The sequence below is a fragment of the Pseudoalteromonas sp. 2CM41L genome (genome assembly GCF_023161905.1).
In the GTDB taxonomy this organism is placed as follows: domain Bacteria; phylum Pseudomonadota; class Gammaproteobacteria; order Enterobacterales; family Alteromonadaceae; genus Pseudoalteromonas; species Pseudoalteromonas atlantica.
Map to the genome: position 1 here is coordinate 1 of NZ_JALNTN010000006.1, position 57,671 is coordinate 57,671.

General features: G+C 41.4%; 49 protein-coding genes (1 of these 49 running past the window's edge). 19 read left to right on the top strand and 30 right to left on the bottom strand.

Annotated features, from left to right (window positions below; all coding sequences use genetic code 11):
* Positions 1-102: 102 nt before the first annotated feature.
* The 4 genes from MTF64_RS09390 to MTF64_RS09405 all read right to left on the bottom strand — a co-directional run bounded on the left by MTF64_RS09390 (position 103) and on the right by MTF64_RS09405 (position 6,213).
* Entirely contained in the window at positions 103-2,808 is a 2,706-nt protein-coding gene (locus tag MTF64_RS09390; RefSeq protein ID WP_248451210.1) for a DUF2339 domain-containing protein, read from the bottom strand.
* A gap of 177 nt (positions 2,809-2,985) precedes the next feature.
* Positions 2,986-4,347 carry a hypothetical protein gene (locus MTF64_RS09395; protein ID WP_248451211.1) on the bottom strand — a complete coding sequence of 454 codons (1,362 nt, stop codon included), beginning with the start codon at positions 4,345-4,347 and terminating at the stop codon, positions 2,986-2,988.
* Between the two features lie 153 nt (positions 4,348-4,500).
* Positions 4,501-5,358 (bottom strand): GGDEF domain-containing protein, encoded by an 858-nt coding sequence (locus MTF64_RS09400; protein ID WP_055252904.1) that lies wholly within the window; start codon positions 5,356-5,358, stop codon positions 4,501-4,503.
* A gap of 270 nt (positions 5,359-5,628) precedes the next feature.
* Entirely contained in the window at positions 5,629-6,213 is a 585-nt protein-coding gene (locus MTF64_RS09405) for a VTT domain-containing protein (RefSeq protein ID WP_248451212.1), read from the bottom strand.
* 189 nt (positions 6,214-6,402) lie between these two features.
* On the opposite strand from MTF64_RS09405, the gene MTF64_RS09410 reads away from it, so the two are divergent.
* Positions 6,403-7,638, top strand: coding sequence for a TMEM143 family protein (locus tag MTF64_RS09410; protein WP_248451213.1), 1,236 nt, complete (start codon positions 6,403-6,405; stop codon positions 7,636-7,638).
* Positions 7,639-7,716: 78 nt separating this feature from the next.
* Here MTF64_RS09410 and MTF64_RS09415 read toward each other — a convergent pair whose 3' ends face one another.
* From MTF64_RS09415 to MTF64_RS09435, 5 genes are all read right to left on the bottom strand, one after another.
* The gene (locus MTF64_RS09415; RefSeq protein ID WP_248451214.1) at positions 7,717-10,854 is read right to left on the bottom strand and encodes a CusA/CzcA family heavy metal efflux RND transporter; all 3,138 of its coding nucleotides are present in this window, start codon (positions 10,852-10,854) and stop codon (positions 7,717-7,719) included.
* Positions 10,855-10,862: 8 nt separating this feature from the next.
* On the bottom strand, positions 10,863-12,122 hold the full coding sequence (locus MTF64_RS09420) for an efflux RND transporter periplasmic adaptor subunit (RefSeq protein ID WP_248451215.1): 1,260 nt from the start codon (positions 12,120-12,122) through the stop codon (positions 10,863-10,865).
* A complete protein-coding gene (locus tag MTF64_RS09425; RefSeq protein ID WP_248451216.1) occupies positions 12,119-13,381 on the bottom strand; it encodes a TolC family protein in 1,263 nt (420 codons plus the stop codon). The genes MTF64_RS09420 and MTF64_RS09425 overlap by 4 nt, the downstream gene beginning before the upstream one ends.
* 148 nt (positions 13,382-13,529) lie before the next feature.
* Positions 13,530-13,838 carry a hypothetical protein gene (locus MTF64_RS09430; protein ID WP_054982781.1) on the bottom strand — a complete coding sequence of 103 codons (309 nt, stop codon included), beginning with the start codon at positions 13,836-13,838 and terminating at the stop codon, positions 13,530-13,532.
* A gap of 116 nt (positions 13,839-13,954) precedes the next feature.
* Complete coding sequence (locus MTF64_RS09435; protein ID WP_024033207.1) at positions 13,955-14,248, bottom strand: metalloregulator ArsR/SmtB family transcription factor; 294 nt, start codon at positions 14,246-14,248, stop codon at positions 13,955-13,957.
* Positions 14,249-14,490: 242 nt separating this feature from the next.
* Between MTF64_RS09435 and MTF64_RS09440 the strand changes: the two genes are divergently transcribed.
* The gene (locus MTF64_RS09440; protein ID WP_248451217.1) at positions 14,491-15,477 is read left to right on the top strand and encodes a permease; all 987 of its coding nucleotides are present in this window, start codon (positions 14,491-14,493) and stop codon (positions 15,475-15,477) included.
* Here the strand turns inward: MTF64_RS09440 and MTF64_RS09445 are convergent.
* Positions 15,474-16,301 (bottom strand): AraC family transcriptional regulator, encoded by an 828-nt coding sequence (locus MTF64_RS09445; RefSeq protein WP_248451218.1) that lies wholly within the window; start codon positions 16,299-16,301, stop codon positions 15,474-15,476. The two genes, MTF64_RS09440 and MTF64_RS09445, sit on opposite strands and share 4 nt — an antisense overlap.
* A gap of 112 nt (positions 16,302-16,413) precedes the next feature.
* Here MTF64_RS09445 and MTF64_RS09450 point away from each other — a divergent pair, with 112 nt between their 5' ends.
* The gene (locus tag MTF64_RS09450) at positions 16,414-19,512 is read left to right on the top strand and encodes a beta-galactosidase (RefSeq protein ID WP_248451219.1); all 3,099 of its coding nucleotides are present in this window, start codon (positions 16,414-16,416) and stop codon (positions 19,510-19,512) included.
* Between the two features lie 74 nt (positions 19,513-19,586).
* Here the strand turns inward: MTF64_RS09450 and MTF64_RS09455 are convergent, their stop codons facing one another.
* Positions 19,587-20,045 carry a DoxX family protein gene (locus MTF64_RS09455; protein WP_248451220.1) on the bottom strand — a complete coding sequence of 153 codons (459 nt, stop codon included), beginning with the start codon at positions 20,043-20,045 and terminating at the stop codon, positions 19,587-19,589.
* A gap of 293 nt (positions 20,046-20,338) precedes the next feature.
* Between MTF64_RS09455 and MTF64_RS09460 the strand changes: the two genes are divergently transcribed.
* Positions 20,339-21,925 (top strand): diguanylate cyclase, encoded by a 1,587-nt coding sequence (locus tag MTF64_RS09460; protein ID WP_248451221.1) that lies wholly within the window; start codon positions 20,339-20,341, stop codon positions 21,923-21,925.
* 25 nt (positions 21,926-21,950) lie between these two features.
* On the opposite strand, the gene MTF64_RS09465 is transcribed toward MTF64_RS09460, so the two are convergent.
* Complete coding sequence (locus MTF64_RS09465) at positions 21,951-22,736, bottom strand: hypothetical protein (protein ID WP_248451222.1); 786 nt, start codon at positions 22,734-22,736, stop codon at positions 21,951-21,953.
* A gap of 153 nt (positions 22,737-22,889) precedes the next feature.
* On the bottom strand, positions 22,890-23,309 hold the full coding sequence (locus MTF64_RS09470) for a VOC family protein (protein WP_024033213.1): 420 nt from the start codon (positions 23,307-23,309) through the stop codon (positions 22,890-22,892).
* Between the two features lie 271 nt (positions 23,310-23,580).
* Between MTF64_RS09470 and MTF64_RS09475 the strand changes: the two genes are divergently transcribed.
* Positions 23,581-23,886, top strand: coding sequence for a hypothetical protein (locus tag MTF64_RS09475; protein WP_036963831.1), 306 nt, complete (start codon positions 23,581-23,583; stop codon positions 23,884-23,886).
* Positions 23,883-24,266, top strand: coding sequence for a hypothetical protein (locus tag MTF64_RS09480; RefSeq protein WP_004586056.1), 384 nt, complete (start codon positions 23,883-23,885; stop codon positions 24,264-24,266). The genes MTF64_RS09475 and MTF64_RS09480 overlap by 4 nt, the downstream gene beginning before the upstream one ends.
* A 1-nt stretch (position 24,267) precedes the next feature.
* On the opposite strand, the gene MTF64_RS09485 is transcribed toward MTF64_RS09480, so the two are convergent.
* Both MTF64_RS09485 and MTF64_RS09490 read right to left on the bottom strand, forming a co-directional pair.
* The gene (locus MTF64_RS09485; protein ID WP_055252786.1) at positions 24,268-25,095 is read right to left on the bottom strand and encodes a sterol desaturase family protein; all 828 of its coding nucleotides are present in this window, start codon (positions 25,093-25,095) and stop codon (positions 24,268-24,270) included.
* Positions 25,092-25,538 carry an SRPBCC family protein gene (locus MTF64_RS09490; protein WP_248451223.1) on the bottom strand — a complete coding sequence of 149 codons (447 nt, stop codon included), beginning with the start codon at positions 25,536-25,538 and terminating at the stop codon, positions 25,092-25,094. The genes MTF64_RS09485 and MTF64_RS09490 overlap by 4 nt, the downstream gene beginning before the upstream one ends.
* 97 nt (positions 25,539-25,635) lie before the next feature.
* On the opposite strand from MTF64_RS09490, the gene MTF64_RS09495 reads away from it, so the two are divergent.
* The 4 genes from MTF64_RS09495 (at position 25,636) to MTF64_RS09510 (ending at position 29,711) form a co-directional block, all read left to right on the top strand.
* Positions 25,636-26,631 (top strand): AraC family transcriptional regulator, encoded by a 996-nt coding sequence (locus tag MTF64_RS09495; protein ID WP_248451224.1) that lies wholly within the window; start codon positions 25,636-25,638, stop codon positions 26,629-26,631.
* An 85-nt stretch (positions 26,632-26,716) separates the two neighbouring features.
* Positions 26,717-27,496, top strand: coding sequence for a transporter substrate-binding domain-containing protein (locus MTF64_RS09500; RefSeq protein WP_154945565.1), 780 nt, complete (start codon positions 26,717-26,719; stop codon positions 27,494-27,496).
* Between the two features lie 46 nt (positions 27,497-27,542).
* Positions 27,543-28,511, top strand: coding sequence for an alpha/beta hydrolase (locus MTF64_RS09505; RefSeq protein WP_248443847.1), 969 nt, complete (start codon positions 27,543-27,545; stop codon positions 28,509-28,511).
* A 111-nt stretch (positions 28,512-28,622) separates the two neighbouring features.
* Positions 28,623-29,711 (top strand): polysaccharide lyase family 7 protein, encoded by a 1,089-nt coding sequence (locus MTF64_RS09510; RefSeq protein WP_055252782.1) that lies wholly within the window; start codon positions 28,623-28,625, stop codon positions 29,709-29,711.
* Here the strand turns inward: MTF64_RS09510 and MTF64_RS09515 are convergent.
* Entirely contained in the window at positions 29,701-30,105 is a 405-nt protein-coding gene (locus MTF64_RS09515; RefSeq protein ID WP_024033224.1) for an NUDIX hydrolase, read from the bottom strand. The two genes, MTF64_RS09510 and MTF64_RS09515, sit on opposite strands and share 11 nt — an antisense overlap.
* A 184-nt stretch (positions 30,106-30,289) precedes the next feature.
* Between MTF64_RS09515 and MTF64_RS09520 the strand changes: the two genes are divergently transcribed.
* From MTF64_RS09520 to MTF64_RS09530, 3 genes are all read left to right on the top strand, one after another.
* Entirely contained in the window at positions 30,290-32,173 is a 1,884-nt protein-coding gene (locus MTF64_RS09520) for an AMP-binding protein (protein ID WP_248451225.1), read from the top strand.
* Positions 32,174-32,602: 429 nt separating this feature from the next.
* Positions 32,603-33,460 (top strand): MBL fold metallo-hydrolase, encoded by an 858-nt coding sequence (locus tag MTF64_RS09525; RefSeq protein WP_248451226.1) that lies wholly within the window; start codon positions 32,603-32,605, stop codon positions 33,458-33,460.
* 107 nt (positions 33,461-33,567) lie between these two features.
* Entirely contained in the window at positions 33,568-34,515 is a 948-nt protein-coding gene (locus MTF64_RS09530; protein ID WP_248451227.1) for an alpha/beta fold hydrolase, read from the top strand.
* Positions 34,516-34,719: 204 nt separating this feature from the next.
* Here MTF64_RS09530 and MTF64_RS09535 read toward each other — a convergent pair whose 3' ends face one another.
* The 9 genes from MTF64_RS09535 to MTF64_RS09575 all read right to left on the bottom strand — a co-directional run bounded on the left by MTF64_RS09535 (position 34,720) and on the right by MTF64_RS09575 (position 45,612).
* Entirely contained in the window at positions 34,720-35,064 is a 345-nt protein-coding gene (locus MTF64_RS09535) for a PDZ domain-containing protein (protein ID WP_024033228.1), read from the bottom strand.
* 77 nt (positions 35,065-35,141) lie between these two features.
* Positions 35,142-35,600 carry a hypothetical protein gene (locus tag MTF64_RS09540; RefSeq protein ID WP_248451228.1) on the bottom strand — a complete coding sequence of 153 codons (459 nt, stop codon included), beginning with the start codon at positions 35,598-35,600 and terminating at the stop codon, positions 35,142-35,144.
* Between the two features lie 209 nt (positions 35,601-35,809).
* Positions 35,810-37,096: a HAMP domain-containing sensor histidine kinase gene (locus MTF64_RS09545; RefSeq protein WP_248451229.1), complete on the bottom strand. Its 1,287-nt coding sequence runs from the start codon at positions 37,094-37,096 to the stop codon at positions 35,810-35,812.
* A complete protein-coding gene (locus MTF64_RS09550; protein WP_029772931.1) occupies positions 37,093-37,776 on the bottom strand; it encodes a response regulator transcription factor in 684 nt (227 codons plus the stop codon). Before MTF64_RS09550 ends, MTF64_RS09545 begins: the two co-directional genes overlap by 4 nt.
* Entirely contained in the window at positions 37,754-40,960 is a 3,207-nt protein-coding gene (locus MTF64_RS09555; protein WP_248451230.1) for an efflux RND transporter permease subunit, read from the bottom strand. Before MTF64_RS09555 ends, MTF64_RS09550 begins: the two co-directional genes overlap by 23 nt.
* Positions 40,960-42,105, bottom strand: coding sequence for an efflux RND transporter periplasmic adaptor subunit (locus MTF64_RS09560; RefSeq protein ID WP_248451231.1), 1,146 nt, complete (start codon positions 42,103-42,105; stop codon positions 40,960-40,962). Before MTF64_RS09560 ends, MTF64_RS09555 begins: the two co-directional genes overlap by 1 nt.
* Positions 42,102-43,463, bottom strand: a complete 1,362-nt coding sequence (locus MTF64_RS09565) for a TolC family protein (protein ID WP_248451232.1) — start codon at positions 43,461-43,463, stop codon at positions 42,102-42,104. The genes MTF64_RS09560 and MTF64_RS09565 overlap by 4 nt, the downstream gene beginning before the upstream one ends.
* Before the next feature lie 116 nt (positions 43,464-43,579).
* Positions 43,580-44,107 carry an acyloxyacyl hydrolase gene (locus MTF64_RS09570; RefSeq protein WP_024033246.1) on the bottom strand — a complete coding sequence of 176 codons (528 nt, stop codon included), beginning with the start codon at positions 44,105-44,107 and terminating at the stop codon, positions 43,580-43,582.
* Between the two features lie 167 nt (positions 44,108-44,274).
* Complete coding sequence (locus MTF64_RS09575; protein ID WP_248451233.1) at positions 44,275-45,612, bottom strand: MATE family efflux transporter; 1,338 nt, start codon at positions 45,610-45,612, stop codon at positions 44,275-44,277.
* Positions 45,613-45,784: 172 nt separating this feature from the next.
* Here MTF64_RS09575 and MTF64_RS09580 point away from each other — a divergent pair, with 172 nt between their 5' ends.
* The 3 genes from MTF64_RS09580 (at position 45,785) to MTF64_RS09590 (ending at position 49,495) form a co-directional block, all read left to right on the top strand.
* A complete protein-coding gene (locus tag MTF64_RS09580; RefSeq protein ID WP_024033248.1) occupies positions 45,785-46,681 on the top strand; it encodes a LysR family transcriptional regulator in 897 nt (298 codons plus the stop codon).
* 313 nt (positions 46,682-46,994) lie between these two features.
* Positions 46,995-48,290, top strand: coding sequence for a YHYH protein (locus MTF64_RS09585; protein WP_248451234.1), 1,296 nt, complete (start codon positions 46,995-46,997; stop codon positions 48,288-48,290).
* A 437-nt stretch (positions 48,291-48,727) separates the two neighbouring features.
* Complete coding sequence (locus MTF64_RS09590) at positions 48,728-49,495, top strand: DUF6515 family protein (protein WP_121637922.1); 768 nt, start codon at positions 48,728-48,730, stop codon at positions 49,493-49,495.
* Between the two features lie 31 nt (positions 49,496-49,526).
* Here the strand turns inward: MTF64_RS09590 and MTF64_RS09595 are convergent, their stop codons facing one another.
* On the bottom strand, positions 49,527-50,000 hold the full coding sequence (locus MTF64_RS09595) for a VOC family protein (RefSeq protein ID WP_004588872.1): 474 nt from the start codon (positions 49,998-50,000) through the stop codon (positions 49,527-49,529).
* A gap of 170 nt (positions 50,001-50,170) precedes the next feature.
* Here MTF64_RS09595 and MTF64_RS09600 point away from each other — a divergent pair, with 170 nt between their 5' ends.
* Positions 50,171-51,187 carry a substrate-binding domain-containing protein gene (locus MTF64_RS09600; RefSeq protein WP_121637923.1) on the top strand — a complete coding sequence of 339 codons (1,017 nt, stop codon included), beginning with the start codon at positions 50,171-50,173 and terminating at the stop codon, positions 51,185-51,187.
* Positions 51,188-51,253: 66 nt separating this feature from the next.
* Here MTF64_RS09600 and MTF64_RS09605 read toward each other — a convergent pair whose 3' ends face one another.
* The 3 genes from MTF64_RS09605 to MTF64_RS09615 all read right to left on the bottom strand — a co-directional run bounded on the left by MTF64_RS09605 (position 51,254) and on the right by MTF64_RS09615 (position 54,967).
* Positions 51,254-51,724, bottom strand: coding sequence for a GFA family protein (locus MTF64_RS09605; RefSeq protein ID WP_121637924.1), 471 nt, complete (start codon positions 51,722-51,724; stop codon positions 51,254-51,256).
* Positions 51,725-51,830: 106 nt separating this feature from the next.
* Positions 51,831-53,903: a catalase gene (locus MTF64_RS09610; protein WP_248451235.1), complete on the bottom strand. Its 2,073-nt coding sequence runs from the start codon at positions 53,901-53,903 to the stop codon at positions 51,831-51,833.
* 230 nt (positions 53,904-54,133) lie between these two features.
* Complete coding sequence (locus tag MTF64_RS09615) at positions 54,134-54,967, bottom strand: mechanosensitive ion channel domain-containing protein (protein ID WP_004589490.1); 834 nt, start codon at positions 54,965-54,967, stop codon at positions 54,134-54,136.
* 256 nt (positions 54,968-55,223) lie between these two features.
* Between MTF64_RS09615 and MTF64_RS09620 the strand changes: the two genes are divergently transcribed.
* Entirely contained in the window at positions 55,224-56,003 is a 780-nt protein-coding gene (locus tag MTF64_RS09620) for a DUF2189 domain-containing protein (RefSeq protein ID WP_004589488.1), read from the top strand.
* A gap of 89 nt (positions 56,004-56,092) precedes the next feature.
* Here MTF64_RS09620 and MTF64_RS09625 read toward each other — a convergent pair whose 3' ends face one another.
* Entirely contained in the window at positions 56,093-56,872 is a 780-nt protein-coding gene (locus MTF64_RS09625) for a nucleoside-binding protein (RefSeq protein ID WP_055252763.1), read from the bottom strand.
* Positions 56,873-57,485: 613 nt separating this feature from the next.
* Here MTF64_RS09625 and dps point away from each other — a divergent pair.
* Positions 57,486-57,671: the 5' end (the start) of a DNA starvation/stationary phase protection protein Dps gene (dps, locus tag MTF64_RS09630; protein ID WP_248451236.1), read on the top strand. 330 nt of this gene lie beyond the right edge of the window; only the first 186 of its 516 coding nucleotides appear in the window; it begins with the start codon at positions 57,486-57,488; its stop codon lies beyond the right edge, outside the window.

Consider the following 57,671-nt stretch of genomic DNA (forward strand, 5'->3'; position numbering starts at 1 on the left):
CAAGTGCATAAAAAAGACCTGGCGCTTTCGCACCAAGTCTTTCATTAAAACCGTCAACCTATTTCAGGACGGGACAAACCAAGGCGTTGGATCCCTTAATTATTAGGCTGGTTTGGCTTGGCTACGCAGTTTTTGAAATAACCAACTAAGCCCTACTAACGACAAGCCCAAGCCAATAAACGACAGCGCTTTTAAAAGCCCCGTTAAATTAGCCATGTCCACTAAGAATACTTTTAATATAACGGCTGCCAATAATCCTAACCCTATTTTTTGGATTAATAGCTGATTTTTTAAATGCCCTAACACCACAGTAATAGCCCCTAACACAAGCCAAATAACCGAGTAGCTATAAAGCTCTGCGTTGCTTGCACCTGTTGATAAGTAAATATAAGGGCCCTGCCAGTATTGGCGTATAAAGCCATTAATTGCTAACACACTCAATACACCCGCTACTGTGAGTATAAATGGCGCAGCTTTTGTATACAGCGGTTTAATTAACGTATAAAGCCGAAGCACGAGACCCGCAGGCACTAACCAAAGCCAAAATAGCCAATTAAATACAAAATATTCGCCAATATAAATAGAGCTTAAAAATGGGTTGGCGTTTAGCAAGGTGCTCAGTGCAGTAACCCCCGCAGCGCCTGCTAATGCCATGCCTGCCACTTGGTATAATTTAGCTAAGCTACCGGCAATACGAGCACGGTGTAAATATACACAACCCAGTGCAAGCCAATTACAGGTGAGTAAAGCTTGTTCGTAAAAGCTCAAAGAATCAAACTGCGGATAGTGCCCTACCAGTTGATAGCTGGTTTCGGTGGTAATAAATAACGCCAAGCAATGCAGCGCTGCGCCTTCAAGCCAAACTTTTAACTGGGATGCGTTAAAGCATTTGGCTGCAGTGTAAAATAACACCACACACAAAGGATAAACTACTAAGCTCCAGTGTACACCCAATACACTAAGCGCCTCGTAACTTGGGGTCCACGGTGACAATGTAAGGCGAAGTAGTAATGCAGCCACCAGCGCTTTAATAGGCCAATGTGGCATAGGCACCCGATAGCGGTTTATTAACACGCTAATAAGTAAAACTTGAATAGCAAGTGCAATGGTTAGCCCGCTGTCATTTAATAACATAGTAATAGCAAGCGTGATGTTGGCATTTGCCCCCACCCAATATGTAAAGCGTTGAAAAAGCGTTGCGCCACCTATTGCACACTTAATTAAAATGGCGCTACTTGTAAGTAGTATCACTGCCCACAATGGATAGGCTGTGGCCAACGCATGGTTTGGGATTATAGCGTATAAGGTGGCAATCATTATAAATACGCTAAACGAGGCAGTAATATGAAAAGCCAATCGTTTAGGTTGCCACTTTATACCAAAATAAAGCCCATATACGCTCAGCGCTAACCCTAAAAATATAGCGCCACCATATTGGTGCCTAAATATAAATAGCGAGTCAGAATAATCAACATAATAGGAAGGCGTGCTTAATAGCCAGAGTACAGCTATTAACATCGCCACCCCTTGCCATAAATCCCAGCGGCTATTTTTAAGCACTAAAAACAGCAATGTTAATATGCTTAACGCATTTATTATTTGCCACTGTAAGTAGTTAGTACTATCAAAAAGCATAGCCAGTAACAAAGGGACAATACAGGCAAGCATTAAAGGGTTACTAGGGAGTGCGCTTATTAGGCGCTTTAAACTATGTGGGCGAGTTTCAACCACCGCAAGTTTTAACCCCAAGCGTGGCACGGCAATTAAACCAATAATACTTAATAGCCCATACGTGCCCATAAGCCAAATGGTGCTGCTGTTAGCTAAAGTAAAGCCAACAACATACCAGCTCAAATGCCCCGCCCAAAGTAAATACCACAGCCATGCACGCTGTACTTTATGCGCGACCAGCGCAGCAGATAAGCTCACAAACCCAATGTACATATAAAGCGCAAATAAATTATTGCTGCCGGTATTAATCAGCATGGGGACACAATAAGCACCAATAATACCTAGTACGGCCAATACTGGGCCAAGCATTATTGCCATAGCGCTCGCACTGATGGCAATAACCCCAAGTACAACAAATGCTGTTAAAGGGCTGATCATGTTATAGCTGCTATACGCTAATAAGGTCAGTGCAAAGCACGTAATAAAACCCCCACTGGCAAGCGCTGCAGGTATATAGTTATTAAACCCTTCAAATACACTATTTTTGTAATGCATATAAGCTGCGGCTGCAATTAAGCCACCACCAAATAAACCGCCTAGAGTTAATCGCATTGCAGGAGAGAGCAACCCGGCTTCTAAACTGTACTTTGCTAAAAATATACCGCCTAGCGCCAATGCGATTGCGCCTATCCAGGTCATCCAGTTTTGTTCAAAGTCGCTACGCAATTTTTCAAATAAAGAAGTAACAAGTGTGGGTTTGAGATTTTTACTGCCTTGCTTATGTTTATTGGCAGAAGCATTAGCGGGAGGCTTTATTGCTGAAGCTGGCGTTTTTACCTGCCCACGAGGCTGACTTGGCTGATTGGATTGATTAGGACTAACTTGATTAAAAGTCGCCTCATTGCTATTTGCTTGAGCCGTGTCCGCATGTTCAGCTGTGGAGCAATCGGTGCTTTTATCGGCGTTTTCAGCGTGGCTTTGTGCGTTGTTAGCTAATTCTAAACTAAGTACTTTTGCTTTTAATTGGGTAATTTCTTGCTTTAAATTACTAAGTTGTGCAATTGCGACAATACCGCAAATAGCACCGGCCATTATTGCAAATGCAAATAAACCCACTATTCCTAAAAACTCATCCATGGCACGCTCTTTTTATTTATTATGTTATGAGTGTACCTAAAATTTTTAAAAGTTATAGCAATCTGCTTATATATGGGTTTATTTAATGTAAACAAAATCACGCTACAGCTAGGCAAAAAAAAAGCCCCAAACAATAATGCTTAGGGCTTTTACTTTCTAGAACGTGTTACATGTTACTTATTCTACGCTGTCTGTAATTGTGCGCGTTACACTCATTTTAAAGCCTGAACCGGTTGTCTCATCGTGCTCTAAAATTAAGATATAGTTACCTTCTTCGGTAAAATCTATATCGCTTTGTTGAATTAACACTATTTGTTGGCCGTTATCTTCGTATACGGCATACACAGTGTAAGCTTCATCATCTACATCAATTTCTTCTTGATCGTATCTATCTAAGCCATCAATTACATTGGTGGCGTCATCAACAGTTTCACCATTTAAGGTAAAGTACACGTCAACTTCGCTTACTGTTTGCCCTGCGTAGCTTTCAATTAGGTTAACAACCGAAATAGTATGGCTATAGCTGCTAGGTGTTAGGTTTTCCTCAACACTCATCATGCGTAAACCATTATCGACATCGTTGTAAAAAACGCCTACCGCACTTTGCTCGCGCTCTAGGGTCATTAAAAAGTTATCGGCAAGCTTAGTGCCCTCTTCATCGTACATTGCAACGCTGTAACTGTTTGGCGAAAGCTCAATGTAATCGGTGTAGGTATCGCTTGCGACCGTATTGGTATCGTTAACTGTGGTGCCACGGGTCGTGCTAAAGCTAACTGGCGAGTAATCGTCAACGGTATTTATAAAGCGCAATTGGCCTAACGCTGATTGGTGCTTTAGTGCTGTAACATAGTTATTGTCAGTCACAATATCGAGCGTGATACCATTTTCTTCTGTTGCATAGCTTGGGCGGATCATGGCTACGTAGCTTTCTTCATCGTAAAAATAAACCGACTCCGACTCATACACTACATCAGTGCTACCTGCCTCAGTGATATAAATTGTGTAGTAACCCTCATCAAGGGTTTGTAAATCTAGCTCACTCAAATACTGTGTTGATGTAAATAGTTCAGCACTTTCAAATACGCCATCATCGGTTGCTAGGTAAATATCGTAGCTAGTGTCTTCACTGGTGATATTGTAAAAGCCTAAGTTAAACTCATCTGTATCACTTGAAATGGGCACACTTAGCTCTGTGAACGTAGGTTCGTCAAAGTTACCGCTCATTACAATTAGTTCGGTTTTGTCACCTTTGATTGATACTTCTTGTTCGCTAATTGTAATGTAGCTGTCGTTTGCATCTAAGTATTCAAAGCTTAAATCGTAAGTGCCGGTGCTGTAATTATGACGCGTGGTTACATCAGCAAAATCAGTGCCTGAGCGCTCAGTTTCGTCTACAAATAAACGCGTATATGGGCTGTTATAAGAGCCATTATATAATTGTACGTAGCCTGTATCACTTGAGCCGTCGCTGCCGCCACAACCAACTAGAATAGACATTAAACTTAGAGGTAAAGCAGCTTTCAACAGAGAGTTGGTCATTAAAGTTTCCTTATTATTAAAATCACTATTATGACTTCTTTGCTGCATTTTAATTTCATAGTTTACAAAGTATTACCCTCGCTGACAGTTCCTTACGAAAACGTTTAAAAGTGTAATAAATGTGCAAATAATAAGGATATTTGCGTAGAAAGCTTAAGGGGCTATTTTATATTGATCTCGGCCATTATTTTTAGCAACGTATAAAGCCATGTCTGCCCGCTTCATTACCTTGTCGAGGGGCTCGTTAGCGCTTTGCAGCGCCATACCAATACTTACGGTAAGCTGTTTGACCTGTTTAACTTTAATATTGTGTGCAATGTCTATTAGTTGCCCACAAAATTCAGCCGCTTGGCTTATATTACCGGTAGGCAAATAGCCGCCAAACTCCTCACCGCCTAAACGAGCAAATACTGCATTATTAACAAATGCACTATTATACTTAGTAGCTAACTGCTGTAGTACTAAGTCACCCTCATCATGGCCAAACTCATCATTAATAGCCTTAAAATGATCAATATCTATAATTAAAATAACGTAAGGCGTACTAGGGGCAGTTTTAACATGCCGATAAAAATAGCGTCTATTATGTACTTGTGTAAGATCGTCCGTTATCAACTCGTGCGCTAAACGGTTATGTATACTTTGTACAAAACGCATGGTCTTAAATAACCCATAGGCGGTAAAAAGCATTCCCATGGTTCTGCATAAGTCTTCAAAATAAACACTCATCCAATAAGGCTGCACAACTAATTCATCTATTACATCAGCTGTTGTACCCATACTCCATAGCAATAAACCTAAAGTAGAAAACACGTACGCTTGTTTTGAAAGCTCAGAGCATTGCACTATCCAAAATAAAAATACGAGCACGATGAGATTGCAAAAATCGGTAGTAAAACCGTACACGTTATTTTGCACATCTAAAGGGGGGAAAGTATTTAAAGCATAAAGCGAGAAGGTAATGATATAAAGCAATAATGCTATACTTACCGCTTTATTTACCCAACTCATTTTATAAAAGTTTGAGAATCTAACAGTAAGTTTTACAGTTTCAATCATATGCTGTAGTTATTTGGTGCGTTATTAACAAACTATAGCATATAAGAAAAAACCGTTATGAAAGTGTACCTTAAAGTATTTGTTGCTTTGGTCCTTTAGCATAAAAATGACCTGAGACTAAAGCCAAGTAATGCAAAAAAATACACAGCTCAACTATAGAACTGCAGCTTTGGTATCAAGCTGCAGTTATGGCGTAGTGTAGTTAACTTTAGAGTTTAAAAGCTATATTAGGGTGCTTATACCCCACAATGCCAATACTAAAATAGTAATAGCAATCATCGCTTTAGTTTTATGTTTACTGATTATTTGTTCAGCTTTATTACCTGCGTAATACACCACTATTGCTAATCCAAAATAGCGAATTGAACGAGCAATACCAGAGGCTAATAAAAACAAACCAATAGAGTATTTTGTAGCCCCAGCGGCAAGCATCGCAATTTGAAACGGAATGGGCACAATGCCCAGCGTCATTACAAACCAAAACCCTTGATTTTGCATTTGCTGCTTAACATTTTCAAATTGCTCTTGGCTTGAAAACATTTCAATAACCCAGTCACCTATAGCGTCAAATAGGTAATAACCCAGCGCATAACCGAATAAAGCACCAATCACGCACCCAACTGTAGCCATAAGCGCTATTAACCACAGCTTCTCACGACGCGCTTGCATAAGAGGCACAAGCACTGCTTCAAGCGGAATAGGGACTATCGTAGATTCTAAAAACGACGCTACGGTAATACCTGTTAGCATATGTTTAGAATCTATAAAGTGCCGTGTTTTTTCTTTTAGTTTTTTTTGAATAGCCATGTAAATCCTTTTTTGCTTGTGATGATAAGCCGTTGCTCAATGGGTTAATTCTTACATATTTACGTTAATACACGCTGAAAACAGTTAAAGATTTAACCCCCATATAACTGTTAACAAATTAGCAATATTTATAAGAATATTTTATTATGTGCCAATGCAGTTAAATACCCACCAAAGCAGTTAAAATTTATGCAAAGTGCACGTTTTATCCCCTTTAGAAAACAAGATATTGTTGATATGTGCAGCGCTGAGCTCACAAACAACTCAGAGCAAACATCGTTTAAACAATTTTGCGATTTACTAGCAAGTCTTATTCATTACGATTACCATTCAACACTTGAGTCGCTCAAAAATAACTACGCGCCCTTTGATCCCAATAGCGACACGCGATCTTTAGCGCCAGTATCAGCTGATCAAAAAGCGCAGTGCCAACGCGAATTTGCTAAAGATTTTGCTAAGGTACTTAATGCAGCTAACTTTGAAGTGATCACCCATCAAGACCTGCAAGATGCACTCAACGAAGAATCCCTTTTTAAAGTACGCCTTGAGGTAGAGTTTGACGACTTTGAAGAAGTGGTTTTTTATCGCCGTGGCGAGTCGCAACTCACTGAAACCATAACCAGCTTTTGGGGCTTGCGTAAAAAGCCCCTGCACTTTACCAATTACGACCGCGTTGCGGTGTTTATTCGCTTTAAAGATAAAGCCTACTTTGAGGCTAAAAATAAAACGCCTTTAGGGTTTGAGCCAAGCTCTACCATAGTTAAGCTGTTTCAAAATGTACCCAAAGCCGACCTTGAAATGCTATTTCCGAATAGCGAAGTACGTATGCGCCCTATTGATAAAGTGATTATTGGCTCATCGGCTTTAGTAGGCGGTGCTGTGGTATTAATTACTAAGCTTGGCGCATCTATTTTATTGTTATTTGCTTTATTTGCTTTTTGGGGTGGCTTTAGAAGTGAAGCCGTAGAAATGACCCAACAACACTTTATTACCTTTGCTATTGGAATGGGGGTTTTTGGCAGCTTTATTTTTAAAGAGTGGAGTAAATTTAAAAACCGTAAAATTAAATTTATGAAAGCGCTAAGCGATAACCTCTACTTTAAAAATCTAGATAACAATGCCGGTGTTTTTCATACCCTTATAGACGCCGCCGAAGAAGAAGACATAAAAGAAGCCCTGCTTGCCTATACATTTTTATTAAAATCAGAAAGTGGCTTAAGCGCACAGGCGCTTGATGAGCAAATAGAGGCGTGGTTTAAAACAAAGTATAAATGCGAACTCGACTTTGAAATTAGCGATGCGCTTGAAAAGCTCACTCGGATGCGTTTAGTAACCAGCACTAACAATGTGTATAGTGCAATAAATTTAGATCATGCAAAAACTATTTTGGATGAGCGCTGGGATAACCTGTTTCAATATAATTAATCTGCAATGTTTACCTAACAACAAAAAAGCAACTGTAATTACAGCTGCTTTTTACATTACTTAACAAGATGCAATTAGCTAAGCAGCTTGATGCCTAATAAATTTTGCATGCACTAATTTATAAAGCGCAGGTAATATTAATAGCGTTAGTAGAGTTGATGAAATAATTCCGCCAACCACAACCGTTGCCAGCGGCCTTTGTAGCTCAGCGCCGGTGCCTGTATTTAGCGCCATAGGAATAAACCCTAAACTCGCCACTAAAGCCGTCATAAGTACTGGTCGCAAGCGCGAAAGCGCACCGGTTTGTATTGCATCTATCAAACTAAGCCCATCAGCTCTTAACTGTTTAATAAACGACAGCATAACCACACCATTTAATACCGCTACACCACTTAGCGCGATAAACCCCACACCTGCCGATATTGATAACGGCATATCACGTAAAAGCAACGCAAGCACACCACCACTAAGCGCAAGTGGTACGCCACTAAATATAATAAACGAATCACGCAGTGAATTAAACGCGCTATAAAGCAGGCCAAATATAAGTAATAAAGTAACCGGTACCACCAGCGATAGCCGCTTACTTGCTGATTCTAACTGCTCAAACGTGCCGCCATATTCAATCCAATAACCACTAGGTAAATTAAGCTGCGAATATAAAGCGGCTTGCGCGTCGCTTACAAAGCTTGCTAAATCGCGCCCTTCTACATTTGCAGTTACTACAACATTACGCTTACCGCTTTCGCGGTTGATTTGATTAGGTCCTTTATTAATACTAATATTTGCAACTTCGCCCAGCGGTACAAATGCAAGGTCGGGATTAGCACTTTTTGGCACAGCTACAGGCAAACGCGCAAGCTGTGTTATATCGCTCGACCAACGCTCATCTAAACGCACTAATAACGAAAAGCGTTTATCGCCTTCATAAATTAACCCAGTTTGCACACCACCTATAGCAGCACTTACACTTTGCTGTATATCGGTTACTGTTAAACCTAGCAGCGCCATGTGGTCGCGAAGCGGCGTAACCGAAAGCGTAGGCAGGCCTTCCATTTGCTCAAGGCGTACGTCGGTTGCACCAGTAATATTTTGTACCAAGGCTGTGGCTTTTTCGCCATACTCTTTCAATGTTGATAAATCATCGCCATAAATACGCACAGCCACATCGGCGCGCACGCCAGCAATTAGCTCGTTAAAGCGCATTTCTATTGGTTGGGTAAACTCATAGTTGTTACCTGGTACTTCATTGACTAAATGACGAATTTGCTTAACCAGTTCTTCTTTAGGTAAAGCAGGATTTGGCCATTGATCGCGAGGTTTTAACATTAAAAAGGTGTCGGCAACGTTAGGTGGCATAGGATCGTTTGCTACATCGGGCGTACCAATTTTTGAAAATACTTTTGCCACCTCCGGCTTAGCTAAAATGGCTTGCTCTAGCTCTTTTTGCATTTTTACCGATTGCTCAATACCGGTACCGGTAATACGCAGTGCATGCATGGCTATATCACCCTCATCAAGTTGCGGTAAAAACTCAGCGCCCATATTTTTAACTTTAAAGCCAAGTGCAATCACTAAAACACCCGCAATACATACCATCACCCACGGTAGTTTTAGCGATAAGCCAAGTAGCGGTTTATAACCTTTTTTAATACCGCGCATAACTGCATTTTCGCTTTCACTCACCTTACCGCGTACAAATACCGCAATAGCGGCAGGTACAAAGGTAACGGCAAAAATAAGTGCGCCAACTAGTGCAGCTACAACGGTAAATGCCATTGGCTGAAACATTTTCCCTTCAACCCCGCTTAGTGCAAACAGCGGTAAATACACCAGCATAATAATTAAAATGCCAAATACTGCTGGGCTGAACACTTCTTTAGTGGCGGCGGTTACCACATTTAAACGCTCGTTTAGTGTAAGTAGCCTGCCATGTTTATGCTGCGCAAGGCCAAGTTGCCTTAAACAGTTTTCAACCACAATTACTGCGCCATCAACAATTAAACCAAAATCGATTGCGCCTAAGCTCATTAAGTTACCCGACACTCTATTACCTACCATACCGGTAATGGCAAATAACATACTAAGCGGAATAACCATGGCCGTAATCAATGCGCCAGTTACGTTACCCAGTAGTAGCAGTAAAATAACAACCACCAACACCGCACCTTCAAACAGGTTCGTTTTTACAGTGTCTATGGTTTTATCAACAAGGGTTGTTCTGTCGTACACGGGCTCAACCACTACACCAGCTGGTAAGCTAAGTTGTACATCTTTAAGTTTTTCAGCCATGGCTTTTGCCACTACGCGGCTGTTTTCACCAATGAGCATCATGGCGGTGCCAAGCACGGTTTCTTTACCATTATAAGTAGCGGCGCCGGTTCTGAGCTCTTTGCCTAAACGCACGTTCGCCACATCTTTTATGCGAACGGGTGCATCATCGCGCTTAGCAACCACGGTATTGGCTATATCATCAATGGTTTTTAATTGCCCTGGTGAGCGCACTAAATATTGCCCGTCAAAACGCTCTATAAACCCTGCACCTTGGTTACTATTATTTAATTTAAGTGCTGTAATAACATCGCTTAGCGTGAGCTTATAAGCGAGTAGCTTTTCAGGCATGGGCGCTACTTGGTACTGGCGCTCAAAACCCCCTTGGCTGTTTATTTCGGTAACGCCTTTTACTTTTAATAGCTGCGGGCGAATAACCCAATCTTGCAGGGTACGTAAATCTTCTGCATTAAATGGCGTACCATCATCTTTTAATGCACCGTTATTTGCATGCACAGAATAAGTAAAAACCTCCCCTAATCCGCTGGCAATTGGCCCTAAGTTTGGTTCAATATTGGCAGGTAAATCTGATCGAATACTTTGAATGCGCTCTGATATTTGCTGGCGCGCCCAGTAAATATCGGTGCCTTCATTAAAAATAACGGTAACTTGCGAAAGCCCATAACGCGAAATTGAGCGGGTGTAATCAAGCTTAGGAATACCCGCCATTGCAGTTTCAATCAAATATGTAATGCGCTGCTCGGCTTCAAGCGGGGTAAAGCCCGGCGCTTTGGTATTTATTTGCACTTGCACATTAGTTATATCGGGTACGGCATCAACGGCTAAATTTTGTGTGTTGTATACGCCAAACCCAGCAAATAAAAGTGTGAGCGCAAGCACCATCATGCGGCGCTTAACCGCAAACGAAACTATCCAGTTAATCATGTTGCCTCCTAGTGAGAGTGACTTGCGCCGCTTTTTAAAATATCGGCTTTAATTACATAACTGTTCTCAGTTACGTACTCACTGGTTGGCGAAAGCCCTTCGAGCACTTCTACCCATTCGCTGTTTTTAGCACCGAGTTTTACTGGGCGTACTTCAAACACATTGCCGCTTTTAATAAACACGCTAGGATTGCCATTAAATTCCTGAACAGCAATCGCTTTAACGCGTACAGCCGCATCTATTTTTGCAATGCTAATATCACTATTAACATGCATACCAGGTCGCCAATGGCCATCAGGGTTTTTAAGCTCGATTCGCGCACGTGCAATATGCCCGCCACTCATCATTGGGGCTATGTAAAACACCTCACCTTGGGCATTTAAATGATGATGTAAGTCATACACTGTAGCACTTTGCCCTATGGCGAGCTTTTCAATGTTATCGGGAAAGGCCGACAGCTCAACCCATACGGTTTCAAGGTTTACTATTTGCATTAAAGCGCTACTGGCAAGCTCACCGCGCTTTAAATATTGCTCGGTAATAACGCCTGTAATTGGGCTTTTTATGGTGTAATTTTGTAGGGTTTCGCGGTTGGTTATGCTGGCGAGCTTATCGCCTTTTTTAACGTTTTGACCAATGCTTACAAAAATATCGTTAACTAAGCCGGTATAAGGTGCCATTACTTCAACGGTGCTCTGCGCAGTGGGTGCTATAACACCAAATAAAGTATCGGTTAGCTCAACGCTACCTGCTTTTGCAATGTCAGTTTTAATACCAGCGCGTTCAATTGCTTTCTCGCTTAGCGTTGTGCGCCCTTCTTCTTGCTCATAATGATAATTTATTTCAGCGCCTTTATAGCGAGCCATTACATCAAGCTTAAAAGAATGCGGCTCGTTTACGCTCACGGTACTTACTAAGTAGTCATCTTCAGCTTTAAAGCGAATAAGCTTTGGCGCTTCACCTAAACGCTGCACGTTTATGGTTACCTCTAACTGGTTTATATCAACGGCTTTACCGTTCTTAAACCCATATATTCGCAGCTCGGTATTACCGGCAAACTGGGTTAATTTAAGCTCTAAATCAAGGGCGTTATTGGTTAGTAAAAAGCCGCCGTGTGGGCCTTTTTGTGTGTGTTCGTCTTTATGGCCTTGTCCGTGGCTGTCACCATGACTTTCTTCGTGATTGTCATCAGATGCCATAGCCATGCTACTTAAAAATGGGAGTGTAAGTAATTGCGTAATTAATAATGCGATAAGAGTTTTATTCATGATTGATGAGTCTCAATTAAAGGTTGGCCAGTTAAACGTTCAAGGGTAAGGAGCACTTGGTATAGCTCGCTATGCGTTATGATAAGTGCGCGTTTAGAATCAAATAAAGCTTGCTGTGCGTCGAGTAATTGCAATACCGATATTTGCCCTTGTTGATAGCTTTTTAAACTTTGTTTTATGAGCGTTTGCGCTTGTGGAATAACCTGCTGTGTTAAAAGCTGTGCTTGCGCCGCTTTACCTTGGTAATACGCATAGAGCGTGCGTATTTGCTTACGTAACTGTATACGTAATTGCCCTTGTTGCTCATTAAGTAGCGTAAGCTGATGCTGCGCAGCCTCAATATTACCGCCATTAGCGTTACTTAATTGCAGCGGCATTGAAAACGAAAACACTAACGAGCTGGCATCAGTTTGCTGGTTATATCGCACACCACCACCCAAGGTTAAATCACTTTGACCCGTTGATTTTTGCAGTGCTAAATTAGCCGTTTGTTGCATGTATTGCTGCTGTAGTAGTGCAAATTCTGGTGCTGTATTTACCATATCAAGTAGCGCGGCTTCACTTTTAATAGCAGCTATTTTTGATAAATCTCCCGCATAGTAATCACTCACTTGCTCCTCTTGCCAAAGCTCATTGAGTGCTAAGCGAGAGCGCTCAAATTCACTTTGTAGCATGGCCGTGTTTAAATCTACTTGGCTTAATGCATAACGCATGCGGGTTACATCAGCACTTGAGACCGCACCGGCTTTAGCGCGTTTTTCAATTGCGTTGAGTGCCTGCTTAACAGTGTTTTTACGCTCACTGTTTAGTGCAATTAACGCCTGAAATTTTAATACTTGGTAATAACGCTCAGCGGTGGTTGCTAAAAGTGCTAACCGAGTATTTTTATACTCAATTGTTTGCGCTTTTATATTTGCAGTAGCGTAATTAATACGATTTTGGCGTTTATCGCCAAGCTCAATTAACTGGCTTAAAGCCAGCGTGTACTGCGCCCCCGAAAACGCATGAGAGCCATGAGTTCCTAAAAAGTTTTCAGCTTCAAAGCTAAGCTCAGGGTTAGGTGAAAGCGCGGCTTGGCTTTTAAGCGCGGTTAATATTTTTTGATGGTACGGGTAGCGTTTAAGCTGTAAGTTTTGCTGCTCCGTATTTTTAAGCGCCTGCTTTAGCGTTAATACGTTTTGAGGCTCGCTTTTTGCCAAAGCGCTCAGTGTTGGTAGTGCACACAGTAGCGCCACCAGCATAAGTAGTTTTTTGTTCATATAGCATATCCGTTTTAACAAACAGAGTTGGCTTAATCACTATGCCTATTTTAAAAACAAGCGCGATTAAGCAACCTAAATATGTACTTAACTAGCCTTGTAGCGCACAGGCGCAGGCAGTTATATACAAAGTGTTTAAAATTAAAAACTAGCTATAAAAATTGGGTGGCGGAACATCTGGTGGGTAATTTAAACCATTGTAGCAAGCAGGCTGAGCTGCTTGGCTTTTTTCAGGGTTTATAGAGTGATTTAGTGTACTGTAGTAACCACAGTGGCAATGTTGATGGGCATGAATTTCGGTAGGTGGTTGCGCGTCTTCATCGTTTGTATCGGCCACAGACTGAATGTGCGAAGCATGATCGACTTCTTCTTGTAAATGATACGCGGCAGCATCACAGCTAATAAAGCTGTGTACAAGCACAAGAAGTATCACGACTAAAAAGTAGTTTGAGCGCATCCATTACCTAATTAAATTTAAAGTAGGTTCCTATTTTACAAACTAGGAACAGCGGCATATTAAACCCGCACGCGTCTTGAGGTCAATAAACAACGCGCAAAACCGTTGATAAAAGTTTACTGCCCTTCGTCTACACAACATTCGTTTTGTAAAAAACCAATTACATCGTCTAAGCGCTGGTACATAGCCACGCAATAAAGCGTGCGCCCTTCGCGCCTTTGGCTAATTAGCCCAGCATTAACTAAGCCCGATATATGGTGCGAAAGTGTAGAGCCCGCCATGCTTAGCTCTTCTTGTATATTGCCAACACTAATTCCAGTGTGCCCTGCTTTAACTACACGCTTATATATAGTTAAACGCGTAGGATGGCCTAATTCTTTTAATGCTTTTGCAACGTCGATAATTTCCATTACAACCTCGTAATTTCTAAATTATTAGAAATAATAACAATTTGAATCTTTAAATACAGCTTTATTAGCAAGTTACCTTAAAAGTTAAAAAATAAAACATTTAGAAACAAGGGCATAAAAATTATTTCTATATATCTAGAAATAAAGTATTGACGATATTATTGCCCATCAATATACTTCCATAAAATTCGAAATATAACTTACTTAACGTAAGTTATACCTTGTGTACTTTGGAGTGCGTTATGAGTAATGAAATGCTAGCAATGGCAAAAGAGGCGTTAGGCATGTTTGCCTTTTTAGCTACAGAGTTAACTATTTTATTTATTGTTATTAGTTATTTAGTGGGTGTTTTACAGCTATTTATAACACCCGAAAAAATTCAATCTATTTTAAGTTCAAAAAACGGTAAGGGCTACATTGTTGCTGCTTTATTGGGGGCTATTACACCATTTTGTTCGTGCTCAACCATTCCGTTTTTAAAAGGATTATTAAGAGCGAGAGCGGGCTTTGGCCCTATGATGGTATTTTTATTTGGCAGCCCGCTACTTAACCCGGTGATCATTGGGTTATTTGTAATTACCTTTGGCTGGCAGGTCGCTTTATTTTACTTTTTAGTGGCTATGGTGGTGTCGGTTGTAGCAGGCTATACCCTTGAAAAGCTAGGCTTTGAAAGGTATGTAAAACCAGAAGCTTACAGCACAGAATCTACTAGTAGCTGCGCAAAACCAAGCTGTAGTGAGCCTAAAGAAGTTGAACCAAGCTGTGCAACCACAAGCTGCGGCGAACCTAAAGCAATAGAGCCTACTAAAAAAGCGCAGCCTAATCGCTGGGTAAAAGTGTGGCATGCAACCTTTAAAGACTTTAAACAGGTGTTTCCGTACTTAATGCTAGGGGTAGCAATAGGCTCGTTTATTTATGGCTTTATTCCTACCGAGCTAATTGCTAAATATGCGGGCGATGGTATGTGGTATGCCATTCCTATTGCAGCCATTATTGGTATTCCACTTTATATTAGAGCCGAAGCCGTTATTCCGCTAAGTGCCGCATTGGTCAAAAAAGGCATGGCGCTTGGCTCGGTAATGGCATTAATAATTGGCAGCGCGGGCGCAAGCTTAACAGAAGTTATTTTGCTTAAATCAATTTTTAAAAACCAAATGATAGCCGCTTTTTTGTTTGTCATTATTACTATGGCTATTGGTGCAGGCTTTTTATACCAAGCTATTTTTTAAACGCTCATTTTTCTAAACTCAGTGGGTGACACGCCCACTGATTTTTTAAACCGTTTTGAAAAATTAAATATATTAGGGTACCCCACATAAGCGGCAATATGGGCAACCGGCCAGCGGGTATTTAGTAGCAAGTTTTTAGCCCGTTTAATACGTAAGTAAATAAGCTGCTGCATTGGGCTTTTACCAAATTGCGCTTGGCATAACCTATGTAAATGCGGTGCTGAGTAATGTACTTGTTCGCACATAGCCTCTATTGTCCAATCAAACTGCAGGCGCTCTTCTACTTCTAAAAACAAGCTGGTTAATCTGTTGTGTGAGCCTATTTGCGGCTCGCTTTGAAGCGTAGTGTTTAAATAGTGGCTTAAAATAGGCATTACGCCTTCGCGCAAAGTAGCGTTTGCCTCGCTGTATAAAAGCTCCATCGCTAAATGTAATGGCGCTAACTGCTGATTAGTTAATACTTTAGCCTGCGCTAAGTTTAAATGTTGCCAGCGCTTAGTATTTGCAAGGTTTAGCCAAATCACATCCCATTTTTCGCTCGCTATTTTAACCTCAAAACTTTGCCTTGCAGGCAATATAGCTAAGCTATTTTCGGCAAGTGTATATTGGTTATTAATGGTTTTTAGCGTGCCCTGGCCAGCCAAGGTATAAAACAGAGTGTGTTCAAGCGGGTTAGTACGTGCAACACAATAATCACCCAATAAATTTGAGCAACCTGCCAGCTCTATTTCAAGGCTTGGCATTTGCGAAAGCGTGTTTAAATCAATAAACCGCTCTGTACACTCTGGGCCAATATCGAGTACATCTACAATGGTGTTGTGCATAATTTAAAATGATAGTTTTGGATAAATAAAAGAGAGCTTTAAGCATAACCGCAACGCATTATTTTAGCTATATTTAAGCCACTATAATTGCCACACATGCAATAGGACACGAATGAACTCACTACAGCACATAATTAACCGCCGCGATTGGGAAAACCCAATTTCGGTGCAAGTTAATCAAGTAAAAGCGCACAGCCCACTTAATGGTTTTAAAAGCGTTGACCATGCCCGTACAAACACGCAATCACAAAAACAAAGTTTAAACGGCCAGTGGGATTTTAAATTATTTGATAAGCCCGAAGCGGTTGATGAATCATTACTAAGTGAGGCACTCGCCAGCGACTGGCAAAGTATTCCAGTGCCTTCTAACTGGCAACTACACGGCTTTGATAAACCTATTTACTGTAATGTTAAATACCCCTTTGCAGTAAACCCGCCATTTGTACCAAGCGATAACCCAACAGGTTGCTACCGCACTGAGTTTACTATTACGGCGGAGCAATTAGCTCAGCGAAACCATATTATTTTTGAAGGCGTAAACTCGGCGTTTCACCTTTGGTGTAACGGTCAATGGGTGGGCTACTCGCAAGATAGCCGCTTACCAAGCGAATTTGATTTAAGCGAGCTGTTAGTTGCAGGTACTAATCGGATTGCGGTTATGGTTATTCGCTGGAGCGATGGCAGTTACCTAGAAGATCAAGACATGTGGTGGCTAAGCGGTATATTCCGCGATGTTAATTTACTTACTAAACCACAACACCAAATACGCGATGTATTTATAACCCCCGATTTAGACGCATGCTACCGCGATGCAGCGCTACATATAAAAACCGCAATAGATGCGCCAAATAACTACCAGGTAGCCGTACAGGTTTTTGATGGTGAACAAGCACTGTGTGAGCCACACATACAAAGCACTAACAATAAACGCGTTGATGAAAAAGGCGGTTGGAGCGATGTGGTTTTTCAAACAATTGATATACAAAACCCTAAAAAGTGGACCGCTGAAACCCCGACCTTATACCGCTGTGTTGTAAGCCTGTTAGATGAGCAAGGCAACACTGTAGATGTAGAAGCCTACAACATTGGCTTTAGAAAAGTAGAAATGCTTAACGGGCAGCTTTGCTTAAACGGCAAACCGCTACTTATTCGCGGTGTTAACCGCCACGAACACCACCCCGAAAACGGCCACACGGTGAGTACTGCCGACATGATTGAAGATATTAAGCTGATGAAGCAAAATAACTTTAATGCTGTACGTACCGCTCACTACCCTAACCACCCTCGTTTTTACGAGTTGTGTGACGAGCTAGGTTTATACGTAGTAGACGAAGCCAATATAGAAACTCACGGTATGTTTCCTATGGGTAGGCTTGCAAGCGATCCGCAGTGGGCTGGCGCATTTATGTCGCGCTATACGCAAATGGTTGAGCGCGATAAAAACCACCCCTCTATTATTATTTGGTCACTGGGTAACGAATGCGGGCACGGTGCCAACCACGATGCGATGTACGGCTGGTCTAAAAGCTTTGACCCATCGCGCCCAGTGCAATACGAAGGTGGCGGCGCAAATACCACCGCAACCGATATTATTTGCCCTATGTATGCCCGTGTAGATACCCATGTTGCCGACGACGCCGTACCTAAATACTCTATTAAAAAGTGGTTAAGCCTACCGGGTGAAACGCGTCCACTTATTTTATGTGAATACGCCCATGCAATGGGTAACAGCCTAGGTAGCTTTGACGATTACTGGCAAGCATTTAGAGAATATCCGCGTTTGCAAGGCGGCTTTATTTGGGATTGGGTAGACCAAGGTTTATCTAAAACAGATAAAAACGGCAAGCATTACTGGGCTTACGGTGGCGACTTTGGTGATGAGCTAAACGACCGCCAATTTTGTATAAACGGCTTATTATTTCCAGACCGTACACCGCACCCAAGCCTGTTTGAAGCTAAATACAGCCAGCAACATTTACAATTTACGCTGCAAAAGCAAACTCAAAACCAATACACCGTTGATGTATTTAGCGATTATGTATTTAGAGCAACCGATAACGAAAAACTGGTTTGGCAGTTAATAGAAAATGGCCAATGTGTAGAGCAAGGCGAGCAAGTTATTAATATTGCTCCGCAAAGTACGAAAACGCTAACTATTAATTCAAAAACGGTGTTTAAAGCAGGTGCGCAATATCACCTTAATTTAGATGTTGCACTGATTAACGACTCAAGCTTTGCAAGTGCCGAGCATGTATTAAACACCGAGCAATTTAAGCTTATAAATAGCCAAAGTTTAAGCGCTGATGCATTTTCGCCTGCGTTAACAAACGCCTCAACGCCCGGCGCACTAAATATTAGCGAAACCAACACACAGCTAAGCATTGAAGGCGATACCTTTAAACTTGTGTTTAATAGCCAATCAGGCCTTATTGAGCAATGGCTGCACAATCAAACCCAAGTTATTAAAAGCCCATTGGTTGATAATTTTTACCGCGCCCCGCTTGATAACGACATAGGCGTAAGCGAAGTAGACAACCTAGACCCTAACGCATGGGAAGCACGCTGGTTAAGAGCGGGTATTGGGCAGTGGCAGCGTACATGTCGCTCGTTTGAAGTAGTGCAATCAACCTTAGATATACGTATTACCTGTGTATTTAGTTATGAATTTGATGGCGCAGTACAAGCAAAAACAACTTGGCTTTATACACTTAATAATACCGGTGAAATTAGCTTAAATGTTGATGTACAACTAAACGATACTCTCCCACCCATGCCACGCATAGGGTTAAGCACAACGCTTAATAAACCAAGCGATACACAAGTAAATTGGCTTGGTTTAGGCCCATTTGAAAACTACCCAGATCGTAAAGCGGCTGCGCGCTTAGGGTATTACAGCGCACAATATAATGAGCTACATACACCGTATATATTCCCAACCGATAATGGCGTACGTAGTGATTGCCAGTTACTAAGCATTAATAACTTAAACGTGACTGGTGCGTTTTTATTTGCCGCCAGCGAGTACTCACAAAGCATGTTAACGCAAGCAAAACACACTAATGAGCTAGTCGCTGATGATTGCTTACATGTACATATTGACCATCAACATATGGGGGTTGGCGGCGATGACTCGTGGAGCCCAAGTACCCATAAAGAGTATTTACTAGAGCAAAAGCAATACAACTACTCTTTAAAATTTAGTGCTAAATAAAACAGCGCTTAATCCATACAAAAATAGCGGCTAATTTAGCCGCTATTTTTTTAACACCGAATTGTTATTTATTACTACTGAGGCAGCGATTTATTCGCTAACTTTTTAGCAATTACGTTATCAACCGATAAGCTACCTGCCCCTTGTATAGCCAGTGCACCCGTTGCAACTAACAAGGTAAGTGCGAACTCATAGCCGTTGTTTGCTACAAATAAACCATGACTAATGTGCACGCTAAATATCGCAATCAGCATAGTAAACGCCGTAACTACAGCTGCTGGGCGCGTTAATAAACCAATGGCTAAGGCAATGCCGCCAAAAAATTCAGCGCTGCCTGCCATCATTGCAAGCCAATAGCCAGGCTCAAGGCCAATGCTTGCCATCCACTGCCCTGTGCCTTCAAGGCCGTAGCCGCCAAACCAAGCAAATAATTTTTGTGCGCCGTGCGCTGCTAAAATTAAACCAACGGGTACACGTAAAATAAGTGCTGCCATGCCTGCGTTAGAGCTTAATAATGAGTGTAAGTATTTCATAGTGTGATCCAGTTTTATTGTTAATAAGGCTAGTAACCAATGAGTACAGTTTACTATCATCATTTAAAACAATTAATACGAATATTATTGCCAAATTATCAACATGGTGTTTTTAATTACTTAACTAAGTTGCGCCTATTTTGTACTTGCGGGCATAAACACCTCAGGAGCTAGTTTACTAGCGCACTTTTAAGCGTTATTAAACAGTAAACTAATAGCTAAATAGTCCGGCTCTGCTAGTATAAAAAAAGTAGTAAAAATTGGATCCGCTTATGAGCTATAAAGGTAATAGATTGACGTTTTTCCCACCTAAAAATAAGGGGGCGCTCTTTTTTGTTTTCATTACTTTGCTCACGTTATTTATTACTTTTGATTCTCATGCTGCCGATACATGTAAAATAAAGCACTTAAACTCACCCACGCCTGCCTCAGTGCTAAAGGTAAATACTCCTTCTGAACTCACTGCTCAACGCGGTGTTAATCAATATCAAATAAGTTGCTCTGTTAAAAATGGTGGCGTACTAAGCTTTTTACGCCCGGGGTTAGATAGCTTTACTTGGCAGCAAAACAACACTATAAAAGCGCCCTTAAAAGCAGGGCAAGTAGCCTACTTAATGGACTCGGGGGCTTTTACAGCCACAATAACATTAGAATCAAAGCTTAATTACACACCGCGGTTTAAATGGCAGCCAACTCATATTTATTTTAAAAAAGCACAGCAACATTCGCTGATTATGGGCTCATTTTATGGGTTGTGCATTACACTTATTTTTTATGTATTAATAATGGGACATAGACTTAACGAAAGTGTATTTAAGCTCTACAGCATTTACATTTTTTGTATTGGCAGCTTTATTTTACTCCAAGAAGGGCAACTGTATTTATTTGTAACGCAGCATGTATCTGGCGTTATTTTTAACTTATACCTACTTAGCATTGGCTTAACCGTACTAAGTGCCACGTGGTTTATGCTTGCGTTACTCGAGACTAATAAACGCTGGCCTAAATTAACTAAGCTGCTCAAAACATTGGCCTGTACTGTAATGCTATGCGCGGTACTTAAAATGCTCGTTACCGACCTGTTATTTTGGACAATAGCAGGGCATATAATGGCTTATTCTTCGCTGTTTATTGTGGCTGTTATTTTTACTTTAGCAGCAATGCAAGCCCTCAAAGGTGTACGCGAGGCAACACTCGTATTTGTAGCGCTTAGCTTTGTATTAGTAAGTATGATTTTTAGGGTGCTGCTTATTAACCAAAGCCCGTTTATGCAGCGTTATGGGTTTGTGTTAGCGTTTGCGGTTGAATCATTTTTATTAGCTGTTGCGGTTTCAAGGCGTATAAGCCGAATGCGAATTGCACAAAAGCGCGCCGAAACCGAAGCAGACTACGACCCCCTTTGTGGTATTTTAAACCGCAGGGGCTGGGCTAAAAAATCATCCGCGCTTATCAATATGCACGCCAAAAAAGGCGGCGTATTATGCTTGATGTATATAGATTTAGACGACTTTAAACAAATAAACGACAGCTACGGCCATGCTGTAGGCGATGACGCTTTATGCAACGTTGCCCGTTGCTTAAAAAGCAGTGTTCGCAGCAGCGATGCTGTAGGGCGCTTAGGCGGTGATGAATTTGTAGTGCTTGCACATTTTTATACTAATGCGCAGGTAAATCCTAAAACTCATCATTTAAAAACCGCCTTAAATAGGCTCACAATAAATCACAACAACGACCCTATAGCCATTAAAGCGAGTATGGGTACTACCGTATTTAGTGAACCGCCCCACTCTATTGATGAAATTTTAAAAGCGGGCGACACCGCCATGTACCACGAAAAAATACAACGAAAGGTTAAACCGCTCACGTTAGTAGATGGCTAAATTTAAGCAATACTGCTTATTGCTATTAAACCGTAGCCGGCTTGGAAAATTGTTTACGGTTTACATAGTGGCTCATAATAATGGTAAATAAAGTTGAGCACACTGCAGCCGCTGCATATACCTGCCAAATCACAAATTCAAACTTAAGCGCGAGCGCAATCACAGCAAAAAACACACAGCCCCCTAACGAGCCAATAATGCCGCCGTTAAGCACCTTATACGCCGAGTATTTTTTATCACTTGCATGCGCAATACTGCCCATAACCGCCAAAATTACCGGAAAAGTAGAAAGTAACCCGCTCCACATTGACCCTATTTTTGCCGATATAAACGTAACTAACATAATAAAGCAGCTGACCAATAACATTTTTAGCGGCAGCTCCCACGCAGCGGTAAAAGGTTTGGCATCGGGCGCAAATTTTAACTTACTCGATGCCAGCGCAAGCACCAATAAAGTACTAAGCGAGAGCACCGATGCAAAGGCAATATTAACCGGCAATAACAAGGTAAATGCACTAAAAGCGCACCATAGTGTTAATGCCGCAAACAGCGCTTTAACCACCCCATATTTTGCAAGCATGGCAGCATAACAAAAACAAAATAAGCCTATACCGCTCATGCCATACAACGACGCCACAGCCGAGTTACTGGCAAATAACTTACCTTGCTCAAGCGCAATAAAATACGAAATAGGGCCCGATGTAATAGGCAAGCCCGGAATAATACCGCTCACAAAACTGCCAAAGCGTTTTTGAGCAAAGTGAATAAATAATAAAAGTAATGGCGCAATGGTGAGTTTTAACAGCAACATAAATAACTATAAAGTATGAGAGTTGCGCGTTAGTCTACGTTTAAAATTCCGTAGTGTAGAGTGAATAAATATCACTCATACGGTGTAATTATTTTCATCTATAGGTACAAAAAAGGCCACTACAAAAGTGGCCTATTCTTTAATAAATATTGCTTACGCTTTTTTAAATAAAACCTCAGGGTTTACCATGGTTTTCATTTCAAGCACGTTGCCGTTTGGATCTTCAATAAAAAAGGTTTCTTGTTCAAACTCATCACCAACAAAACGGCGATACGGTTTATCTAGGTATTCAAGCCCCGCATCTTCTATACGTTTTTTTAAACCGTTAAATTCATCTTCAGATAAATGAATACCAAAATGCGGTACCGCCACTGCGCCCATATCTACATCGTGGCGAACAGTGGGTAAGCGCTCTTCGCTTTGGTGTAATGTGAGTTCATTCCCCCAAAAGTCTATGTCTACCCAGCGCCCTTCTTCGCTGTTCCCTGTTTTACAGCCAAGCACATCACAGTAAAACGTTTTCGCTACTTTTAAATCGCCAGCGGGTATAGCCAAGTGCAAACAGTTAGACATAAATTACCTTTAATCTTTTAAATTTGTATATTAATAACCTCTATTATACATAAAATATAATTTATGAAACATTAACAGCCACAAATAAGCATAGTTAATACCAATCCAGCTTAAAAAGTAGCCTTAATAACATTTAACGCTAACACCCACATTTTATTTATTAGAGATAGTTAGAAAGCGTAAAAGGATTAGTTTAAAATGCGCTGCTATGATTAAATTCTTATTTTTAAAGTTTATAACCTTCTTTTTAGGCTTTGTAGCCTGCTTTGCCATGCACACAACTTTTGCATTGCCTTTAGTTATTTCGGCGGCACTTACAGGGCTAATTGGCTCGTTTATTCCTTTTCCTGCTCGGTTTAAAAACCATCCCTATGCGGCTATTTACGCAGGTAGTTTTGCCGGTATGTGCTCTACACACTTAATTACAAGTTATTGGGAAATAGCCATAATTTCTGTTATTGGCGCCAGTTTATATGTGCTTACCATAAATATGTTTACCGGATTTGGCGGTAAGCTTGGCAGTGTTGCCTTTGCAAGCGTGGCTTTATTTATGTTGGCCAAAGGAATGGTTTTATGAATTTAGAATACCCATTTATAGCCTTATTAGGTGCGTTTTTAACGTTTTACTTAGCCAAACATAATCGTTTTGACGGCATACGCGCATCGGCCTCGCTTTCTATTATTGCTTATTTACTATTAAGTGCTTTAAACCTAAACCCCGACTTATACTCAGTCGTGTTTTTTGGCGGCACATTTATAGGCATGAGCGCCCCACACCGATTTGGTATTTATACCGTTGCCAGCTCATCTATTTTATTTTCGTTTTTATTTGAATACCTAGTACCAAAGCTTGATGGTTATGGCGGTGCCTTAGGTGTGAGTGCGTTTTTATCTATTTGTATTTGCCACATGTTTATTTTACTCGGAGCGCCAAGAAGTAAAAAGCCACTTGGCTAAATCACTCGTTTTTAACTTTAACGCTACTGGTTGGGTAGCCAAATAGCACTTTGCATTTAGCTTTTAATCCTTTCGCCGTATAGGTACTTTTTAATAAATGAGCCCACTGATGAAACGTTATTATTAGTGGGTTATTGCTATTTAGCTGCCCTACTATGCCGTATTTACAGGGCTGATTTTTGTCTTCTTCTACAAAGGTGCCAAATAACTTATCCCAAATAATAAGCACTCCGGCAAAATTTTTATCAAGGTAGCGTTTATTAATTGCATGATGAACCCTGTGGTGCGATGGCGTATTAAATACGCTTTCAAACCAACCTAACTTAGCCACTATTTGCGTGTGCACAAAAAATTGATATGCCAAATTAAGTGCCACTACGCTAAATACGGTTAAAGGGTCAAAGCCTAGTAGTATCATAGGTAGCCAAAATACCCACATGCCGGCTACTGGGTACATTATGCTTTGCCTAAACGCAGTGGTAAAATTCATTTTAGTGGAGCTGTGGTGCACCACATGCGCAGCCCACAACCAATGAATATGATGCGACGCACGATGAAACCAATAGTACAAAAAATCTTGCAGTAAAAATGCAAAAGCAACGCTTAATACACTTAGCTTTATATCAAATAAGCGGTACTCGTAAAGCATGTAAAAAAATGGCATAAGTAGCAGCAGTGCCATTGCATCTGCGCCTTGGTGCAACAAGGCTAAAACGGTGTTTGCTAGGCTGTCTTTTATATTGTAATAGCGCTTAAATTTTACAAATTCAAAGCATACAAACACTAAAAACACAGGGCTTAGGGCAAGTAAAATAATTTCTGAGTTCATACTTTGCCCGCCATAAAGTAATGCTGCAGTTTATTTAATGCATGGGTTATATCTTTACTAATTAGGTGTTTTAGCAAAGCATTTGGCAGCCACCACGGCGCTTTGCAGCGTATACAATAATTAAGCTCGGTAGTGATACTTTTAGCCCCTGTATTAGCAACTAAATAAATATCACCTTGATGGTTTGCCACAGGCTTATTACCTACTATTTGGTAGCAAATGTGGCTGGGGTTAGCCATTATTATACGCTCATTAAACGTGGCATTTGCCATTTTCACTTGCCTAATAGCGCCTTTACCGCCTTTTAGCTCACCGCTATTTGCTGTTGTTATTAGCTCAAACTTGGCATTAAAAAAACGATCTAACTGCTGATGATCCAACAAGATGGTTATTATTTGCAAAGGATCTGCATTAAGCGTTTGTTTTATTGATATAAAGATCATTGTTTACAGCGAAGATAATTACTCATGTAACTAGCATATAAAAATTGAACATGGCAAGCTTGCTCATACACGACCATTTTTTAGCTTTAGACGACAAATGCATACACTGGCTGATCATTACTTTTCGAGCATTTTAGATTACTTGCAAACCCAAGGTATTGATTCTAATACGGCTCTTAAGGCAATCGGGTTTACTGAATTTAGTCGCCAGCATAGTCAGCAATTAGCACCCCGTATTAGTTTACAAAGTTACAATGCGCTGCTTGTGTATGGCCAAAAAGCGCTAAACGATCCGCTGTTTGGTTTTACTTTAGGTATGCACATTCGCCCCGCAGATTACGGTATATTGGGCTATTTAATAGAATCGAGCGATACCCTAAGTAGCGCTATAAAGGCACTGTTAAATTACGACAGCTTAGTGGCAGATATTGGTAAAGCGCAGTTTTTGCAAGTTGCAGACACCGCTACGGTGCGCTGGCATGCTCATCCTCATTGTAATGAACAAGTAGTATTACGAAACATGACTGCGTGGGTAAGCGTTATTCGCCAGTTAATAAACGCATCGCTTTGCCCAAGCAGTATCAGCTTTATACATAATTGGCCTAAAAGGCACACACAACAGTTAGAGGCCTGGTTTAAATGCCCCGTTATAAGCGGCGCAGCGCATAACCAAATAAATTTTCCGAGCAGTTATTTAAACCTTACCTTTAAAACCGACAACGCCATTGTAAATGCTACATTTAAGCAGCTTTCACAACAGCAGCTATCGCGTTTTAAAAGTCAGCAGTACTTAACAGAAAAAGTTAAACAGCTACTTATTGCAAAAACAACATTACAAAATTGCCAGCTTATTGCAGTTGCAAGCGCACTAAACGTAACACCGCGCACGCTACAGCGACATTTAAAAAAACAACATGTAACCTTTGCGCAATTGCTCGAACAAGAAAGAAAAAACCGCTCCCACACGTTAATTGGCACGCTGCCACTTAGCGAACTAGCTAACCTGTTAGGCTTTAAAGATCAGAGCTCGTTTAATCGTGCTTTTTTACGATGGCACCATTGCACACCCACACAATTTTTAAAACGTAAATGAACCGCAGTGTTATTCACATTAAATAAACATTTATGGTATACCTTTTAATCAACACTCTTTAAACTAGAGCGCATAATAATTAAAAATGTGGGTTAAATTTGTGCGTGTAGTATTAAGTATTTGTGTGTTTATGCTTTATAGCGCCATGTGCAACGCACAGACCATTACCTTTGTAGCAGAAGATCTCCCACCTTATCATTTTATAAATGAAAATAACGAACCCGACGGCGCATTAGTCGATTTAGCCAAAGCCACCATTAAGCACACAAAGCTATCCGCCAAGTTTGAAATAATTCCTATGGCGCGTATTTTTACAATGCTTAAAAACAACCCAAATGCAATTGCGTTGTCTCTTTTAAAAACCCCCATTAGAGCAAGGCAATACACCTGGCTCGGTGAATCATACTTTGCCGATGCTTATTTAGTTAGCTTAAAAAACCGTACTGATGAAGTTACCCACCTTAATCACGCAAAATTTTACCAAGTGGCCACAATACGTGGCTATTCAAGTGCCACCTATTTAAAAAACGCCGGTTTTACCGAAGACAAAAACCTAGTTCTTGTAAGCTACTATCAGCAACTGTGGCAAATGCTTTATAAAAAACGCATCGACTTTGTACTAACCAATACACTTACATTAAATAACGAGCTAAAGCACTCAGGCCTAAATCCCAATTTAATAACTAAGCGAATTCATTTAACCGACTACCCTTCAAAATTATATTTTAGTGCCAACAAAACCGTAGATAAACACACCGCAAGCGCTATTAGCCATGCACTTAACACGCTAAAAGAAAACGGCGAATATCAGGCTATTTTAACCAAGTGGCAACTACCGCTTCCGGCTACTGCCAACAAGTTGTAATAAACAGGGTCTATAATTTTAGCAACGCAAACACTGCTAGTTGGCTATGCGAACAATTAAAACACCTCAGGGTATAAAACTCAGTTACCAAGACGAAGGCGATAAAAAAGCCCCCGCAATCATACTTATTATGGGTTTAGGCGCACAAATGACCGTGTGGCCGGACTCGCTTTACTACACCTTAGTAAAAAAAGGCTTTAGAGTTATACGTTTTGATAACCGCGACACTGGCCTATCTACCCATTTAGAGCATCACCCTAGCCCGAGTTTATTTAAATCGTGGTTAAGTAAACGCCTGCCCATACGCACGCAAACGCCCTATTTACTTGATGATATGGCAAACGATGTATTAGCGCTTATGGCGGCGCTTAAAATAAAAAAAGCGCATTTTGTAGGTGCTTCTATGGGCGGTATGATTGCTCAACTAATTGCAGCTCAACATAAAAAAAAGGTGCTAAGTTTAACCACTATTATGTCAAGCTCTAGCCTGCCAAGGCTGAGTGCCAAAAGCATTGGCGTATTTATAAAGCTTGCCAAATTAAAGCCCAAAACATCCAGCCGTGATGAGGCAATAAACTACAACATTAAACTTAACCAACTTATTGGCAGCCCCGCTTACCCTCAATCAGAAGACGCACTTCGCCATCATGCAACGCAAATTGTAGAGCGCTCGCATAATCCAAGTGGCTACAAACGCCAGCTTATTGCTATGGCCGCGAGTAAAGACAGGCAACATTTAATTCGTAAAATTAAAACGCCTACTTTAGTAATTCACGGCAGCGACGATGTGGTAATACCCGTAAGTGCAGGCAAAAAAACGGCAAGCCTTATAAAAAAAGCCAAACTAAGAGTAGTCCCTGGGATGGGCCATAACTTTGCGCCAGAACTTATGCCTCTTATGACAAAGTGGATAGTTAAGCATGTAAAAAAAGCGCAGCGCAAACACCTAAATAAAAAACGCAAAAAACAACAACAACAAAAAAACCACTTTGGTATAACCAAAAAGGCACTATAAAAACTACAAAAACAAAAAATTGGTAATGTTGATATTTTAAATTGGTATGTTAGATTAAAGTTAAGCGAAGTTAATATCGCTCATTTTTAATATCATCACACAGAGACAACAATGAAAAATCTAACATCTACTTTTAAACTCACAGCACTGGCTGCTGTTACCCCTTTGCTATTTATGGGCTGTGCCAGCACAAGTACACCTGTTGATAGTAATGTCGCAGTACCTGCGTCAAAATTTGATTTATCGCAATGGAAAATAAACGTACCTGTAGATCTCAATAACGATGGAAAAATAGATACCGTAGACGTAGAAGAGATCCAAACCTACGCGCACCCTGATTTTTTCTACCTTGATGATCAAGGTTATATGGTATTTACCTCGCCAAACAAAGCGCTTACCAGTGCAAATTCAACCAATACCCGCAGTGAACTAAGACAAATGATCCGCGGCACCAATACCAAAATAAAAACTAAAAATTCAAAGAATAACTTTGCCCTAGCTGTACACCCGCTATCGGAGCGTTTTGGCTCGGTAGGCGGAAAAATGGAAGCCACCCTAAAGGTGGATCATGTTGCACTACGCGCTAACGACCCTAATAAAAAAGCCGCTTATTCTGTGGTGGTAGGGCAAATTCACGCAGGTAAAGATCAGGCCTTAATAGATACTAAACTGGGTTTTGGCTGGGGTAACGAACCACTTAAAATTTATTATAAAAAATGGCCTGGCCATAAAACCGGATCTGTTTTTTGGAATTACGAACGTAACTTACCAAAAAAAGATCCTAACCGAACCGACATTACATACCCTGTGTGGGGTAATACCTGGGAAAACTCGGACGATCCCGGTGCGACAGGCATAGCGCTTGGCGAAGACTTTAGTTACACAGTAAACGTGCATAAAAACATGATGTACTTAACCTTTAGCGCCCAAGGCAAAAAAGACGTTAACTACGCAATTAACTTAGGCAATAACGTAGATGCCTATGGCAAGGTAGATGAAAAAGATCACCCTAATGGCTATGCTGCCGATTGGCATTACTTTAAAGCGGGTGCTTATAACCAATGTAGCACCAAAAGCGCTAAAGGCATTTGGTACCCAGGCTGTTTAGGCACTGGCGATTGGGCCACCGACAAGCAAAATGGTGATTACGCCCAAGTGAGCTTTAAAAAATTAGTATTAAGCCCATCAACTAAACCGTAAGCGTTGTTGTAGTTAAGTAGTTTTTAAGTGATGTAAACAGTGGCGATGGTAAATTATTAATGTCGCACCAGCGCCACTGCATACATTTATTTGGCTCGTTTAGCACAGGCTCGCCGCCCTCGTAATCGGCTTTTACGTATAAAGTAATGTAGTGTTTATTCTCAGCACTAAAAATATCGTTAGTAAAATCAAGCTTAGTAATTTTACTCACATTTAGCCCTGTTTCCTCAAATACCTCGCGTATTGCGCACTGCTCAACACTTTCACCAAATTCTAAATGTCCACCAGGCGTTGCCCATGTATTTGCACCATGCGACCCTATTCGCTCACCTAATAAAATAGTGTTTTGGCGCATTATAATAACCGCAACCCCTACTCTTACTACGTTACTCATATTGCGTTTTCTCTTATTTTAATTGCTCGCCATGCTGAGCCACACGCTTTGTATTGTCAATTTTGTATTTTAAAACCCAACGTGTTGTTTAACTTTTAGCCGACCATAGTCGAATACCTATCGGTTAAAAAAAAGCCTACCTTTTGTAAGGTCTCTCACACACATTTAGTATTAGGAGCCCATTATGTTAGGCCCATATAAACAACAATACGAAAGCTTTAAACAAAACCCAGCACAATTTTGGCTTGAGCAAGCAAAGCGCCTACCTTGGTATAAAAATCCTGAACACGCCTACACACAAGACACTGACGGCCTTTACCATTGGTTTGATGATGGCCAACTAAACACCAGTTTTTTAGCGCTCGACCAACACGTTATTGCCGGTTTTGGCGAGCAAACCGCGCTTATTTACGACTCCCCCGTTACCAACACGCAGCAGAAGTATAGCTACTACCAGTTACAGCAAGAGGTAGCTAAATTTGCCGGTGTAATGCAATCGTTAGGCGTTAGTAAAGGCGACCGCGTTGTTATTTATATGCCCATGATCCCCCAAGCTGTAATAGGCATGCTGGCCTGCGCCAGATTAGGCGCTATACACTCTGTGGTATTTGGTGGCTTTGCAGCGCATGAACTCGCCGTACGTATAGACGATGCTAAACCTAAACTCATACTGAGCGCTTCGTGCGGTGTAGAGGTAGATAGCGTAATAGAATATAAACCGCTGATTGATCACGCCATAGATCTTGCCAATCATAAAATAGATCACTGCGTTATTTACCAGCGCGAACAAGTAGCTGCCACGCTTATCCCCTCAAGAGATATTAACTGGGATGAGGCAATGCAAACAGCCACTGCAGTAGAGCCAGTACCTGTAAGTGGGCGTGATCCTCTTTATATTTTATATACCTCAGGCACCACAGGCACGCCTAAAGGCGTAGTACGTGAAAACGGCGGCCATGGTGTTGCTATGCACTACAGCATGGAAACCGTTTACGGCATGCAGCCCGGCGAGGTGTTTTGGGCTGCCTCAGATATAGGCTGGGTCGTTGGGCACTCCTACATAGTGTATGCCCCGCTAATTTATCGCTGTACAACAGTATTATTTGAAGGCAAACCAGTTCGCACACCTGATGCCAGTGCATTTTGGCGAGTAGTAGAGCAGTACCAAGTAAATGCATTATTTACAGCGCCCACTGCGTTTAGAGCCATCAAAAAAGAAGACCCAAATGCAGAGGGCTTTAAGCAGTACAACACCAGTAGTTTAAAACGACTATTTTTAGCTGGCGAGCGGCTCGACCCGCCAACGTACAACTGGCTAAAAGAAAAAACCAACCTGCCAATACTCGATCACTGGTGGCAAACAGAAACCGGCTGGGCCATTGCCTGTAACCCCGTAGGCATAGAAGAATTAGTAACAAAACCAGGTAGCTCCACCGTGCCAACCCCTGGGTTTGATGTGCAAATATTAAATATTCAAGGCGAGCAATGCGCACCAAACGAGCAAGGCGTGGTGGCTATAAAATTGCCGCTGCCGCCAGGTTGCTTACCCACCATTTGGCAAAACACAGCGCGCTTTAAAACCGGTTATTTAACTCAGTACCCGGGGTATTATCTTTCCGGCGATGGTGGTTACATAGATGACGATGGTTACCTATTTATAATGGGCCGCACAGACGATGTTATAAACGTAGCAGGCCATAGGCTTTCAACCGGCGAAATGGAAGAAATAGTCGCATCCCACCCAGCCGTTGCAGAGTGCGCGGTGTTTGGGGTTACCGATACACTAAAAGGCCAATTACCGATGGCCATGATCGTACTTAAAAACGACTTTACCGGCTCCCCTACCGATGTAGAGCAAGAGCTTGTGCAAACAGTACGCAACCAAATAGGCGCTATAGCGTGCCTTAAAACGATAGTAAGCGTAGAGCGTTTACCAAAAACTCGTTCAGGTAAAATACTACGCAAAAATTTACGTCAACTGGTCGATGGCGACGAACTACAAATTCCTTCAACCATAGACGACGCCGGTATTTTTGAAGAAATAAACCAGCAGCTCACCCTGCGTTAAATCCAACCTAACAAAGCCATTTTATATTTAAAATAAAATGGCTTTTACTTTGACTGAAATTTTATACTCATTAGCACTTTCTTACTTAATGCTAGGGTCTGTTGATCTTTTAAGGTTAAATTTGCAGCTGTCTGTTTGGTATTTAGGCAAGGCAGAGCCTATATAGTGTGGTTGTTCCCCACAAATAGGCGATAACGTAGCATTAATGCCAAACAGGCGCTGCCCAAAAGGTTCTTCCTAGGGGCTATTTACTCTTTGTTGCCTACATGGATGTAGGTAAAGGGCGTGAGCAGGACGCGGAAGCTTTGCTCGGCTTTTACTTAGCCCACTAGGTTACAAACCTCGCGCCGCGATTAAATAGCCCCTAGTTTGAACAAATTTTAATCCGCAAAGGTCAACAGACCCTTAGAACATTAAACAGGATTGTGCATGCTTCGCTTAATACAAACACTACTTGCCACCAGCCTACTATTTACAGGTTTTATGGCGCAAAGTTACGAAATTGAAGATTTAGGCGATGGCCTCCACCGCTTTATTGACGACAGACACCGCTCGGTATTTTTAATCACCCCACAAGGTGCAATAGTTACCGACCCACTTAATAAAAAAGCTGCCACGTGGTTAAAGGAGCAAATTAAAACCCGCTTTAACGTACCCGTTAAATACGTTGTATACAGCCATAATCACAGCGACCATATTTACGGCGCAGAGGTATTTAAAAGCCCGTACACAACCTTTGTTGCGCACAAACTTACCGCGCAAGATATTAAAAACACGAAAATAAAAACGGTTATACCTAACCTTACTTTTGATGATGAACTAATACTTAGCCTTGGCGGCTCAACCTTAAAACTTAACTACCACGGCCCTAACGATGGCCGAGGCTCGGTAAGTATGCTGTTCGAAAAGCAAAAAACATTATTTGTAGTCGATTGGATAGTCATTGGCAGAATGCCATGGCAAAAACTATGGAGCTACGATATTCAAGGTATGATTAATTCAACCCAAGCGGTATTAAAATACGACTTTAATACCTTTGTGGGCGGCCATGCCGATATGGGTAATAAAGCTGATGTTGCACGTTATTTAAGTTATATAGAGAAGCTTTACAGCCAAGTAACCGCAGGCGCGCTTGCAGGGCAAAGCCTAGAGCAAATAAAACAAAACGTTAAGCTCGTTGAATTTTCAGATTTAAAGCAATACAAAGCATGGTTGCCACTTAATATTGAAGGCGTATACGAGCGCCTTATGGAAGAGTCGGGCATGGGCTGGCGCAGCGATTTATAAATTGTATGCGTGTGCATTTGTAGCTTAAATGCAAGTGCATACGTATTCACATTGAATTAACAATGCAAGCTTGTGATAGTGCACTTTTTGTATGCTAAGGTGCCACCATGAAATTAGTTGCTTTACTGTTTAGCTTATCAATATTTGTAGTGCATACCTGCTATGCAAACACGCCCACCGTGCAAGTAAGCAAGGGCCACATTGAGGTGATCGACAATATAGAATCACAGTTTGTAAAAAACCGTTTTTTAAATGTATGGCTACCGCCAGGTTACAACAAAAACACCACCTACGATGTACTTTACATGCACGATGGCCGCATGCTGTTTGATGCCAATAGCACATGGAACAAGCAAGAATGGCGCGTAGATGAAGTAGCCGGCTCATTAATAGAGCAAGGCAAAGTACGCCCATTTATTGTGGTAGGTATTCCAAACGCCGTAGAAAACCGCCACAGCGAATACTACCCACAACAACCGTTTGAGGCCTTGAGCAAACAAAAGCAAAACGCCCTATACCAGTTAGAAAAATACCCAGGCCACAAATTATTTGCCTCTAAGGTGTACTCAGACAACTACTCACGCTTTTTAGTTAAAGAAGTTATTCCTTATATAGAGTCTAACTACAACGTAAATAAAGGCGCGCAGCACCGCTATATTGGTGGCTCTAGCATGGGTGGGCTTATATCGTGGTACACACTACTTAATTACCCTAACGAATTTGCAGGCGCTATTTGTATGTCGACCCACTGGCCAGGTATTTTTAGCCACGACGACGAAGTATTTGCCGAGTTTAAAAATTACATTGCCAACAACATCGAAAAGCTGAGTAACCAAAAAGTGTATTTTGATTATGGCGACAGCACTTTAGATGCCATGTACCCTAAGCTACAAGCGCAAATTGATGATTTATTTATGGCGCAACAATACCCAGCAAAGCTATGGCAAAGCCAGTACTTCCCGGGTGAAGATCACACCGAAAACGCATGGGCAAAGCGCCTACACATTCCCCTTGAGTTTATGTTTAGAAAAACCAAGCAAGCTGCCCCCGAATAATCATTTATACCAATCTGCTTGATTAAGTGATCTATTTTGAGGATGGGTATTATAAATAATACGCCCTATCAGTAATCACAAAAAAGCGGCTTAACGTTCATTGCGTTAAGCCACTTTTTTAATAGACTTTTAAACCGTTTAAAAACGTAGGTCGGATAAGCGCTGCGCCATCCGACAATTAACGGCGCTTAAAGCTCATTAGTCTTACCAAGCATTCATAGGAACCTCTAAAGGAACTTGGCTACCATCCTCATTTTCTAAAACTAACTGTAAAATGTCCCCTGACTCCTTTCGCATTAATTTTTTTGCTTTACTGGCAGGGCAGCCCGGAATTTTACAGCCTTCTATAGAAATAATTTTTTGCCCTGCAACAATCCCTGCTTTTTCAGCGGGTGAATTAGGCTTTACGTTTTCAATAATAAATGACATTACTTTTGGGCTAAAAAAGCCATCCGCCCCAACGTTCCCTACAACTCCAAGCTTCACTTCTTCTGCCGCCAAGGCATTAAAAGAAATAATTGATATTAAAATAATTATAATTTTGAACATAAAAATAAACACTCCATGTTATCTAACACTAAATATGTTGGTATCGTTTTTTGTATTGTTTGCTAAATATATGACTATTAATCATTCTCTGGGTCGCCGCGTTTGTTATATCGCTCTTTGAATGACTCATAGTCTTCGCTTTCAAGTAATAAAACATTTTGTAAAGTATAACTAGCCGCACCATATGTAAAATCAGCTGAAACAGAAACACTTTCCCCTATTTCAAAATCAGAACGATTAAACCCGCTAATTTCAGACTTGTTTATAGCAGCACACAACGAAGCTAACTTCTTTGGACCACTATTAATACTTATGCATAACTCAGATATTGGTTGGCCTTGCTGATCAACTTCGGGATACATTAGTATTATCCAGCTATCGTCCAAATTTTCACTATTTCCATCAACTAGTCGATGAATGTGTAATTTTTTTGCTTCATCTGAGCTCAGTACATTTTCAGAAATAACAAGCGATGTGTTTTCAGCACTACATACCCAAAATGGGCAAAGTAATATAAAAACTAAAAGTATCTGCATACATTTCCTAAAATAAAACATTCAATAATCGCAACTAGTTTGTACTGGATTGCCCTGATTACTATAGAGCAATTTCCCATTCCCAGTTTCACACTCCACTATCGCATACTATTCAATCAAATGTTTAATTTCACATAAAAAACCGCGCTAACACTTTATAAAAAGCCTTAGCGCGGTTATTAATACTTGAAACCTAATTAACCTAATAACTAACTAAAATCGACCACCACTTCATAGCGCCCTGGCATGTCGTTTACATCGTAAATCCAGCCGTGGCGTTTTATTATTTTTTCGCTTAATTGCAGGCCTAGTCCGTACCCTATGCTGGCGTGTTTTGCTGAAGGCGAGCTCGCTTTAGGGGCATAGTCTTGCTTACTACAATTAACAATAGTGACTTTACCGCCTTGCTGCGTAATGTGTACTTGGCCAAATTGGGTATGTTGGTAGGCATTACGAATTAAATTAGTCAGTACAATGTGGCACGCAGTAGCATCGGTGGTAATAACGCTCTCTTGCTGGGTGTTTAAAACCACCTCAACGTGCTTAGCATTAAGCAGGTAATTAAGCTCATTACTCAGGGTCGTTATTTTATCACTAAGGTTTACAGGTTCTGGACTACTTTGCTGCTCTTCGTTACGGCTTAGCCATAATAACGTATCGGTTAAATCGCTCATGGTTAAACCGGCACGCTCTATACGCTCAAGTGTAAGCTGTTGTTTATCACTTAACGGGGCTTTTTCGCTCAGCCGATTGAGTAACTCAACGTTACTGCGAATAACCGAAATTGGCGTACGCAGCTCGTGGCTGGCATAGCTTAAAAAGCGCTGCTCACGCTCTACGCTTTCATTCGCCGAAAGCAAGCTGCTGCGTATTAATGTGGCTAAAGTGTTTAGTTCGTTATATGTAAAATCGGGCGGTGTTTGCTGCAGATTAGTTTGGTTTAACGATTTAGCCCAGCCCCTTAACGACTCCACTGGCTTGGCTATTTTTTTCATTACCATAAACAAAAAAAACGCAAATAACACAATGGCAGCAATGCCTGTAATGGCAATCCATAGCATGCGTTGTTCGGGCTCTATATTAGCGAGTAATTGGGGTTTGTCTTTTTCGAGCATAATGCGCGATATATAACGCGGCTCGCTTTCGGGGCTTGGATAATACACCACAAAAAATAAATTTTGTGGCATAGAAAACATCGATGGCCTGTCTTTTGTTTTATGTAAAAACCCCACCTCTGTTGGTTTTTTAAAACGCTGCTGAATTGACGCAGGCATGTCTTCCCAGCGGCTTGCTATATTAAAGCCCACCAGCTCTTTTGTTTCCCCAGGCTTTACTTCTGTGGTTTGCGAAAGCTTTAACATAACCCCGTTTAAGCCTTTATCTAGCCCATCAATAAAGTAATTTACACTTAAAAACGAAAAGCCAATGGCCATAGCAGAGCTAAGCACCACCATACTGGCAAAAAAGTAGAGCCTTAAGCTAGGCCTTATTTTCATTGTGGTTGCCCTTCATTTGCTGTTATTGCAAAGCCCACACTAGGAATGGTCTCAAGTGTAACTTGGTGTGTGGTGGCTTCTAATTGCTTGCGCAAATGATGCACATGCACTTTTAAACTGTTGCTGTCGGGCTGCTCTTCGCCCCATATAGCTTGCATAATGCTACTGCGCGTAACAGGCTGCGGCGCATGGCGTACTAAGGTTTCTAGCAATTTAAATGCAATGGGCGATAACTTTAATGTTTGCCCCTCTACATCGGCACTGCGCTTTGCTAAATCTAAATTTAAATTAGCTAAGGTGAGGCGTTTTGCCTCACCACTTTTGCGCTTTGCCAGCACTTGTACCCGCGCTACTAGCTCTTTCATAGCGAAGGGTTTTACTAAATAGTCGTCGCTACCGGCGGCAAAGCCCTCTAGTTTGTTATCGAGGCTATCGCGTGCGGTCAACATTAATACCGGAATATCTTTACCTTGTTCACGCAATGTTTTGCACATTGTTAAGCCGTCCATTTTGGGCATGTTTACATCTAAAATAATCATTTGATAATCATTAATTTGCAGTAAATTTAAGCCCAAAACGCCGTTGCTTGCATGGTCACACTCAATGTCTTCTATATCGAGGTAATCAACAATTGTTGTTGCTAGGTCTATGTCGTCTTCAACCAGTAGTACGTTTATCATTAGAGGTAGCTCCTTGGGTGCGTTTACCACTTAAAAAGTCTAACACATTGGCAAGTAAGCGCTTAATGTCTATTTGAATCATTAATAATGCCGGAATAAGGATTAATGTAATAACCGTGGCAAACAAAATACCATAACCAAGTGATGCTGCAGCAGGAATTAAAAACTGTGCCTGCATTGAGGTTTCGCTTAATAACGGCACTAAGCCCGCATAGGTGGTAATTGAGGTAAGCATTACCGCGCGCAGGCGGCTTGTACACGACTCTACAATGGCATCGTGCGTGCTCATGCCTTCATCTTTTACCAGCTCGTTAAAGCGCGATACCAATAATAGGCTGTCGTTTACAACCACCCCACTGAGCGCCAAAATACCATTTAAAGAAAGTATGCTGATGGTTAAGTCGTTCCACCAATGGCCTAAAATAGCGCCCACAATACCAAAGGGAATCGCCACCATAATCAACATAGGTTGAATGTACGATTTAAGCGGAATCGCCAGCAATACGTAAATAACTAATAACGCGGCTATAAACATAGTGGCCATTGAGCCTGTTGTTTCGTCTTGCTCTTCGGCTTCTCCGGCAAAGTGAATACTTAAGTTAGGAAATTGCGCGTTAAGCTCAGGTACTAAGTCGCGGCTTAAGTTAGCAACTAATTCGTTAGATGCCACAATGTTTTTATCTACTTGTGCGCTTAAGTAAATTGCACGTAGGCCATCAATGCGGGTTATTTCATCTTGCTGATATTCGCTACTTATATTGGCTACGTTAACCAAAGGTACTACGGTGCCATCGGGTAATCTAATACGCGATTGCATTATATCGGCTGGTGTTTTACGGGCGTTTTCTGGGTAACGCACACGTACTTTTACTTCGTCTTTATCGCGCTGGTAACGCTGTACAATTGCTCCACCAAAAGCTTGTAATACTTGCTCTGATAGGCTCGCCGTATCGATACCTAAAGCGCGCCCTTGTGCATTTAAGGTAAATTTAAGCTGTGGCTGACCTGGGTTTAAATTATCGTCTATGCCATTAACACCAGCAGTATTTTGTAAGCGCTCTTTAAACAGTGCGCCTGCGGCCATTACGGTTTCGTCATCCCAGGCTTTTAGCTCCACTTTAAAGTTATCGACCATTTTACGTGTAGCCAATACTTGTAGCTTTTTACTGCCCTCTGGCATACCGGCAAGGCGCTGCCATTCTTGTGCAAATTCGCTTGCAGTAAAGTCGCCCTCGTTTAATAGCTCAACACTTACCGTACCGCTAGTATCGCTACTGCTCACTAATTGTAAGCTCGTTATTTCGCTCTCTTGCGAGTCAAACTTATCCATTAAATTTTGCTGGGCTTGTAGTGCACTTTGCTCAAGCGCTAACAAGTTTTTATTAGTTTGCCCATACGCTGCATCGTTTTGCATAACAAGCTCAGCGGTTACGGTATCGCCGGCAATACTTGGGAAAAAACCTACTTTTACTGCACCGGTCATAGGCATACCAACAACCAGAATAAAAAAGGCCACAAATGCAGCAACAATGGCGTATCTAAATCGTAACGAGTATTCAATAACGCGGCGGTACACTTTATCGCTAAACCAAGTTAGACCGCTGTCGGCGCCATGCTGCACCTTTGACCACAAGCCACTAAGACCCGACTTTAACTGGCGTTTAGTGCTTACGTGGGCTAAATGCGACGGTAAAATAAGTTTTGATTCAACAACCGAAAGCAGTAAACAAATCGTCACTACGGTCGCAAACTGTGAGTAAATTTTACCTAAGTTGCCAGATACATTCGAAAGCGCAACAAACGCCGCTACCGTGGTTAATACCCCAAATATGGTGGGTACAGCCACCTTCATGGTGCCTAAAATCGTGTTATTAAGGGTGTCGCCGTGTTTTGTGCGAGTGGTGTAAATACTCTCCCCCACAACCACGGCATCGTCGACCACGATCCCCAACGCCATAATAAAACCAAAGGTGGTCATTTCATTTATGGTCAGCGCGGTGTAGCTGTCGGTCATAAAGTACAGTGTGCCAAAAAATACAAATGGCAAGCCACCTGCAACCCATAGCGCAACGCGTACATTTAAAAATATCGCTAAAATAACAAACACCATAATAATACCGGTTACGGCATTTTTAGTAAGCAGCGATAGGCGCTCGGTGATCATGGTGCTTTTGTCGTGCCAGCTTTCAAGCTCTACATTTTGCGGTAATAAGCCGCGCTCGTGCCATGTATCAATTACGCTTTGTGCTTGCTCAACTATGGTGGTTATATCGCTATTTTCATCCATTAAAATTTCAATGCCTACGGCATTTTGTTGGTTATAACGACTTAGTGAGTTGGTATCTTCTGCGAATGTGTCGGTAACGGTTGCTACATCACCTAACTTAATTTGTGTGCCTGATTGCGTTGTAAGTAACACAATATTGGCAAAGTCGCGCTGCCAGTAAGCTTGGTCTGCCGCTTTTAGGCGCATAATTTTATTGCTATCTCGCAAGCTAGTAGAAAGCGGGCTCGATGATTCGTTGTTAATCACCTCGCTTACATCGCTAATAGTTAAACCGTAGGCTTGTAGTTTACCTTCGTCGAATTCTACCGACATCATAGGGTCAAGCACGCCCGATTGCTCTACATCGCTAATGCCCGATTTAGCTAATAAATCGGCTTTTAGTTTTTCACCTAGGTTTTGCAACGTATGGCGGTCGGCATCACCAAACAATTGTAAGGTTAATGCGTGATCTTGCCTGCGCGCTTTGTCGATCACCGGCTCTTCGGCATCTGTCGGAAAGTTATTTATGGCATCAACTTGGTTTTTAACATCGGTGAGTAGCTCATCAAGCGAGTAATCGGTTTTTTTCTCAATGCTTACATGACTGCCGCTGGCATCGGATGTAGAGGTAATGCGCTTAATACCCGGTACGGTTTCAAGGGCTTCTTCTACTTTTAGGGCGATGCCTTCTTCTGCTTGTAAGGCATCGCCACTGTCGTAAACCACCGATACCGAAATAGTATCTGGCTCAAGGCTTGGAAACGCCTCTTTACGCAAAGTAGAAAGCGACATTATCCCCATTACTATTACGCTAATGAGTAATAAATTGGCGGCCACTGAGTTATTAGCAAACCAGCTAATAATGCCGTGCAAAGGGTTAGTATTATTAGGTAATTGCGGTGCTTGATGCGGGCTCATTATGGCATCTCCTCAACAATTGGGTTTACTAACATATCGTTTAAGTAGCTTACGAGTGGGCGAGCCACCACACGTAAATTAGTGTGTCCTTCAATAGGAGAGATATAAACGTAATCACCGCGCTCAAATAGTTTTTGCGCTTGAATGCTCATTAACGTGTTTTGATCGTTTACGTACCAAATTAAGCCCTCTTGCGATACTGCTGAGGCGGGTAATTTAATTACGTTGTTAAGCGCTTTACCGGCAATTTGTACCGCTAAAAATGTACCTGGTAACAATGGTGTTGCTTGCTCAAAAGGTTTGTCTAGCGCAACCACTACGCTGCGCTGGCGAGAGCTATCATCAAGATGCTGCTCAAAACGAGCAATGTAACCTTGCCACTGATTCTGTGTTGTTACATCACTTAAAATAACCTCGCCCGACTTATCGCTTGCTAGGTTTTGCCATTGGCTTAATGAAAGCGGTACGCTAATTTCTACTTTGTCGGTGCTGTTTAATGTAGCCAGTGTATCGCCAATGCTTACGTAAGTGCCTAAATCTACATCGCGCGATAAAATAACAGCATCAAACGGCGCACTTATATGGGTGTTTTTTTCATCACGCTGCGCAGTTTGGAGTGCGTATTGGGCGTTATCGGCCGTTGCTTGGGCGGCTTCTAGCTGTAGCGTTCTAAATACTAAAGGCGAGCTTGGCGCTTGCGTTACACCCGAGCGCTGCCATTCACGCTTTGCTTGGTTTCCTAAGTCTTGCTCTTCTTGTAGGGCAAGTTTGGCATCTGCTAATGTGGCTTTAGCGCTCGCGACTGCTTGTAAGTATTCGGTGTTATCTATTTGTGCAAGCACTTGGCCCTTTTTAACTACATTACCGGTAGCAAATTGCTCGCTCATATTCGTTATTTCGCCCTTAACTTGTGCTTTTAAGCTAAGTGCCCAGTGTGCTTTAGCCTCACCGTGGCCGCTAACATAGGCTTGATACGTACTTGGCACAGCGTTAATAACCGATACATTGGGTGCCACAGATTTAGCCGGCTCAGGCTTTGGGCCATTTGCTTGCTGCGCCATTTTTTGGCCGTTATATGAAATAGCAAGCCCTATACAAACAATGGCAACAAGAGTTACAACAACAGGTACTGGCGAAATTTTCATGACGATACTCCAAGGCCCAAGGCAAGGCCTAAATCTATACGGTTAGTTAAAAGGGTGTAATTTATTTGGCTAAGCTGAGCTTGTAGGTCGTACACCTGCTGCTGCACGGTTAGTAAGTCTAAAATATCAACCAAACCTTGCTGGTATTTGCTTTGGTAGTTGCTATAACTGCGCTTAGCACTGGCAAGTGCTTTACTAATTTGTAGCTGCTGCTGTGTTAATGATTGCTCTTGGCCTAGTGCGTTTTCTACTTCGTTTACGGCGCTAAGTAGCGTGTCTTGGTATTCCCAAAACGCTTGTTCGGCATTTAATTTTGCAATATCAACTTGCGCACGAAGTGCCCCGCCTTGAAACAACGGCGCACTTAAACTGCCTAGTAAGTTCCATACTGGGCTGGTTAATAATGCTTGGCTGGGTGTAGTTGCTAAATCGCTAAGCGATGCCGAAAGCGTAATGCTTGGCAGTAAATCTTTGTAAGCTACATCCACTAAATAACGTTTAGATTGAATATTGTAATAGGCACTTTGTAAATCGGGGCGACGCGCTAAATCTTGCTCTGGTAGCGCGCTTAGCGGCTCAATTACCTCAGGTAAAACAGAGGTGGTAGGTAAGTTTTCAAGTTTATCAACGCCCACTAATAATACTAAAGCACGTTTAGCTTGCGCTATTTGCTCTTGGTAATCGGCAATAGTGGCTCGAGTTGAAGCGGTATTTGTACGCGCGGTATCAAGGGCTTCTAAATCACCTAAGCCGTATTGGTAACGCTCAACAATACTTTGCTCGTTATTTTCTAAAACCGTTAAGCGCTGCTGCTCTATGTTAAGTAAATCTTGCTGCAAAATAATGTTTAAATACGTGCGCATCACGCTGGCTACTAAGGTGTCTTTAGCGCCTTGGTAAGTGGCCTGATTACTAGCTATGGTCATGTCTTGCGCGGCTACGTTATCAGCAATTTTTTGCCATACGTCGGCCTCCCAGCTAACCCCTAGTGATGAGCTGTACTGCGTGCCAGTTGTTTCGTTGCGCTGAGCGTCAAAATCGGCATCTACACTAAACCACTGGCTTGCTGCGGTAACATCGCGCTGTGCATAAGCAAGTTTTAGCGCCACATGCACCTGGTTAAATGAAGGATTATTTGCAACGGCTTGGTTAATAAGCGAATCAAGCCCCGCTATATTCACTAAATCAGTGATATAACTTACCTCGGTTGCATCATCTTGTGTGTATTGCCAATTTGCATGCTGCTTTAGCGATTGCTCGGTGCTATTACCTGTATAGCTTGGCTGGCTACTACACGCAGCAAGCGTGCAGCTAAGTGCAATCAATAAAACCGTTGAGCGCTTTTTAAAATAAACCATTTAACTGTGCCTAATTTACATCATTACACACAGTGTATTAGGGCAAGGGTTAAGGATGGGTTAAAAGGGGTTAACTAAAAACCTCAGTGAAGTATTTTTCACTGAGGTAGTAATATTTAAAGTGCGCGCGAGTAGCTTAGCGATATAAAATCGAGGCCTGGGTTGGGCTTTTTAATACCAGCGTTTGAATAATGAAAATACTTAAGTGACACGCTATGTTGCTCAGCCTCACCAAATTTCATAGCAATGCCTAGGCGGTCTTCAAACTGGTAATGTGTGCTTATGTTTTTTCCCGCAAATTTGGTGTCGTCTAATAAGCTTAAACCAATACCAAACTCGGCAAAAACGCGGTTCCCAGCAATACTGCCAATAGGATAAAAAATAACAGGCGAAAGCGATAAGCCTAAATTAGCGTCATAGCGTTTTGGGTCATCGTATTCAAAAAAGTTAGCATTGGCTTCTAGGTAAATCTCTAGCTCTTCAAAGCCTTCTATTTGATAATCTAAGGCATATTGATAAGCCACCTTAATCCCTCGCACGTCTCCTTCACCTTGAATATAGCTCATCGAAAAGTAATCTTGTGCAGCCGTTGCAGCGCCTGCGTATAGCGTTATAGCTATTAAAAACAATTTATAAAGTTTCATGTTATTCACCTCAAGCAGCTCTATTTTTATTGCAATTGCTTGACCTAAACACAGCAAATTTAGCTGCTCTAGATTAAGCAATGATTCAATGAGGTGCATACTAATTGCATTTAACTATTTTGATAATTGCAATTTAAGTGGAATAACTTTCTTCAATATATTGATAATTAAACAGTGATTGATCGCACGCTAACGTGTGTTGTTAACCGCTTATATTGCTGCTTAAAAAGCTGCCAACCCACAATACCCGACAAGGTATTTCCGCATGTCATACCGAAAAATAACCCTGTTAAACCGTAAAAATACGAGCCTAACCAAAGTAGTGGTAAGTAACACAAAAATAGCCGCAATATGGAGATAAATAAGGCCGTGGTCGCAAACCCCAGCGCGTTACATACCGATACCGTGATCATACATACACCCAAAGCCGCGTAGCTCAAGGGCACAAATGCAAAGTAATCTGTTAGGTTAGCAACTATTTCACTATTATTGCTAAGCGCATTTGCAAGCGGGTTAGCCACACCTAGCATAATAACCGCTAATAAAATTTGTATGCCAATTACAAAACCGCACGCAAGTTTTACTACGCTTAATATTTGCCTAAGCTCGCCCCGCCCTTTTAAATTTCCAACAATGGGGGGCAGCGCCATGGTAAGCGCTAAAATTAAAATAATCGCAATATATTCAATACGGTTTGCAAGCCCCCAAGCTGCTACAGCAAACCCACCATACGCGGCAATCAGCGCCGTTACTATCATGGCTGAAATAGGCGGAATAAACTGTGAAAGTAAAGCCGGCGCCATCATTTTTGCAATGGCTTTTATTGCCTGCTCGGTGCGGTTTTTTAAAACGTCAAAGGTTACAAGTTCTCGTTTAATAAGCATGTAAAACACCACTGCTAAGCCTATTGCAAAAGCAACACAGCTTGCCCATGCAGCACCCGCTAACCCCATATCAAAGGTAAACATAAACAATGGATCGAGCGCTATATTTAACACACTGGTTAGCACCATAATTCGCCCAGGCAATAAGGTTTCGTTATGAGCACGGCAAATGCTGTAACCAAAATAAAGCAGCGCTCCAAGCCAGCAGCTTATTAGCCAAGGCAACCAGTAAAGCTCGGTTAAATTAAATAATGAAGGCGTTGCACCCAGCACTAAAATTATAGGCTGCTGAAAAAGCCACAACGCCAAGCACAATAGCGTTACTATTACGGTGCCAATAAATACGATTAAACTACCTAAGTAGAGTGCGTAGTTAACTTTATTTTCCCCAAGTGCAGTAGAAATGGTCGCAGTTGCCGCAATACCTAAGCCTACTTGTACCCCCACAATTACCTGAAAAATAGCAATACTAAAGGCAACTACAGCGAGCGGCTCAGCGCCTAGCTTAGCAATAAAAATACTATCAACCAGCTGGCTTCCCATAATAGAAAACAAGCCAACCAACATAGGCCAAGTTTGCTTAAATAAATACTTTAAAAGTAATGATGTATTACGGCTCATAAGGCAGGCTCACTCTAAACTTAAAAATTTAAACGAGAAAAATACCGAAAAAAAAGGCGCTTATAGTAAGCGCCACAGGAAAAATCACAATGAATAAGCTGCTAGTATATTTACACAACTAAGTATTGATAATATAGTTGTTTAAATAATCAGTTTATTGAAAAATTTGATAATGAACATTGCCCATTTAAATCTGTTTGTCAGAATCGCAACAACACATAATATTAGCTTAGCTGGCAAGGAGTTAGGTTTGTCGGCCGCGGTTTCTAGTGCCCAAATGAATAAGCTTGAAGAAACGCTCGGCGTTAAACTTATTCATCGTACAACCCGAAAAGTATCGCTAACCGAAGAGGGCCAAGCTTTTTTACCCCACGCCGAGGAAGTGCTTGCCAATGTTGAAATGGCGCGCGCCTCGGTAGGTATAGGCAGTGTAACTCCACAAGGAAAATTGCGCATTACGGCTCCTGCTTCGTTCGGGCGTATGCATATTATTCCTGCATTGGCTGGATTTATTGAGCAATACCCCGACCTGACAATTGATTTACGCTTAAGCGATAGCATTATTGATATGGTCGGCGGTGGTTTTGATATAGCAATACGCGACGCCGCATTAAACGACTCAACCCTTATAGCCCGAAAGGTTGCCCGCGATAAACGCTTAATTTGCGCATCGCCTAATTACCTTGCAAAACACGGCGCCCCAACAACACCGCAAGATTTAAAAAATCATACTTGTGTTAATTTACATGGGTTAACTACGTGGTCGTTTATTACACCCGAGGGCACACAAAACATTAAAACCAATAACGTATTACAAGCCGATAACGGTGAAGCGGTGCGCGATGCGTGCGTGCAAGGCCTAGGTATTACGTTAATGTCGAGCTGGTGTGCCTATAAAAAACTACAAAGTGGTGAGCTGGTACAAATTTTACAAGACTACCCACTTGCATCCGACACCGCTATTTGGAGTGTTTACCCAAGTTCGCGTTTATTAGCGCCAAAAGTAAGGGCCTTTATAGACTACTTTAGCGGCTACTTTGGTGACGAACCCTACTGGGAAAAAATATAATTATTTAACTGTAAAATATAAAAGCACAAACCTAGGTTTGTGCTTTTTGCGTTTTAAACTTTAAGCTTTAAACTAAGGAGCTTTATTAGGTAAGCCTTGGGCAAGTAAAAACAGCAGCAGCTAACTTGTACTTTTATACTTCGTATTTAATCGTGTAAGTTTATTAAATAACTTAATAACAACTCCCAATAATGTTAATTAAAAGCTAGCCATGCATCTCAAACATATCAATAACTCTTTTAAAACTTTCATTTTATTTGCACAATTTATTGCCATACTAAAACCTACGTATATAAATCGTTTTGGGGTAAGTATGAGAACAATTAAACGAAGTCGTTTAAAAGCGCCTAGCGTTAACACTACAAAGACTAAGCTCGCATTTTTCCTGCTTAGTGCCACGGTACTTTTAACTGCATGTGGCGAGCAGATAAAAAGCGAAAGTACACCTGCCTCCCCAGAAGCTAAAAGCGCTAAAAACACGCTTATTAATACCGATGAATTTAATATTAAAGCCATGGTAAAGCTGCCACAAACTGTAGAGTGTACGCTTGAAAACGGCCTACAAACTCAGTGTGCTCAAGTGGTTTTAAAATATCAGCCCGACAACATTGAAGTCGGCCCTTTTTGCCCAGAAACACTCGACGACGTAGGCGGAATTTGGGATTGGGATGGCACCGATGCGGGGCTATATAGGTTAGATAAAGCATTTTTAACCATGCTTAACGAGCAAGGTTTTACCTTTTACGATGAAGACGGCAAAGTGCATATTGTTGATAACGCGACCATTCGCCCAACCGTTGATCATGCATGTATTAATGTATCGGTAGATAAAAGCGTAGAAATTACCGCCCTTTTACCACTGCACCCTGTTATGTCTGAGCAATCAACAGCGCTGGGCACTGTGTCTAAAGTAGGTATAGCGCTTGCGGGTGTACCTATTTTTTCGGATGCGCCAAGTGTGCAGCATACAGGGCATTTACCCGCGCTTGATACGTGCGCAGGTCATATTGATCCGGGCGGTTGGTACCACTACCACGGCACCGCCAGTGATATAGACAGCGTATATAAACACGAACATGTAAACGCCAACTGTAATAATTTAGCGCAAAAGCCAAGCGCCCTGTTTGGTTATGGCTTTGATGGCTACCCAATTTACGGAAGCCAAGAAATTGATGGTACATCCCCAACCGAGCTTGATAGCTGTAATGGCCACACAGGCCCCGTGGGTGAAAGCGGCATAGTTACTTACCACTACCATGCAAGTAATACATTCCCTAACTTACCTAAGTGCTTAAAAGGCGTGGTTGCACAAAATAATTTTACGACCACAGCACAAGCGGGTGTAGGGGCCAAGCCACCTGAAGGCACTAAAATCACTCGCCATGAACCACCTGGTGGAGGCGGTCCAAAAGCGGGTGGCCCTAACGGCGGCATGTCGCCACCGGGGTTTGCTGAGGCAGCTAACAAACTAGGCGTTAGCGAAGAAGCGCTTATGCAAGCAATGCAAGAAGCCGGCGGCCCTAATGCCGATTTAACGGTTGTAGCAAAGGCACTTAACGTAACACCGGAGCAACTAAAAACAGCCCTACCTGAAAAACCTAAACGGTAATTAACCTAAACTCTGGTTAGAGATTTACTAACATATTGAACCATAATGATATTTAAGTTTATTTTCTCTAGCCAGAGATTTTCAGTGAAAATAAGGTAAATTTACGCGTCAATAGCTTGCCTATTGCGAGTAATTTAAACGCGGTTAGCACTGAAAATAGCTGCTCGAGATAGATTTATTATCCAATAATTCAGGCTAATTATAAATTACGGCTAGTGTTAAAAGCACTTGCTGTAACAATTAGTTACGCAACTTATAGCCTATAAAAGTTCCTAAAATCGTCAAAAATGTGAGAAAACGTTGGCTTGTGTCAAGAACAGTAAACGTTAGTAAAAAGCTGTAAACACGCCCCTGTTATCGGTTACATGTCAGTTACCATTCAGTTTAAAGCGCTAGTATTGAACCCAGTTATGTAACAACATACACGAGGCACTAGTATGAAACTGACTCAATTACTCCCTGCTCTACTTGCCATAAGTGCAGTATCTGGCGCTGCATATGCAGCACCCAATGAGCGAGAAAACGCAAAAAGTTTTAATAATGAGCGCGCAAAACGCATCGAATACAAACGAGATGAGCGCCGCGATGACAAAAAACAGCGTATAGAATATAAAAAAAACGACCGTAAAGAGCGCAAACAAGCCAAACGCGAGCACCGCAAAGAGCAAAAGCGCAAAGTTGCCCATTACAAACAGCAGCAACGCACTCGTAATTATTTTAAACATAATCGCCACAACGTAGTGACCTACCGGCCTGGGCATTATTTTAATCATTTACCGCGCAATAGTGCTTCAATCAGATTTAATGGCATTACGTTTACATTTAGTGATGGTATTTACTACAGAAAAGCAAAAAGAGGCTACCACGTAGTTAAGCCACCTAGAGGCTTAAGAATACGCTCTCTACCAAGGCATTATTCACACTTTAAACGCCATAATACCACTTACTATACCTACCAAAATGTATATTACGTGGCAGATAATAATGGTTATAGAGTAGTTGATGAGCCTAAAATAGTGGTTAATCAGGCTATTAAGGTAGGCAGTGCTAAAAATTATGATTTAGGGCAAACCTACGACACCCTCCCTATTTCGGCAGAGGCTGTCACGATTAACGATCAACAATATTTTAAGTACCAAGATATTTATTTTTTACCGCAAATAAACGGTGACGAAATAAAATATTTAGCGATAAATTTAGGGTAAACAATTTAGCTCAAACGCAGGGCAAGCTGCTTTATGCATCTTGCTCTTTTGACATTAAGTCGGCCATTCTTTGGTTAATTTCTTGCTCACTTAAATCTTCTTTATGGGTGCCTATGGTCCAAATATGCCCGAATGGGTCTTGTAGGGTGCCGGCTCTATCACCATAAAACTGGTCGTGCACTGGGCGTACTTCTGTAGCGCCAAGTTCAATTGCCTTTTTAAATACGCTGTCTACATCTTCTACGTAAAGCATTAAACTTACCGGTGTGCCACCAAGTGCATTGGGGCTTTTAAATGACTCATCCGGGCATGAGTCCGAAATCATAATATGGGAGTCGCCAATTATAATTTCAGCATGAGCTATACCGCCCTCTGGCAGCGGCATTTGCATTACTAACTGCGCATTAAATGCATCACGATAAAAACAAATAGCTTGCTGAGCACCTTCTATAATTAAGTACGGTGTTACCGAACTAAACCCTTTGGGAATTGCTGAAACAGTCATAACGCTCTCCATTATTTTTTATGGGTGTATGTATTTAGCCTATAGGTTAAAAACACTTCTTTCAACGTGTTAACTCATTTAAGTCACTATAATTAAATTAGCCAATTTGTGGTCAATAACTATACTAGCTGTAATATATATCTTACTTTTATTTGCTTAGGACTTTTATAATGTTAGCTAAAATTAGCCTAGCCGCTAAAAAGTATAAAGTTCTGAAGTATTTAGTTTTAAGCTGGTGTGCTTTATTTGCCCACCAAAGCGTGGCTAAAGTTGTGATTGCCATTGTAGGTAAAACAAAAAACGACTCTTTTTATCAGCAAGCCTTTAAAGGTTGTTTGCAATTTAGCAATGAGCACCCTGAAATAGAATGCAAGTACGATGGACCAAAAGACTTTCAAGACATTCGTAGCCAATCTATGGTCATTAATAGGTTAGTTGACCAAGAAATAGATGGGTTAATTGTAGCAACAACCGACTCTCAGCATTTGGTCACTCGTTCATTAATGGCGCTTAAAAGTAAAAACATTCCTGTTATAACGTTTGATTCTGACCTGCTAGAAAAACACCAACAGTACCGCCTAGCCTACGTAGGCAGTAACAACTTCGACTTTGGCGTTGCCTTAGGCGAGCAAGTAAAAAAACTGACCAACAAAGCAAATAATACGCTTTGCATGCAGTCGGGGCACCATACAACCCCTAATTTAAACAAGCGTATTGCTGGGGTTAGGTACGCGCTGTCTGATCAAGCGACAGCGCACCTATCAGGTAAAAACGGCTGGCGCGAACATAGTCGCTGCCCCTTATTTAGTTTAGGTAAGCGCGAAGAGTCACTAAAGCAGTTAATGCATTTATTAAAAATGGACAACCCACCCATTTTTTTAGCTGTGGCGGGGTTTGCACAATTTAACCCTCATTACGTAAATGCCTTAGCGCCTTTTAAGCAACGTATTGCCGATAAAGACATTATTATTGTTTCTGCCGATACAGAAGAAATACAGCTCAATGTGTTAAGCAGGGGTCTCTCTTCGGCTAACATAGGGCAAAACCCTTTTGAAATGGGCCGCTTGAGCACCAAGCTAATGCACGACTACATTTTATATAATAAAAAGCCTGCGCAATCTCACTACTACACCGACTTTCATTACTGTACCCAAAGTAACGCCTCACAGTGCACTGTTAATCATTAAAACTTTACCCTGTTAACTGTGGGTTATGCCCTCTTAAGTACGATGCAGTGCACTTTAGCCAGCGTATTATTGCTCTAAGTTTAAGCGTTGGTGCCACGCTGCAATGCTTTCATCGGGGTATTCATCAAACTGTTTATCATTCTTTTGAATATGCGGTGTGACCCAATTGGCCTTACTAGCAAGCATTAAATGGGTGCGCTCTGGCGGTACGGGTAATTCGCTGTCTATTGCGCCAGCAAAGGGATGAACTTGCTCAGGCCATCGCGAATCATATAACCACAAGTTACTGCTGCAGTGTTTACAAAAATGGCGCTCAGCAGGGCTGGTTTTATCACCCACTTTGGCATGATAAATAGTAATATGTTCACGCCCTGTAACCTCAAGCGTGCTGTATTGTGCGTTCAAGTTTATAACAAACCCTCCACTGCCGGCCGTTTTACGACAAATAGAGCAGTAACATAAGTTATAAGGATAAGGGTGTTTAGAGCTCACACTAAACGTTACTTTGCCACAGTGGCAAGCGCCTTTAAGCTTCATAATAAATCCAATTAGTTACTGTTTAGAGTTAATACCATAACCAGTTAGCCATAAAAAAACCACACCCTTTACAGGGTGTGGTTATTATTTGCTAAAGCGTTTTGTTCTAACGCTGCCAAAATCTTAAATTGCGCAATGTTTCAATAAATTTATCTGCAGAGTGCATGTTTAAATCTATCCAACCATCGTCGGCTTTACCATCAAGCCCTGCGGCTTCAAATAATGCCATGGCATCTTTTGTGTAGCCTATGTATTTCATGTGCGCGAACGCATCGCTCACAAAGTCTTTTGCCTCAGGAATACCAGCAAGCTTCTTAGCGCCCTCTTGCGTTGCAAGTACCATCACCGCATCGTAAAGCACCGAAGGGCCGCCATTAATTACTTGATCCGCTGCTACATGCTTACCTTTACTACAACATGCACCACCTACTTGTGCGGCCACAATTTCGTAGTTAGCACCTTCAGCGTCTAAGGCATTTGTAACCGAATTAAAAATATCAGCATTAAAGCCATCGCTCACTAAAATACCTAACTTACGACCTTTAAAGGTATCTGGCGCATTTTTTAAAATACTTAGCGCATCCGATACAGCTAAATCGTTACGCGTTGGCATAGCAGCTTCAGCCGGCTCTGGCATATCTTGCAGGCGCAGGCCTTTTGCAACTTCTTGCGCTAATGTGTTATCTACATTTAATAAGTGCGAAACCACACGCTCGCGAATCGGCACATGCTCTACTTTTGAAAGCTCAAATACAAACGCATATTGGATGTGCGCTTGCTCTACTTCTGTTTGGCTTAAGTAAAATTGGCGCGCTTGGCTGTAGTGATCGCTAAATGTTTCTGAGCGATAACGCAGCTTATCTCCACCGCTTACTTCTGGCTCGCTTGAGCTTTTAAAGCCATGCACTGGGCATTCGCGGGGGTTATGCTCATCGCCGCTCCACGAGTTTGGCTCGTAGTTAGCACGCCCTTTAGGGTTATGCATTGCCATGTGGCCATCTTGTTGAAAATGACGCATTGGGCATTTAGGCGCATTAACCGGAATATGCGTAAAGTTAGGACCGCCTAGGCGTTTGGTTTGAGTATCTAAATACGAAAAGTTTCGCCCTTGCAGTAATGGGTCAGGTGTAAAATCAAGCCCAGGTACAATGTTTTGAGTACAAAAAGCCACTTGCTCTGTTTCGGCAAAAAAGTTATCAACTACACGGTCAAGCACCATGCGGCCCACAATTTTTACGGGTACTTGCTCTTCAGGTATAAGCTTGGTGGCATCAAAAACATCAAATTCAAATTCATCAGCAAATTGCTGATCAAACACTTGTACACCTAGCTCCCACTCTGGGAAGTCGCCTTTACCAATAGATTCCCACATGTCTCTGCGATGAAAATCAGGGTCTGCGCCATTAAGTTTAAGTGCTTCGTTCCACACTACTGACTGCATACCGGCTTTTGGTTTCCAATGAAACTTAACAAATTTTTCATCGCCATTTGCATTAATAAATTTAAAGGTATGAACACCAAAGCCTTCCATAAAGCGTAAAGAGCGCGGTATGGCTCTATCTGACATGGCCCACATAATCATATGAATTGACTCAGGCGATAAACTTACAAAGTCCCAAAAGTTATCGTGCGCGGTTTGCGCTTGTGGAAAACCACGGTCTGGTTCAGCCTTAGCTGAGTGAATTAAATCAGGAAACTTCATCGCATCTTGAATAAAAAATACAGGTATGTTGTTACCCACTAAATCCCAGTTTCCTTCTTGGGTGTAAAATTTAACAGCAAACCCGCGAACATCACGTGCTAAATCGGGAGACCCTTTATTCCCTGCAACAGTTGAGAACCGTGCAAATACCGGTGTTTTTTCACCTTTGCGCTGAAAAATATCAGCACAGGTTAAATCTTCAAGCGTGTCGTAGGTTTCAAAATAACCATGAGCACCGTAGCCTCTGGCATGTACCACACGCTCTGGAATGCGTTCGTGATCAAAGTGAAACAGCTTTTCGCGCATTACATGATCTTCTAATAAACCTGGGCCGCGCTTGCCTGCACGTAGTGAGTTTTGATCGTCGCTAACAGGGCACCCTTGCGCGGTGGTCATCGTTGGGTATTCATCAGAAGCCTTTTGATGTAATTCGCCACCATGCCCTTTATTGCCTGAGTATTTAAATGATTCAGCCATGTTTAGTCCTTCATACAATTTGATTTAATGGGTCGATAGTTTTTATGAGCTTTAAAACTAAAAGCGACTATGTAAATGCAAAATAAAGACCAGCCATCCAACCTAGTAAAAAAGGGCTGTACAGACAAAAAAGTAGTATTTAAGGTAATTTATAAAAGAAAAAATTACACAGGTATGTAACTTTTTCAGACAAAAAAAGAGCACTTATAAAGTGCTCTTAGGCTTAAGCCTTAATCTTTATTCTCGTTAACTAAAATAACTTTTCGATGTGGGAATGGTATTTCGATATTGTTTTCATCAAGGGCTTTTTTAATCAGCTCTGGCACCGTGTATAAAATTTCGAAGTAGTGCTCGCCTTTACAAAAAGGTCTTACTAAAAAGTCTACCGAGCTGTTGTTTAGTGTTTCTACTTCAACAAAAGGAGCTGGGTCTTTTAGTATGTGTGGGTGAGCCTCAAGCACGCTATCAATAACTTTGCGAACAGCGTCGGTGTTTTCATCGTATGCCACACCAAAGTGCATATCTACGCCGCGAATAGGATGATGCGAGTGATTAATAATTTGCGCTCCCCAAATTTGGCTATTTGGGATAATAACTTGCTGATTATCGAACGTTTGCAAAATAGTTGTAAACATATCAACCTCGGTAACTTTACCAAAGCGCCCTGCGGCTTCAATAAAGTCGTTTACTTTGTAAGGTCTAAATATAAGTAACATTACACCTGCAGCTAAGTTAGACATAGCACCTTGCAGCGCTAACCCAATAGCTAAACCTGCCGCACCTAATAGCGCAATTATTGAAGCTGTTTGCACACCAAAGCGGTTTAACACGGCAATAAATACAAACGCTAAAATAACATAGCGCGCCATACTTCCTAAAAAGCGAAACAGCGTGTCATCAAAGTGAGTATATTTATGGCATAAACTAATAATCATATTACGCACTTTACCCGCAAGCCATAAGCCTATTAGTAATATAACAATTGCCATTAGAATATTTGTTGCCCACATTACTGCTGCCGGCAAATACTGATTTACATCAATATTATTTATTATCTCGTCCATTTTATTGTTCCTGTTAGACTGGTTGTAAATATAAAATCACATCAAACACTTAATGTTAACTTTTTATTAACTAAATTACGAATTTTTACTTATTCGCTGTATTTGCCTTTCATTTTTATCACCAATAACAGTTACAAAAACAAATCAGTACATAAATTGACCGAAAATATTTTTTATTGCGTATATATTGTTCAATTTGTAAATAAAGCCAATGTGTTCTAAACCTTTAAGAGACACCTTGTTAAGGAGCGTTGTTATGCCAACAACAAATACGATTAATAAACACTCTGAATTTGCCCGCTGCATTGAATGCAATAAGGTAAACACATTTGCGGCTTTTCACTGGCTAGCACTGGCATTTAAAGACATGACCCGTGCGCCCATATTGAGCCTTATTTACGGGGTAATATTTACCCTTATTCCTGTTGCTATTGTTTACTGGGCAATGTTTACAGGTACATATTTAGTAATACTGCCTGCAACCGTGGCGTTTGCATTAATAGGCCCAGCCTTTGCGGCAGGCCTTTATGATGTAGCATGGGAGCTTGAAAAAGGTCATAAACCCACACTTAGCCACTCTATAAAGTCGATGTTTAGAAACCCAGTAGGCGAATGGGGCTTTGCAATAATGCTAATGGTTATCATGATTGCTTGGATGCGTTTAGCCGCGCTTGTGCATGCTTTGTATCCTAGCCACGCCAATCCCACCTTTGAAGAGTTATCGGCGTTTTTAACGTTAGGCAGCATAATAGGAGGGGTATTACTGGTGACTGTATTTTCGCTTTCTGCTTTTGCTCCACAAATAATGATGGAGCGCCGAGTAGATATTATGACCGCTGTAATCAGCTCTATGAACGCTGTAAAAACTAACTTTGCCGCTATGGTGGTATGGTCAATTTGTATATTTTTATTGGTAGCTGTTGGTTTTGCTACCGGCGCCACGGGCTTTATTGTAATTATGCCTTTGCTTAGTTACGCCAGTTGGCATGCTTATATTGCAGTTATTAAAACCAAAAAACCTCGCGGTTACGAGTAACAACCAACCACTTAAAGTTCCAACCACACTGACTAAAAATAGCGCCAAAAGGCGCTATTTTTTTATTAACCTAGCAAAGCAAGCTTTGCTTAAAATACCCAAATAGCATGTAAAAAGGGCTGGTTTTCTATTTTATTAGTCCCTAACTTGTTGTACCAATAGCGCCACTCTACCCCTACCATCAACTGCTGCGGGTTTAAATTAAAGTTTTGCCCTACATCCCAATGCACAGCGGGTTGAGCAAGCAACCACTCATTAACTTTATTGCCTAGTTCGTCATCACGCCCAGAAATATATTCTACGTGGCCGGTAAAATAAAATGCTTGGCTAGCTAGTGTAAAAGGAGCACCCCATGCAAGGTCTATAAAAATGCTGTTGTCTTGCTTGGCTAGCTGATCTTTTTGCACGCCGCCATTGGCATCAATATAACCTGCAAATGTAGTTGTTAAAAAATCAAAGCCTGGGGCATCCCAGCTGAGCTTGATGCCTGGGGTGTATTTCATTAACCCCTCTTCACCGGCGTTTATACCAAACACTAAACCTGTGTCTTTTATTGCACCATAACGCACAGAGGTATCAAAGGCTTTTGATAAGCTAAGTGTTGTGTACCACTCGCCATATATACCCGTATCTTGAAAACCATCACTAAGGCTGTCGTTTAAAAAGTCGATAAAAAAGTAGTTATCACCTAAGTCATGCTCTGAGGCATGCTCTATGGTGTAGGTGCGTGTAAATGACGACTCCCCGGTAAAGGGATTTAAGGCATCGCCAAAATTTGTGTGAAGCTGTGTGACGCTCCAATTTTCTGCTAGTGCTGAGTGAGACAAAAGCAGTATAGATGTTGTAAACAGTGTTTTTAAAAAATTCATGATTTATTTACATAACCCCAATTAAAATGCGGCAGGAGTATATCAGTGAGCATTCACCAACTAAAGAGATTAAATAAGTACAAAGGCTGATTTTTAAAATCTAAGCAGTAAAGCCCAGTAGCGCGGCTTTAAAAGAGCTGCGTTAGCCCTGTATAAAACACCTGAATTAATCATTACGCAGGTAATAAATAAGCGCCTTTATATTTTATATACCCTTGCTTAGCTTATTTACTGGGTTTTATTTAGAGGTTGTAGCACGTGCAATATTAAGGTGAGCTTTTAAAGGCAATTTAATAACGGCGTGAATTGTAAGGCTAGATACTTTAGGTAGCTGTATTACACAGACTATGCTTTACTAAAACATAAACAAATTTCAACTCTTTCGATAAACAGCCACAGCTTTTTTACTACTGTGCACAATTTACAAAAATAAGTGCATAAAATTCATATTCTACGCCTCTCCCTTTTTAACCCTACGTACCCAAGTAAAAACAAAACATTAAATATCAACAACTTAAACAAATAAACTTGGTAGGCATAGGCTTTGCTTCATGTATTGCAAGTTAAATGGTAGCAATGGCTACATACAACAAATTACACAACGGGAGACATTATGAGTAACTCACAACACCCAATTGAATTTACAGCCCCAGGTATGGATAACGAATCAGCAAAAAAAACAATTGAAACACTCGATAACCGACTCGTAGCGCTTTTAGACTTACAACTTACTTTAAAGCATATTCACTGGAATGTAGTAGGCCCAAGCTTTATTGGTGTGCATGAAATGTTAGACCCA

Coding starts and splice junctions, on each gene's coding strand:
- MTF64_RS09390 (WP_248451210.1), bottom strand. CDS start 2,808: ATGGATGAGTTTTTAGGAATAGTGGGTTTATTTGCATTTGCAATAATG.
- MTF64_RS09395 (WP_248451211.1), bottom strand. CDS start 4,347: ATGACCAACTCTCTGTTGAAAGCTGCTTTACCTCTAAGTTTAATGTCT.
- MTF64_RS09400 (WP_055252904.1), bottom strand. CDS start 5,358: ATGAGTTGGGTAAATAAAGCGGTAAGTATAGCATTATTGCTTTATATC.
- MTF64_RS09405 (WP_248451212.1), bottom strand. CDS start 6,213: ATGGCTATTCAAAAAAAACTAAAAGAAAAAACACGGCACTTTATAGAT.
- MTF64_RS09410 (WP_248451213.1), top strand. CDS start 6,403: ATGCAAAGTGCACGTTTTATCCCCTTTAGAAAACAAGATATTGTTGAT.
- MTF64_RS09415 (WP_248451214.1), bottom strand. CDS start 10,854: ATGATTAACTGGATAGTTTCGTTTGCGGTTAAGCGCCGCATGATGGTG.
- MTF64_RS09420 (WP_248451215.1), bottom strand. CDS start 12,122: ATGAATAAAACTCTTATCGCATTATTAATTACGCAATTACTTACACTC.
- MTF64_RS09425 (WP_248451216.1), bottom strand. CDS start 13,381: ATGAACAAAAAACTACTTATGCTGGTGGCGCTACTGTGTGCACTACCA.
- MTF64_RS09430 (WP_054982781.1), bottom strand. CDS start 13,838: ATGCGCTCAAACTACTTTTTAGTCGTGATACTTCTTGTGCTTGTACAC.
- MTF64_RS09435 (WP_024033207.1), bottom strand. CDS start 14,248: ATGGAAATTATCGACGTTGCAAAAGCATTAAAAGAATTAGGCCATCCT.
- MTF64_RS09440 (WP_248451217.1), top strand. CDS start 14,491: ATGAGTAATGAAATGCTAGCAATGGCAAAAGAGGCGTTAGGCATGTTT.
- MTF64_RS09445 (WP_248451218.1), bottom strand. CDS start 16,301: ATGCACAACACCATTGTAGATGTACTCGATATTGGCCCAGAGTGTACA.
- MTF64_RS09450 (WP_248451219.1), top strand. CDS start 16,414: ATGAACTCACTACAGCACATAATTAACCGCCGCGATTGGGAAAACCCA.
- MTF64_RS09455 (WP_248451220.1), bottom strand. CDS start 20,045: ATGAAATACTTACACTCATTATTAAGCTCTAACGCAGGCATGGCAGCA.
- MTF64_RS09465 (WP_248451222.1), bottom strand. CDS start 22,736: ATGTTGCTGTTAAAACTCACCATTGCGCCATTACTTTTATTATTTATT.
- MTF64_RS09470 (WP_024033213.1), bottom strand. CDS start 23,309: ATGTCTAACTGTTTGCACTTGGCTATACCCGCTGGCGATTTAAAAGTA.
- MTF64_RS09475 (WP_036963831.1), top strand. CDS start 23,581: ATGCACACAACTTTTGCATTGCCTTTAGTTATTTCGGCGGCACTTACA.
- MTF64_RS09480 (WP_004586056.1), top strand. CDS start 23,883: ATGAATTTAGAATACCCATTTATAGCCTTATTAGGTGCGTTTTTAACG.
- MTF64_RS09485 (WP_055252786.1), bottom strand. CDS start 25,095: ATGAACTCAGAAATTATTTTACTTGCCCTAAGCCCTGTGTTTTTAGTG.
- MTF64_RS09490 (WP_248451223.1), bottom strand. CDS start 25,538: ATGATCTTTATATCAATAAAACAAACGCTTAATGCAGATCCTTTGCAA.
- MTF64_RS09495 (WP_248451224.1), top strand. CDS start 25,636: ATGCATACACTGGCTGATCATTACTTTTCGAGCATTTTAGATTACTTG.
- MTF64_RS09500 (WP_154945565.1), top strand. CDS start 26,717: ATGTGGGTTAAATTTGTGCGTGTAGTATTAAGTATTTGTGTGTTTATG.
- MTF64_RS09505 (WP_248443847.1), top strand. CDS start 27,543: ATGCGAACAATTAAAACACCTCAGGGTATAAAACTCAGTTACCAAGAC.
- MTF64_RS09510 (WP_055252782.1), top strand. CDS start 28,623: ATGAAAAATCTAACATCTACTTTTAAACTCACAGCACTGGCTGCTGTT.
- MTF64_RS09515 (WP_024033224.1), bottom strand. CDS start 30,105: ATGAGTAACGTAGTAAGAGTAGGGGTTGCGGTTATTATAATGCGCCAA.
- MTF64_RS09520 (WP_248451225.1), top strand. CDS start 30,290: ATGTTAGGCCCATATAAACAACAATACGAAAGCTTTAAACAAAACCCA.
- MTF64_RS09525 (WP_248451226.1), top strand. CDS start 32,603: ATGCTTCGCTTAATACAAACACTACTTGCCACCAGCCTACTATTTACA.
- MTF64_RS09530 (WP_248451227.1), top strand. CDS start 33,568: ATGAAATTAGTTGCTTTACTGTTTAGCTTATCAATATTTGTAGTGCAT.
- MTF64_RS09535 (WP_024033228.1), bottom strand. CDS start 35,064: ATGTTCAAAATTATAATTATTTTAATATCAATTATTTCTTTTAATGCC.
- MTF64_RS09540 (WP_248451228.1), bottom strand. CDS start 35,600: ATGCAGATACTTTTAGTTTTTATATTACTTTGCCCATTTTGGGTATGT.
- MTF64_RS09545 (WP_248451229.1), bottom strand. CDS start 37,096: ATGAAAATAAGGCCTAGCTTAAGGCTCTACTTTTTTGCCAGTATGGTG.
- MTF64_RS09550 (WP_029772931.1), bottom strand. CDS start 37,776: ATGATAAACGTACTACTGGTTGAAGACGACATAGACCTAGCAACAACA.
- MTF64_RS09555 (WP_248451230.1), bottom strand. CDS start 40,960: ATGAGCCCGCATCAAGCACCGCAATTACCTAATAATACTAACCCTTTG.
- MTF64_RS09560 (WP_248451231.1), bottom strand. CDS start 42,105: ATGAAAATTTCGCCAGTACCTGTTGTTGTAACTCTTGTTGCCATTGTT.
- MTF64_RS09565 (WP_248451232.1), bottom strand. CDS start 43,463: ATGGTTTATTTTAAAAAGCGCTCAACGGTTTTATTGATTGCACTTAGC.
- MTF64_RS09570 (WP_024033246.1), bottom strand. CDS start 44,107: ATGAAACTTTATAAATTGTTTTTAATAGCTATAACGCTATACGCAGGC.
- MTF64_RS09575 (WP_248451233.1), bottom strand. CDS start 45,612: ATGAGCCGTAATACATCATTACTTTTAAAGTATTTATTTAAGCAAACT.
- MTF64_RS09580 (WP_024033248.1), top strand. CDS start 45,785: ATGAACATTGCCCATTTAAATCTGTTTGTCAGAATCGCAACAACACAT.
- MTF64_RS09585 (WP_248451234.1), top strand. CDS start 46,995: ATGAGAACAATTAAACGAAGTCGTTTAAAAGCGCCTAGCGTTAACACT.
- MTF64_RS09590 (WP_121637922.1), top strand. CDS start 48,728: ATGAAACTGACTCAATTACTCCCTGCTCTACTTGCCATAAGTGCAGTA.
- MTF64_RS09595 (WP_004588872.1), bottom strand. CDS start 50,000: ATGACTGTTTCAGCAATTCCCAAAGGGTTTAGTTCGGTAACACCGTAC.
- MTF64_RS09600 (WP_121637923.1), top strand. CDS start 50,171: ATGTTAGCTAAAATTAGCCTAGCCGCTAAAAAGTATAAAGTTCTGAAG.
- MTF64_RS09605 (WP_121637924.1), bottom strand. CDS start 51,724: ATGAAGCTTAAAGGCGCTTGCCACTGTGGCAAAGTAACGTTTAGTGTG.
- MTF64_RS09610 (WP_248451235.1), bottom strand. CDS start 53,903: ATGGCTGAATCATTTAAATACTCAGGCAATAAAGGGCATGGTGGCGAA.
- MTF64_RS09615 (WP_004589490.1), bottom strand. CDS start 54,967: ATGGACGAGATAATAAATAATATTGATGTAAATCAGTATTTGCCGGCA.
- MTF64_RS09620 (WP_004589488.1), top strand. CDS start 55,224: ATGCCAACAACAAATACGATTAATAAACACTCTGAATTTGCCCGCTGC.
- MTF64_RS09625 (WP_055252763.1), bottom strand. CDS start 56,872: ATGAATTTTTTAAAAACACTGTTTACAACATCTATACTGCTTTTGTCT.